The 57671-nt window shown below is 49.3% G+C and carries 52 protein-coding genes (1 of these 52 only partly in view); 29 read left to right on the top strand and 23 right to left on the bottom strand.

Annotated elements, in window-relative coordinates; genetic code table 11:
* Positions 1 to 65: 65 nt before the first annotated feature.
* On the bottom strand, positions 66 to 440 hold the full coding sequence (locus ACTHSQ_RS01745; RefSeq protein WP_440371040.1) for an Mth938-like domain-containing protein: 375 nt from the start codon (positions 438 to 440) through the stop codon (positions 66 to 68).
* Positions 441 to 645: 205 nt separating this feature from the next.
* Between ACTHSQ_RS01745 and ACTHSQ_RS01740 the strand changes: the two genes are divergently transcribed.
* The 3 genes from ACTHSQ_RS01740 (at position 646) to ACTHSQ_RS01730 (ending at position 3020) form a co-directional block, all read left to right on the top strand.
* Positions 646 to 1953 carry a homoserine dehydrogenase gene (locus ACTHSQ_RS01740; RefSeq protein ID WP_440371039.1) on the top strand — a complete coding sequence of 436 codons (1308 nt, stop codon included), beginning with the start codon at positions 646 to 648 and terminating at the stop codon, positions 1951 to 1953.
* Positions 1946 to 2380, top strand: a complete 435-nt coding sequence (locus tag ACTHSQ_RS01735; RefSeq protein WP_049322347.1) for a hypothetical protein — start codon at positions 1946 to 1948, stop codon at positions 2378 to 2380. The genes ACTHSQ_RS01740 and ACTHSQ_RS01735 overlap by 8 nt, the downstream gene beginning before the upstream one ends.
* 145 nt (positions 2381 to 2525) lie before the next feature.
* Positions 2526 to 3020: a hypothetical protein gene (locus ACTHSQ_RS01730; protein WP_254321986.1), complete on the top strand. Its 495-nt coding sequence runs from the start codon at positions 2526 to 2528 to the stop codon at positions 3018 to 3020.
* 46 nt (positions 3021 to 3066) lie between these two features.
* Here ACTHSQ_RS01730 and ACTHSQ_RS01725 read toward each other — a convergent pair whose 3' ends face one another.
* Positions 3067 to 3783, bottom strand: a complete 717-nt coding sequence (locus tag ACTHSQ_RS01725) for an S-methyl-5'-thioinosine phosphorylase (protein WP_154954330.1) — start codon at positions 3781 to 3783, stop codon at positions 3067 to 3069.
* A gap of 65 nt (positions 3784 to 3848) precedes the next feature.
* A complete protein-coding gene (locus ACTHSQ_RS01720) occupies positions 3849 to 4919 on the bottom strand; it encodes an AI-2E family transporter (RefSeq protein WP_003686463.1) in 1071 nt (356 codons plus the stop codon).
* A 218-nt stretch (positions 4920 to 5137) separates the two neighbouring features.
* Here ACTHSQ_RS01720 and purM point away from each other — a divergent pair, with 218 nt between their 5' ends.
* The gene (gene purM / locus ACTHSQ_RS01715) at positions 5138 to 6172 is read left to right on the top strand and encodes a phosphoribosylformylglycinamidine cyclo-ligase (RefSeq protein ID WP_003686290.1); all 1035 of its coding nucleotides are present in this window, start codon (positions 5138 to 5140) and stop codon (positions 6170 to 6172) included.
* Between the two features lie 74 nt (positions 6173 to 6246).
* Here the strand turns inward: purM and ACTHSQ_RS01710 are convergent, their stop codons facing one another.
* The 10 genes from ACTHSQ_RS01710 to recO form a co-directional block, all read right to left on the bottom strand.
* Entirely contained in the window at positions 6247 to 7458 is a 1212-nt protein-coding gene (locus tag ACTHSQ_RS01710) for an acetate kinase (protein WP_440371038.1), read from the bottom strand.
* Positions 7459 to 7671: 213 nt separating this feature from the next.
* Positions 7672 to 8841: a 2-methylaconitate cis-trans isomerase PrpF gene (prpF, locus tag ACTHSQ_RS01705; protein WP_440371037.1), complete on the bottom strand. Its 1170-nt coding sequence runs from the start codon at positions 8839 to 8841 to the stop codon at positions 7672 to 7674.
* Positions 8842 to 8958: 117 nt separating this feature from the next.
* Positions 8959 to 11565, bottom strand: coding sequence for a Fe/S-dependent 2-methylisocitrate dehydratase AcnD (acnD, locus tag ACTHSQ_RS01700; RefSeq protein WP_440371036.1), 2607 nt, complete (start codon positions 11563 to 11565; stop codon positions 8959 to 8961).
* Positions 11566 to 11965: 400 nt separating this feature from the next.
* Positions 11966 to 13120, bottom strand: a complete 1155-nt coding sequence (gene prpC / locus ACTHSQ_RS01695) for a bifunctional 2-methylcitrate synthase/citrate synthase (RefSeq protein ID WP_440371035.1) — start codon at positions 13118 to 13120, stop codon at positions 11966 to 11968.
* Positions 13121 to 13204: 84 nt separating this feature from the next.
* The gene (prpB, locus tag ACTHSQ_RS01690) at positions 13205 to 14080 is read right to left on the bottom strand and encodes a methylisocitrate lyase (RefSeq protein WP_002233567.1); all 876 of its coding nucleotides are present in this window, start codon (positions 14078 to 14080) and stop codon (positions 13205 to 13207) included.
* A gap of 767 nt (positions 14081 to 14847) precedes the next feature.
* Entirely contained in the window at positions 14848 to 15270 is a 423-nt protein-coding gene (locus ACTHSQ_RS01685) for a hypothetical protein (RefSeq protein WP_440371034.1), read from the bottom strand.
* A gap of 1 nt (position 15271) precedes the next feature.
* Positions 15272 to 16075, bottom strand: coding sequence for an NUDIX domain-containing protein (locus tag ACTHSQ_RS01680; RefSeq protein ID WP_440371056.1), 804 nt, complete (start codon positions 16073 to 16075; stop codon positions 15272 to 15274).
* Positions 16076 to 16216: 141 nt separating this feature from the next.
* The gene (gene acpS, locus ACTHSQ_RS01675; RefSeq protein WP_003686416.1) at positions 16217 to 16594 is read right to left on the bottom strand and encodes a holo-ACP synthase; all 378 of its coding nucleotides are present in this window, start codon (positions 16592 to 16594) and stop codon (positions 16217 to 16219) included.
* Positions 16595 to 16682: 88 nt separating this feature from the next.
* The gene (pdxJ, locus tag ACTHSQ_RS01670; protein ID WP_070814162.1) at positions 16683 to 17411 is read right to left on the bottom strand and encodes a pyridoxine 5'-phosphate synthase; all 729 of its coding nucleotides are present in this window, start codon (positions 17409 to 17411) and stop codon (positions 16683 to 16685) included.
* 68 nt (positions 17412 to 17479) lie between these two features.
* Positions 17480 to 18223, bottom strand: a complete 744-nt coding sequence (recO, locus tag ACTHSQ_RS01665) for a DNA repair protein RecO (protein ID WP_440371033.1) — start codon at positions 18221 to 18223, stop codon at positions 17480 to 17482.
* 140 nt (positions 18224 to 18363) lie between these two features.
* On the opposite strand from recO, the gene ACTHSQ_RS01660 reads away from it, so the two are divergent.
* Positions 18364 to 19800, top strand: a complete 1437-nt coding sequence (locus tag ACTHSQ_RS01660; RefSeq protein ID WP_440371032.1) for a patatin-like phospholipase family protein — start codon at positions 18364 to 18366, stop codon at positions 19798 to 19800.
* A 112-nt stretch (positions 19801 to 19912) separates the two neighbouring features.
* Positions 19913 to 20647, top strand: a complete 735-nt coding sequence (locus ACTHSQ_RS01655; RefSeq protein WP_440371031.1) for an epoxyqueuosine reductase QueH — start codon at positions 19913 to 19915, stop codon at positions 20645 to 20647.
* Positions 20648 to 20698: 51 nt separating this feature from the next.
* On the opposite strand, the gene ACTHSQ_RS01650 is transcribed toward ACTHSQ_RS01655, so the two are convergent.
* On the bottom strand, positions 20699 to 21031 hold the full coding sequence (locus ACTHSQ_RS01650) for a stress response protein (protein ID WP_440371030.1): 333 nt from the start codon (positions 21029 to 21031) through the stop codon (positions 20699 to 20701).
* Between the two features lie 405 nt (positions 21032 to 21436).
* Between ACTHSQ_RS01650 and nrdA the strand changes: the two genes are divergently transcribed.
* The 5 genes from nrdA to yfaE all read left to right on the top strand — a co-directional run bounded on the left by nrdA (position 21437) and on the right by yfaE (position 26187).
* Positions 21437 to 23716 carry a class 1a ribonucleoside-diphosphate reductase subunit alpha gene (gene nrdA, locus ACTHSQ_RS01645; RefSeq protein ID WP_440371029.1) on the top strand — a complete coding sequence of 760 codons (2280 nt, stop codon included), beginning with the start codon at positions 21437 to 21439 and terminating at the stop codon, positions 23714 to 23716.
* Positions 23717 to 23768: 52 nt separating this feature from the next.
* Positions 23769 to 24026, top strand: a complete 258-nt coding sequence (locus ACTHSQ_RS01640) for a hypothetical protein (RefSeq protein WP_049329063.1) — start codon at positions 23769 to 23771, stop codon at positions 24024 to 24026.
* 213 nt (positions 24027 to 24239) lie between these two features.
* On the top strand, positions 24240 to 25373 hold the full coding sequence (nrdB, locus tag ACTHSQ_RS01635; protein WP_440371028.1) for a class Ia ribonucleoside-diphosphate reductase subunit beta: 1134 nt from the start codon (positions 24240 to 24242) through the stop codon (positions 25371 to 25373).
* 75 nt (positions 25374 to 25448) lie between these two features.
* Positions 25449 to 25826: a DUF6979 family protein gene (locus ACTHSQ_RS01630; protein WP_440371027.1), complete on the top strand. Its 378-nt coding sequence runs from the start codon at positions 25449 to 25451 to the stop codon at positions 25824 to 25826.
* A gap of 61 nt (positions 25827 to 25887) precedes the next feature.
* Complete coding sequence (gene yfaE, locus ACTHSQ_RS01625) at positions 25888 to 26187, top strand: class I ribonucleotide reductase maintenance protein YfaE (RefSeq protein ID WP_003686421.1); 300 nt, start codon at positions 25888 to 25890, stop codon at positions 26185 to 26187.
* Between the two features lie 76 nt (positions 26188 to 26263).
* Here the strand turns inward: yfaE and ACTHSQ_RS01620 are convergent, their stop codons facing one another.
* From ACTHSQ_RS01620 to gshA, 7 genes are all read right to left on the bottom strand, one after another.
* The gene (locus tag ACTHSQ_RS01620) at positions 26264 to 26833 is read right to left on the bottom strand and encodes an acetate uptake transporter (RefSeq protein ID WP_440371026.1); all 570 of its coding nucleotides are present in this window, start codon (positions 26831 to 26833) and stop codon (positions 26264 to 26266) included.
* A gap of 134 nt (positions 26834 to 26967) precedes the next feature.
* Positions 26968 to 27717 (bottom strand): type I 3-dehydroquinate dehydratase, encoded by a 750-nt coding sequence (aroD, locus tag ACTHSQ_RS01615; protein WP_440371025.1) that lies wholly within the window; start codon positions 27715 to 27717, stop codon positions 26968 to 26970.
* 27 nt (positions 27718 to 27744) lie between these two features.
* A complete protein-coding gene (gene uvrC, locus ACTHSQ_RS01610; protein ID WP_049329059.1) occupies positions 27745 to 29586 on the bottom strand; it encodes an excinuclease ABC subunit UvrC in 1842 nt (613 codons plus the stop codon).
* A gap of 64 nt (positions 29587 to 29650) precedes the next feature.
* Complete coding sequence (gene gyrA / locus ACTHSQ_RS01605; RefSeq protein ID WP_440371024.1) at positions 29651 to 32422, bottom strand: DNA gyrase subunit A; 2772 nt, start codon at positions 32420 to 32422, stop codon at positions 29651 to 29653.
* 127 nt (positions 32423 to 32549) lie between these two features.
* Positions 32550 to 33032 carry an acyl-CoA thioesterase gene (locus ACTHSQ_RS01600; RefSeq protein WP_049351048.1) on the bottom strand — a complete coding sequence of 161 codons (483 nt, stop codon included), beginning with the start codon at positions 33030 to 33032 and terminating at the stop codon, positions 32550 to 32552.
* A gap of 114 nt (positions 33033 to 33146) precedes the next feature.
* Positions 33147 to 34217 (bottom strand): magnesium/cobalt transporter CorA, encoded by a 1071-nt coding sequence (corA, locus tag ACTHSQ_RS01595; protein WP_440371023.1) that lies wholly within the window; start codon positions 34215 to 34217, stop codon positions 33147 to 33149.
* Between the two features lie 101 nt (positions 34218 to 34318).
* Complete coding sequence (gshA, locus tag ACTHSQ_RS01590; protein WP_440371022.1) at positions 34319 to 35677, bottom strand: glutamate--cysteine ligase; 1359 nt, start codon at positions 35675 to 35677, stop codon at positions 34319 to 34321.
* A gap of 265 nt (positions 35678 to 35942) precedes the next feature.
* Here gshA and leuC point away from each other — a divergent pair, with 265 nt between their 5' ends.
* From leuC to leuB, 7 genes are all read left to right on the top strand, one after another.
* A complete protein-coding gene (gene leuC / locus ACTHSQ_RS01585; protein WP_440371021.1) occupies positions 35943 to 37352 on the top strand; it encodes a 3-isopropylmalate dehydratase large subunit in 1410 nt (469 codons plus the stop codon).
* 124 nt (positions 37353 to 37476) lie between these two features.
* On the top strand, positions 37477 to 37731 hold the full coding sequence (locus ACTHSQ_RS01580) for a hypothetical protein (protein ID WP_440371020.1): 255 nt from the start codon (positions 37477 to 37479) through the stop codon (positions 37729 to 37731).
* Between the two features lie 103 nt (positions 37732 to 37834).
* Positions 37835 to 38200, top strand: a complete 366-nt coding sequence (locus ACTHSQ_RS01575; protein ID WP_440371019.1) for a VOC family protein — start codon at positions 37835 to 37837, stop codon at positions 38198 to 38200.
* A 45-nt stretch (positions 38201 to 38245) separates the two neighbouring features.
* Entirely contained in the window at positions 38246 to 38887 is a 642-nt protein-coding gene (gene leuD, locus ACTHSQ_RS01570; RefSeq protein ID WP_440371018.1) for a 3-isopropylmalate dehydratase small subunit, read from the top strand.
* 64 nt (positions 38888 to 38951) lie between these two features.
* Positions 38952 to 39413 (top strand): YhcH/YjgK/YiaL family protein, encoded by a 462-nt coding sequence (locus ACTHSQ_RS01565; RefSeq protein WP_440371017.1) that lies wholly within the window; start codon positions 38952 to 38954, stop codon positions 39411 to 39413.
* A gap of 38 nt (positions 39414 to 39451) precedes the next feature.
* The gene (locus ACTHSQ_RS01560) at positions 39452 to 40315 is read left to right on the top strand and encodes a DUF1444 family protein (RefSeq protein WP_440362916.1); all 864 of its coding nucleotides are present in this window, start codon (positions 39452 to 39454) and stop codon (positions 40313 to 40315) included.
* A gap of 66 nt (positions 40316 to 40381) precedes the next feature.
* On the top strand, positions 40382 to 41452 hold the full coding sequence (leuB, locus tag ACTHSQ_RS01555; RefSeq protein WP_003686414.1) for a 3-isopropylmalate dehydrogenase: 1071 nt from the start codon (positions 40382 to 40384) through the stop codon (positions 41450 to 41452).
* A gap of 127 nt (positions 41453 to 41579) precedes the next feature.
* Here leuB and ACTHSQ_RS01550 read toward each other — a convergent pair whose 3' ends face one another.
* Complete coding sequence (locus ACTHSQ_RS01550) at positions 41580 to 42974, bottom strand: DEAD/DEAH box helicase (RefSeq protein ID WP_440371016.1); 1395 nt, start codon at positions 42972 to 42974, stop codon at positions 41580 to 41582.
* 115 nt (positions 42975 to 43089) lie between these two features.
* On the opposite strand from ACTHSQ_RS01550, the gene ACTHSQ_RS01545 reads away from it, so the two are divergent.
* The 11 genes from ACTHSQ_RS01545 (at position 43090) to gloB (ending at position 57169) form a co-directional block, all read left to right on the top strand.
* A complete protein-coding gene (locus ACTHSQ_RS01545; RefSeq protein WP_036473308.1) occupies positions 43090 to 43293 on the top strand; it encodes a hypothetical protein in 204 nt (67 codons plus the stop codon).
* 21 nt (positions 43294 to 43314) lie between these two features.
* Positions 43315 to 43710, top strand: a complete 396-nt coding sequence (locus ACTHSQ_RS01540) for a glycosyl transferase (protein WP_070632352.1) — start codon at positions 43315 to 43317, stop codon at positions 43708 to 43710.
* 14 nt (positions 43711 to 43724) lie between these two features.
* Complete coding sequence (locus ACTHSQ_RS01535) at positions 43725 to 44696, top strand: class I SAM-dependent methyltransferase (protein ID WP_003686438.1); 972 nt, start codon at positions 43725 to 43727, stop codon at positions 44694 to 44696.
* A gap of 121 nt (positions 44697 to 44817) precedes the next feature.
* A complete protein-coding gene (locus tag ACTHSQ_RS01530) occupies positions 44818 to 45159 on the top strand; it encodes a hypothetical protein (RefSeq protein ID WP_003686448.1) in 342 nt (113 codons plus the stop codon).
* A gap of 170 nt (positions 45160 to 45329) precedes the next feature.
* A complete protein-coding gene (locus ACTHSQ_RS01525) occupies positions 45330 to 46511 on the top strand; it encodes an aspartate aminotransferase family protein (RefSeq protein WP_440371015.1) in 1182 nt (393 codons plus the stop codon).
* 224 nt (positions 46512 to 46735) lie between these two features.
* On the top strand, positions 46736 to 47671 hold the full coding sequence (locus ACTHSQ_RS01520; RefSeq protein WP_440371014.1) for a dihydroorotate oxidase: 936 nt from the start codon (positions 46736 to 46738) through the stop codon (positions 47669 to 47671).
* A gap of 91 nt (positions 47672 to 47762) precedes the next feature.
* On the top strand, positions 47763 to 49766 hold the full coding sequence (gene rep / locus ACTHSQ_RS01515; RefSeq protein ID WP_440371013.1) for a DNA helicase Rep: 2004 nt from the start codon (positions 47763 to 47765) through the stop codon (positions 49764 to 49766).
* A 306-nt stretch (positions 49767 to 50072) separates the two neighbouring features.
* Positions 50073 to 53969 carry a phosphoribosylformylglycinamidine synthase gene (gene purL / locus ACTHSQ_RS01510; RefSeq protein ID WP_440371012.1) on the top strand — a complete coding sequence of 1299 codons (3897 nt, stop codon included), beginning with the start codon at positions 50073 to 50075 and terminating at the stop codon, positions 53967 to 53969.
* Positions 53970 to 54297: 328 nt separating this feature from the next.
* Positions 54298 to 55116, top strand: coding sequence for an HNH endonuclease (locus tag ACTHSQ_RS01505; RefSeq protein WP_440371011.1), 819 nt, complete (start codon positions 54298 to 54300; stop codon positions 55114 to 55116).
* 194 nt (positions 55117 to 55310) lie between these two features.
* Positions 55311 to 56396: a hypothetical protein gene (locus tag ACTHSQ_RS01500; protein ID WP_440371010.1), complete on the top strand. Its 1086-nt coding sequence runs from the start codon at positions 55311 to 55313 to the stop codon at positions 56394 to 56396.
* A gap of 23 nt (positions 56397 to 56419) precedes the next feature.
* Positions 56420 to 57169, top strand: a complete 750-nt coding sequence (gloB, locus tag ACTHSQ_RS01495) for a hydroxyacylglutathione hydrolase (protein WP_440371009.1) — start codon at positions 56420 to 56422, stop codon at positions 57167 to 57169.
* Between the two features lie 70 nt (positions 57170 to 57239).
* Here the strand turns inward: gloB and guaA are convergent, their stop codons facing one another.
* Positions 57240 to 57671 carry the 3' portion of a glutamine-hydrolyzing GMP synthase gene (gene guaA, locus ACTHSQ_RS01490; RefSeq protein WP_440371008.1) on the bottom strand. The gene runs 1134 nt beyond the window's last position, so 432 of the gene's 1566 nt are visible here — the last part of the coding sequence; its start codon lies beyond the right edge, outside the window; its stop codon occupies positions 57240 to 57242.

The following is a 57671-nucleotide window of genomic DNA, read 5'->3' as shown; positions in this document are numbered from 1 at the left end:
TGAATTTAACATAATATAAATTATGCGAACTTAGACTAGTGTGATGCAATAGTCTTTTCTACAGATTATGGCCACAACCAAGCCCATGTGCTTCGTCCTTCTCCTTGCAGTAAAACTAAAGTTCGGCAAGCTGAGGCTGTGTTCATGCATTCGAAGCCGATTCCGTAGGCTGATAAGGCTGCAGCAATTTTGGGATGCAGAAATTTTTGTTTTGCTCCTGTACCTATGATAATGGCTTCTGGACGGTTTTCTGCTGTTTCAATTGCTGATATAAAAATTTGTTCGTTTAATTCTTCGATGGTTGTTCGAGGAATGATGCTCACTTTGCCATTTTGCCAGCAAATGGGTTCTGAGTATGTTTGTTCACCGATTTGCAATATGCCTTGTGAGGATGAAAAAAATGATGCGGCTTCATCGATATGGTTTTCTGTGATTTTCATGGCAATTCCTGTTTTTATGGTAGAACGATTTTCAGACGGCCTTTGGAAACTTGCAAAAAAAGGTGCAAAATCAAGCAATATCAGGTAGGATTCAACGTTTGACCTTGTGCATTGATGCTTTGCTCTGAATTTACGATTGCAAGCGATTATAACAAGCCTTGGTTTTTCGTGATTATTTTAAAGTATCGGCTCAAAAGGAGACACAATGAAGCCAGTAAATATCGGTCTTTTAGGTTTGGGTACAGTCGGTGGTGGTACGGCTACTGTATTGCAGGACAACGCTGCGGAAATCAGCCGCCGTTTGGGACGTGAAGTCCGTATTTCTGCTGTTTGTGATTTGAACGAAGAAAAAGCCAAACAAATTTGCCCGAATGCTGCTTTTATCGAAGATCCGTTTGAGCTGGTTCAACATCAAGATGTTGATGTTGTTGTTGAATTGTTTGGCGGTACTGGTATTGCCAAAAATGCGGTATTGAAAGCGATTGAAAACGGCAAACACATTGTTACTGCCAATAAAAAACTGCTGGCTGAATACGGCAATGAAATTTTCCCTTTGGCGGAAGAAAAAAATGTCATGGTGCAGTTTGAAGCTGCTGTTGCCGGCGGTATCCCTATTATCAAGGCTTTGCGTGAAGGCTTGGCTGCAAACCAAATCCGCAGTATCGCCGGTATTATTAATGGTACCAGCAACTTCATTCTTACTGAAATGCGTGAAAAAGGCAGCGCGTTTGCAGACGTATTGAAAGAAGCTCAGGCTTTGGGCTATGCAGAAGCTGACCCTACTTTTGATATCGAAGGTCATGATGCCGGCCATAAAATCACCATCATGAGCGCATTGGCATTCGGTACACCGATGAACTTTTCTGCCTGCTATTTGGAAGGCATCAGCAAACTCGATAGTCGCGATATCAAATACGCTGAAGAGTTTGGCTATCGCATCAAATTGTTGGGTATTACCCGTAAAACCGACAAAGGCATCGAGTTGCGTGTACACCCTACTCTGATTCCTGAAAGCCGTCTGCTGGCCAACGTTAATGGCGTGATGAATGCTGTCCGTATCAATGCCGATATGGTTGGAGAAACCTTGTATTATGGTGCGGGCGCCGGTGCATTGCCGACTGCTTCTGCTGTGGTTGCCGACATCATTGATATTGCCCGCCTGATTGAAGCGGAAACTGACCATCGTGTTCCTCACTTGGCATTCCAACCTTCACAAGTTCAAGCGCAAAATATTCTGCCTATGGATGAAATCACCAGCAGCTACTATCTGCGTGTTCAAGCAACTGACGAACCGGGTACTTTGGGCCAAATTGCTGCACTCTTGGCCAAAGAAAATGTTTCTATCGAGGCTCTGATTCAAAAAGGCGTGATTAATCAAAGCACTGCTGAAATCGTGATTCTGACCCACACCACAGTGGAGCATAACGTCAAACGCGCTATTGCAGCGATTGAAGCTCTGAGCTGCGTGGATGCTCCAATCACCATGATCCGCATGGAAAGCCTGCATGACTGAGCAACAAACGGAAAGGCCGTCTGAAGAGCAACTGGCGGCCAGAAAAAAAGCCAAGGCAAAAATCCGCACCATCCGCATTTGGGCATGGATTATTTTGTCTTTGCTGGCTCTGACCGCCCTGCTCTCACAATGCGCGATGAACAAGCCGCAGATGAAACAAAATGTGGTGGAATCTTGCGTGAAAAACATTCCTTTTGCTGAGAAATGGCAAGCTGATTTGAAAGCAAAAGGTTTGGATGCGCAAAACGAGAAATTGGCTCAAGACTATTGTGTCTGCATGTGGGATCAGCCTTTAAGCAAACTCTCTGACGAGCAAATCCGAAACTTCGGCAAAATCAGCCCTGAGGAGCAACTCAAGCTCTTAGGTGGCGCGGAAGCTTTTGAGGCACGCGATAAGCAATGCGTGGCTGATTTAAAGGCTGAGTAAACCAATATCGATTTAAACTAAAGATACAAGGCCGTCTGAAATTCCAGACGGCCTTTCTTATAGTGAATAAATAATAATAAGAATTGATTTCATTATATTTTAAGTTTAAGATAGCTTGGTTAATTGCTTTTCTATGGTTGTTGCCATGCGCTACCACTTTCCTATTGCCGTTGATATTTATGATTTTTTGTATACCGGCCGATTTGACTATCTGGAAATCGGACAATCGGCAGAGTCCATTTTGCAGATGTTTCCTGCGCCTGATTGCGTCCCTAAAGGCTTGTTGGTGCAAAAAGGCTGGAATATTTGGCTTTATGGCGATATCGAACTGCATTTCTCCGACAATCGGCTGACACAGATTCGTGCTGATTTTCAGCCTGATACTGCATTAAGCGGCGGCCGTTGGGTAAAGTTGAATCCGTGGTTTTTTGCAAATGGCTGCCTTGATGTATATGCCGTCATTCAACGCTTGGTGCAACGCAATATTGACTTTATTAAAACGGAAACGCATACCAATTTAATTTTGCAGCTACAAAGCGGGGTTGAATTGATTTTTGAAAAATGTCGGGGTATGAAACTTGCCTCGTTCCGCAAACAAAAAGCCTCCCTGCCCCATTGGGCGCGGGAAACGGCTTCTTAAACAAAACAATGCCGTCTGAAAACATCATTTCAGACGGCATTATCAGTTACAAACCATTCAATAATTGTCGGATTTTCGTCATCGTCATAGAAGTCTGTTCATTACAGCCCTCAGTCCCTATTCCACTATCAAAGCAATCAATGCTGCTGACGCTGCAAAAGTGGGCATAGGCCATTTTTAACTCCCTAGCCAAAACGGCTTCGGGCATGCCGGTCATACCGAGTACATCTACGCCGTCACGCCGATAACGGGCGATTTCTGCACGAGTTGGACGGCGTGGGCCTTGCAGGCAGCCATAAACGGCAGAGTCGTAAATTGGCACATTGTGCGCTTTCGTGATATTCAACAATTCTTGTCGCAATTCATCGCAATAAGGGTTGAAAAAATCGGTATGGACAACCGGACATTCTTGGCCTTCAAAAAAAGTATCTTTACGGCCATAGGTATAGTCGATCAAATCGTCCGGCAACACCAGACTGCCGTTTTCAAAATCGGGATTGATACCGACGACTGAAGAAATGGCAATGATGTTTTCGACGCCTAAAGAGTGTAACGCCCAGATATTGGCGCGGTAGTTGATTTCATGCGGCGCGATGGTATGGCTAAAGCCGTGTCGTGCAAGGAAAACAATGTCCAAGCGCCCCAACCTGCCGAATAAAATAGGGCTGCTGGTTAAGCCGTATGGAGTGCGTACGATTTTTCGTTCAGTAATTTCGAGTTCCGGCAGTTTGGTCAAACCGCTGCCGCCGATAATGGCTAACATATAAACTTCCTTTGTTATCAATGGCCGTCTGAAACTTGGATTTTAGACGGCCTTAATATTATCGATTATTTATGTTTGTAGAAACGGCTGCCGAAATAAGCAGATGCGCCTTCACGCAATATAACCAGCGTCACGGCGGCAAGCGGCAAGCCGGCAAGCATACCGACAAAACCCATCAGTTGTCCGAAAGCCATCAACGAGAAAATCACCCAGAACGGAGACAAACCAATGCGGTCGCCGACGATTTTAGGCGTAATGAAAAAGCTTTCCAAGAATTGTCCGACACCGAATACAGCCCAGACCATCAACAAGCCCTGCCATGAGCCATATTGCAAAAGCGCGGCAATTGTCGCCAGCAAAAGGCCGGTAAATGCGCCCAAATACGGAATAAATACCAAAATACCGGCAATCATACCGATGGCAAAGCCGGAATCCAAACCGACCAGCATCAAGCCCAAGCCATAAACCAAGCCCATAATCATCATGACCATCAGCTGTCCGCGCAAAAATTCGCCCAAAACTTCATCCATATTGCCGCTGATACGCGTGTAGGTCTCGATAAAACGGCGTGGAACCAGTTTGCTGATTCCGGAAGACCAGCGTTTCCAATCCAACAAGAAGTAATATAGCAACAAAGGCAACAACGCCAAATTGCTGACGCCGCTGATCACGTTGCCGCTTTGACGCATCAAGGTAGGAATCCATTCTTTGAGCGTATTGCTCAACTCATCCGTATGCGACTGCAACCATGCAATAATCGATTCTTGATCGATTTGAATATAATCCCCGCTGACGCTGTTAAGCCACGGCAGCAGTTTGTTTTGAACAAAGCCCACGATTTGCGGTAGGCGTTCGGCCAGATTGTTAAACTGGTTCAACAACATAGGTACGATAATCAGCACCAACGACAGCAATACCAGTAAGGCAAACGCCATAATAATCATAGAGGCCGGCGCGCGACGGATACGCTTCAATTGCAGCCACTCAACCAAGGGATTCAAAACATAGGCCAAAACGGCAGCCACAATAAACGGCGTCAAAACATCGCCCAAGGCATATAAAAGCCAAATAAAGGCTGCGATGACGCAAGCCATAATAATCCACGGTTTTGCACCGCGCGTTTTCTTTTGATACATAAAAAGGTGTTCCCCAGTTGATGCTTCCAGTTGATGCTTAAGGTTTTCAAAATAAATAAGCAGTATAACAGATTCACAAAGGCCGTCTGAAAGTGAGACGGCTATTAAGATAAAATAAAAATTGTTGACAATAATGCCAAAAAATTCAGCCTGAATCCTCCAATTTAAGATAAAATACGCTCCGACAATCTACCCCCATACCCGAATAAGGAAATCCAATGAGCACTTCTTTGAGCTATCGTGACGCAGGCGTGGATATCGACGCAGGCGATCAACTGGTCGAAAACATCAAACCTTTTGCCAAGCGTACTATGCGCCCTGAAGTGTTGGGTGATTTGGGCGGTTTCGGCGCTTTGGTCGAAATCGGCAAAAAATACAAAAATCCGGTATTGGTTTCCGGTACGGACGGCGTCGGCACCAAGCTGAAACTGGCATTCGACTGGGACAAACACGATACCGTCGGCATCGATTTGGTTGCCATGAGCGTCAACGATATTTTGGTTCAAGGTGCAGAACCTTTGTTTTTCTTGGACTATTTCGCTTGCGGCAAGCTGGATGTTGCCCGCGCGACTGATGTGATTAAAGGCATCGCCCAAGGCTGCGAAGAATCCGGTTGCGCTTTGATTGGCGGTGAAACTGCCGAAATGCCGGGCATGTATCCCGAAGGCGAATACGACTTGGCCGGTTTTGCCGTCGGCGTGGTTGAAAAAGAACGCGTCATCAACGGCCGCAGCATTCAGGCCGGAGACGTTGTTTTGGGCTTGGCTTCCAACGGCGCACACTCCAACGGCTACTCTCTGGTACGCAAAATCATCGAGCGCGATAATCCTGATTTAGACGCGGAATTCGACAACGGCAAAACCTTGCGCGAAGCTATCATCGCCCCTACCCGCCTGTATGTGAAACCTATCCTTGCCGCTTTGGAAAAATTCACCATTAAAGGCATGGCCCATATTACCGGCGGCGGCATTACTGAAAACGTACCTCGCGTTTTGCCTGAAAATACCGTCGCACAAATCGATGCCAAAGCGTGGGAATTGCCTAAACTGTTCCAATGGCTGCAAAAAGCAGGCAATGTGGAAACCCAAGAAATGTACCGTACATTTAACTGCGGTATCGGCATGGTCGTTATCATTGCCAAAGAAGATGCCGATGCGGTACAGGCATTCTTGAGCGAACAAGGCGAAACCGTTTACCGATTGGGCGCAGTTCGTGAGCGCAACGGCGACGAACATCAAACCCAAGTGGCTTGATTAAGATGTAATTAAAAAAGTGCGGATGATGAATCCGCACTTTTTATTGTTTATGGTCTAAGAAAATCTCCGCTCTAGCCTGCTTCTTCCATAAAGCCGGCCAATTGAGCCGTATCATGGGCAATCATCAGCTCTTCATTGGTTGGAACGACCAAAACAGCCGGCATAGAACCTGTCGGGCTGATGATACCGGAGTTGCCGTAGCGTTTGTCCATATTGGCTTTGGTGTCGATGTGCAGACCTAAGAAATCCAAGTAGGAAACGGTTTTGGCGCGGATATTACGCGAGTTTTCGCCGATACCGCCGGTAAACACGAGCGCGTCAACGCCGCCACAAGCCACAGCCATCGAGGCAATATATTTGGCAAGGCGGTAAGTCATGACTTCCAAAGCCAAACGTGCGCCTTCATGGCCTTCATCCGCAGCGATTTCCAAAGAACGGCAGTCGTTGGAGAGTTCGGAAATACCGAGCAAGCCTGATTTTTTGTTCAGCATTTCATCAACTTGGGCAACATCCAAACCGGCGTGTGAAGTCAGATAGCTGTATACGCCCGGGTCGATGTCGCCGCAACGTGTACCCATTACCAAACCTTCGATCGGTGTGAAGCCCATACTGGTGTCAACGGATTTGCCGTTTCGGATGGCGGTAATGGATGCGCCGTTGCCTAAGTGGGCAATAATCATGCGGATGTCTTCCAACGGTTTGCCCAAGATGCGTGCGGCTTCAGGGGCGACGTAACGCATACTGGTACCGTGGAAACCGTAGCGGCGGAAAGCGTATTTTTTACGCAATTCGCGCGGAACGGCATAAGTGTAGGCACGTTCCGGCATGGTTTGGTGGAACGAGGTGTCCATCACGCCGACATTGGGCAGGCCCGGGAAATGCTCTTGCGCAGCCAAAATGCCGTTGATATTGGCAGGATTGTGCAGCGGGGCAAGCGGGATGCAGGCTTTCAGTTCGTCAAGGACGTCTTGGTCGATGAGGACGGACTCGTGATATTTTTCGCCGCCGTGGGCGATGCGGTGGCCGATGGCTTTGATGCGGTCGTGCAGACCGTGTTTTTCCAGTTTGTTCAACAGCATACCCACCGCACCGGCGTGGCAGTTGCGGCCGGTCAGGGGAACTTGGCGTTTGTTGCCGTCTTTGCTGAAGGTAATGACGGCTTCGGGCGTACCCAAACGTTCGCCGAGACAGCTTAAGAGAACTTTACCGTTTTTACGGTCGATAACGGCGCCTTTGAGTGAAGAGCTGCCGCAGTTCAGAACAAGAATGAGTTGGTTGGACATGGTGTTTCTCCTTTGAATTTTTGATTGTTTTTTTGGCTTCAGGCCGTCTGAAAAGAGCAAGAATCTTTGAGCGCTTTCCAGATTGCCTTTGGTTTGGTGTTTAGTCAGGCTTAATGCCCAATCCTAATCTCCATTGCAGGTATCGCTACCCGACTAAAATCTGCTTATTTGGTTTTCAGACGGCCTTGTTTAATGCTGCGGCCGTCTGAAAACTTAAAAGCAATCTTCCGGCACTCGGACTTGTCCTTCCATAATCACGCGTGCGCTACGGCTCATGACCGCTTTGGTGGCCGTCCATTGTCCGTCCTGACATTCGGCAGCGGCACCGACACGCAGTGCGCCCGACGGATGACCGAAACGGACTTCTTTACGCGCTCCGCCTCCGGCTGCAAGGTTGACCAGCGTTCCGGGCACGGCGGCGGCGGTAGCGATGGCAACTGAAGCAGTACCCATCATGGCGTGGTGCAATTTGCCCATGCTCAGCGCGCGTACCAACAAGTCGATGTCGGCAGCTTGGACGGTTTTGCCGCTTGAAGCAGTGTAATCGGCCGCGGGAGCAACAAAAGCGACTTTCGGCGTGTGCGCGCGGGCGGCGGCTTCGGATACGTCGTTAATCAAGCCCATTTTCAGCGCACCGTAAGCGCGGATTTTCTCGAATTTTTCCAGCGCGGCGGCATCGTTGTTGATGTCGTCTTGCAACTCTTTGCCTGTATAGCCCAAATCTGCGGCATTCAGGAAAATGGTTGGAATACCGGCATTGATAAGCGTGGCTTTCAGACGGCCTATATTCGGCACATCAATTTCATCGACCAAATTGCCGGTTGGGAACATACTGCCTTCGCCATCGGCCGGATCTAAAAATTCGATTTGCACTTCGGCTGCCGGAAACGTTACGCCGTCAAGTTCAAAATCGCCTGTTTCCAAAACTGCGCCGTTTTGCATCGGCACATGGGCAATAATGGTTTTGCCGATATTTTTTTGCCAGATTTTGACGGTACACAGGCCGTCTGAAGGGATTTTAGATTTATCGACCAAGCCTTGTTCGATGGCGAATGCGCCCACGGCGGCGGTCAGATTACCGCAGTTGCCGCTCCAATCGACAAAAGGTTTATCGATGGAAACTTGTCCGAACAAATAATCGACATCGTGATCGGCGCGTTCGGATTTGTCCAAAATCACCGCCTTGCTGGTGGATGAGCTGGCGTTGCCCAAACCGTCAATCTGTTTACCGTAAGGGTCGGGGCTGCCGAGTACGCGCAACAAGATTTTGTCGCGTGCCTCGCCTGCTTCCTGCGCAGCTGCCGGCAGATCGGTACGTTTGAAGAAAATGCCTTTAGATGTACCGCCGCGGTAGTAAACGGCTGGAATTTTAATTTGCGGCATTTCGAGTTCTCCTTTGTATTTTTAGTATGGTTTTTTCAGACGGCCCCTCAAACATTCGAGGCCGTCTGAAAACCTTTTTGAGCGTAGCCCGGGCATTTTGACGATACCCGATTTACCTTACGCTGCATTTCCTTCTAAGAAGTCTTGTGCGAAACGTTGCAACACGCCGCCGGCTTCATATACCAACACTTCTTCTGCAGTGTCGAGGCGGCAGGTCACCGGAACTTCGACGGTTTCGCCGTTTTTACGGTGAATCACGAGGGTCAGGTCGCAGCGCGGCGTGCGTTCGCCGACAACGTCGTAGGTTTCCGTACCATCCAGTTGCAGGGTGTGGCGGTTGGTACCCGGTTTGAACTGCAGCGGCAATACGCCCATACCGATCAAGTTGGTGCGGTGGATACGCTCGAAGCCTTCGGCAACAATCGCTTCCACGCCGGCGAGGCGTACGCCTTTTGCAGCCCAGTCGCGGCTTGAGCCTTGACCGTAATCCGCACCGGCAATGATGATGAGCGGCTGTTTACGGTTCATATAGGTTTCGATGGCTTCCCACATACGCATCACTTGACCTTCAGGTTCAACGCGTGCCAACGAACCTTGGCGTACGCTGCCGTCTTCGTTTCTCACCATTTCGTTAAACAGTTTCGGATTGGCGAAGGTTGCGCGTTGGGCGGTCAAGTGGTCGCCGCGGTGGGTTGCGTAAGAGTTGAAGTCTTCTTCAGGCAAACCCATTTTTGCCAAATATTCGCCTGCGGCACTGCTGGCCAAAATCGCATTGGATGGCGAGAGATGGTCGGTGGTGATGTTGTCGGGCAAAATCGCCAGCGGACGCATGCCTCTTAATGTGCGTTCCCCTGCCAGTGCACCTTCCCAGTAAGGTGGGCGGCGGATATAGGTGGACATTGGGCGCCAGTCGTACAGCGGGCTTGGTGCTTTTTGCGCTGTGCCGGTATCGAACATTGGGATATAAACGTCGCGGAATTGTTGCGGTTTCACATATTCGGCAACGATGGCATCGATTTCTTCATCGGTAGGCCAAATATCTTTCAGGCGGATTTCTTTGCCGTCTGCAACGCCGAGTACGTCGTTTTCAATATCGAAACGGATGCTGCCTGCCAGCGCGTAGGCAACGACCAACGGAGGCGAAGCGAGAAAAGCCTGTTTCGCATACGGATGGATACGACCGTCGAAGTTTCGGTTGCCCGACAATACGGCGGTGGCGTACAAATCGCGGTCGATGATTTCTTTTTGGATTTCCGGATCCAGCGCGCCGCTCATGCCGTTACAGGTGGTACATGCGAAGGCAACGATACCGAAGCCGAGTTTTTCCATTTCAGGCAGCAGGCCTGCTTCTTTCAAATAGATTTCAGCTACTTTTGAACCTGGGGCAAACGAAGATTTCACCCAAGGTTTGCGTTGCAAGCCAAGACGGTTGGCATTGCGTGCCAACAGCGCGGCGGCGACAACGTTGCGCGGATTGGAAGTATTGGTACACGAAGTAATCGCGGCAATAATCACTGCACCGTCAGGCATGAGGCCATCTGAAGGCTCTTCATAAGGTTTAGCCAAGCCTTTGCTGGCCAAATCGGCAGTCGCAAAACGGGCATGCGGGTTACTTGGGCCTGCCATATTGCGCGTTACGCTGCTCAAATCAAATTTCAATACGCGAGGATAAACGGCGGTTTTCAAGGCATCTGCCCACAAGCCTGCGGTTTTGGCGTAGATTTCTACCAATTTCACTTGCGCGTCGTCGCGACCGGTCAGTTTCAAATAATCAATGGTTTGCTCATCAATAGCGAACATCGCGGCAGTCGCGCCGAATTCAGGGGTCATGTTGGAAATAGTGGCACGGTCGCCGATGGACAGGCTTCTCGCGCCCTCGCCGAAAAATTCAACAAATGCGCCAACCACGCGCTCTTTACGCAAGAATTCAGTCAGTGCCAACACGATGTCGGTGGCAGTAATGCCCGGCTGACGTTTGCCGGTCAGCTCCACGCCGACAATATCAGGCAGACGCATCATGGATGCACGGCCCAACATCACGGTTTCGGCTTCCAAACCGCCCACGCCTACGGAAATTACGCCCAATGAATCGACGTGCGGCGTATGGGAGTCAGTACCCACACAAGTATCAGGGAATGCTACGCCGTTTTTAACTTGGACAACCGGCGACATTTTTTCTAAGTTGATTTGGTGCATAATGCCGTTGCCCGCCGGAATCACGTCCACATTTTCAAATGCGGTTTTTGTCCAGTTGATGAAGTGGAAACGGTCTTCGTTGCGTCTGTCTTCGATTTCGCGGTTTTTGCGGAAGGCATCAGGATCGTAACCGCCGCATTCAACGGCCAAAGAGTGGTCAACGATAAGCTGGGTTTGCACCACCGGATTCACTTTGGAAGGATCGCCGCCTTTTTCGGCAATCGCATCACGCAAGCCTGCCAAATCCACCAACGCTGTCTGACCCAGAATATCGTGGCACACCACGCGTGCAGGATACCAAGGGAAGTCGATTTCCTGTTTTCCCTCAATCAGCTGGCCCAGCCAGCTTTGCAGCGTAGGCAGGTCGACTTTGTCTGCGCGGTTGACCAAGTTCTCAGCCAAGATGCGGCTTGTGTACGGCAGCCTGTCGTAAGAGCCTGGTTTGATGTCTTCACACGCCTGACGCGCGTCATAATATTCCAAATCCGTACCGGGTAAAGCTTTGCGGTAACGTTGGTTGGCAGTCATGTCGGTTCTCCTAAATCTATTATTTTTTTGGTTTTGGGGTTTCAGACGGCCTGTCGATTCGGACCTTTAGGCCGTCTGAAGCCATAAATTCTGTTTTATTGCTTGTTGTCTAAAAATCTATTCGCGGTATGAAAAAAAATTGCTGCTCCGCTACCATCATTCCCGTATAGACGGAAATCCAAACTTAAATCTTTCAGCACTCTTTACAGCAGAACATTTCAACTTTTGAATTTCTGCCTGTATGGGAATGACGACAGCAGAGCAGCATGTTTTCCAAACGGCCGGCTCTCTCTCGCATACTGCACTAGGCCGTCGAAAAACGAAAACATCATTTATTCATTGTTTTCAAACGGCATTTCGAGATGGGGCGGGCAGGTGGCCCACCCTGCTGTTACGCATATTAGCGGTTTTCAATCTCCACGAATGCCAAATCTTCAGGGCCTGTGTAGTTTGCGCTCGGACGGATGATTTTGCCGTCTTTGCGTTGCTCGAGAACGTGTGCCGCCCAGCCGGTTGTACGGGAAATTACGAACAGCGGTGTGAACATAGCGGTCGGTACGCCCAATTTTTGGTAGGAAACGGCAGAGAACCAGTCCAGATTCGGGAACATTTTTTTCTCTTCCCACATCACGCTTTCCAAGCGTTCGGCAATGTCAAAGAGGCGCATATCGCCGGTTTCTTTGCTCAAACCGCGTGCCACTTCTTTAATGACAACGTTGCGAGGGTCGGAAATGGTGTACACCGGATGACCGAAACCGATCACGATTTCTTTGCGGCCGATGCGTTCGCGGATGTCGGCTTCGGCTTCGTCGGCATTGCGGTAGCGTTTTTGAATATCGTAAGCCACTTCGTTCGCGCCACCGTGTTTCGGACCTTTCAACGCACCGATTGCACCGGTAATGCAGGAGTACATATCAGAGCCTGTACCGGCAATCACGCGGGCGGTAAAGGTAGAAGCGTTGAACTCGTGTTCTGCATACAGAATCAGTGAAACGTGCATGGCTTTGATGTGTGATTCGCTTGGGCGTTTACCGTGCAACAGGTGCAGGAAATGACCGCCGATGGTCTCTTCGTCGCTTTCAACTTCAATGCGTTTGCCGTTGTGCGAATATTGATACCAGTACAAGAGGATGCTGCCGAGGCTGGCGATCAGTTTGTCGGCGATGTCGCGCGCTTCACTTTCCGGATGGCTTTCACGTTCAGGATGAACGCAGCCCAGCATGGATACGCCGGTACGCATCACGTCCATCGGATGGGTATGTGCAGGCAGACTTTCCAAAACTTTGATCACACGGATAGGCAGGCCGCGCATGGATTTAAGCTTGGTTTTATAAGCGGCCAGCTCGAATTTGTTGGGCAGATGGCCGTGAATCAGCAGGTGGGCGACTTCTTCAAACTCGCATTTTTGTGCCAAATCCAGAATGTCGTAACCGCGATAGCTCAAATCGTTGCCGGTACGGCCAACGGTACACAATTCGGTATTGCCGGCCGCAACACCAGAAAGCGCAACGGATTTTTTAGGTTTGAAAGTTGGGGTTTGAGTAGTTTCAGTCATGGTATTTCTCCTTTGTATTTTTATGGGTTTTATTTTTCAGACGGCCGATGCGGATTTGTTAAAAGGCCGTCTGAAAGCGGTTACTTATTTTTGAAACAATTTATCCAGTTTTTGCTCGAAGGCATGATAGTTCAGATGCTCGTACAGCTCGGCACGGGTTTGCATAGTGTCAACCACTGCGGCCTGAGTACCATCGCGCATAATCGCTTCATAAACATTCAGAGCGGCTTTACTTGCTGCACGGAACGATGACAGCGGATACAGCACCAGCGACACGCCGTTTTCAGCCAGCTCGCTTTGGGTATAAAGCGGAGTAGAACCAAACTCGGTAATGTTGGCCAATACAGGTACTTTCACTGCATCTGCAAATTGGCGGTACATTTTCAAATCGGTCATGGCTTCAGGGAAAATCATGTCCGCACCGGCTTCGACACAAGCCTGGGCGCGTTCGATAGCGGCATCCAAACCTTCTACCGCCAGCGCATCGGTACGCGCCATAATCACGAAGTTCTCATCAACACGCGCATCTACGGCAGCTTTGATACGGTCGACCATTTCATCTTTAGAAACGATGGCTTTGTTCGGACGGTGGCCGCAGCGTTTTTGCGCTACCTGATCTTCGATGTGAACCGCTGCAACACCAGCGCGTTCAAAGTTACGAATGGTACGGGCAATATTGAATGCACCGCCCCAACCCACATCGATGTCCACCAGCAAAGGCGTATCCACGTTGTCCGTGATGCGTCGCGCGTCGATCAGCACATCTTCCATTGTGGTAATGCCCAAATCAGGGATACCGCAAGAGCAGGCTGCCACGCCGCCGCCAGACAGATAGATTGCTTTGAAACCGCTTTGGGTGGCCAATCGTGCAAAGTAAGCATTGACGCAACCGACCACGGCAAGAGGATTCGATTCTTTCACAGCTTGGCGGAAACGTGCTCCGGCAGAGTGTTGACTCATCATATTTCTCCTTTATAGACTTTTTATCAGTATTAATCGGACAGCTCGGTTTTTTCACAACTTGAAACGAACCGTTTAGAAAGAAACAATCGTTCTAAAAAACTGTTTCCAGACGGCCTGTAAAATTTCAATCATCAACCATCTAAAAATTTAAAATCAATAAATACAAATAGTTATCAAAACTAATAAATACAATAAGGCTGAAGCGGAGGTATACGTTTTTTAATTTTTATTAATCAATATATGAATGGCTGTTGGGGATACAGATATTTTAAAACCCGAAGCGTTTGTAGGAATGCGGAAACTGGATTCGGGTTGAGAGCCTTCAGACCGTCGGGACTGCCAATAAGCTGGCGGCGACGGGAGCGGCAGAGATGGGAGAAAATCTATAACAAGAGAGAGTGGTTTGATACAGATTCATGATGATGTTCCTTTGTAGTGCGATGTAGTTTTTATTTATGGAAACAAATTTAAAAAATAAAACCGGTCTTGTCAAACACTTTTTTCAAAAAAATTATAAAAAATTCAGTTATTAATAAACGATTTTTTCATAACAAATGTAAAAAACGGACAGGCTGTACCACATCAAATCCTTGCGTGGCTTAGCTTCTGTCCGTTTTGTACTTTTGGCTGATAGTCAGAATGATTGTAAACAATCTATCTAAAAATAATTTATAATTGATTCATTTATAAAGAACTTTTAAATATGCCGTCTGAAAAAATTAAAATTTTTGCCTTTAAATTTTCAGACGGCCTTTGCATGATGACTACTCTGCACTAAATGCCGTCTGAAAAGTCTGTTTGCCAATGGTAATGTCGGCAGTGTAATCATGGCGGCCTTCGACGCAAAACGGCAAGCGGACTTGCACAGCCTGCCAACTTTGCGGCGATTGTTGCGTCAGGTTGTAGCGATTGAAGCCCATGTCCATGTTTTTCATACTGAAACTGATACTGACCGCGCCCGTATTCTTCGGCACATTCTCAACCACAATATCAAAAGGCTCGTGTGTATTGATGGAGGTCGCTCGCACTTTTGAACCGTCAGGCAGGACGCAGCCTTGTGTCAGACTACATTCGACTACATTCGCTTTTGTCTGTTGCCGCTGCCACCAATCCAGGAGCAGCAGTTTGGCCGCCGCAAACACAATCAGTAAAACAGCGGCAATCAGTAGTTTTTGATTTTTACTCATTTCAGACGGCCTCGATGTCATTATCGGTCAAAACAGCATGCACACCCATGCTCTGCCACTGTTCGCGATAAATGGAAACCATGCTTTCCGGAGCAGCCGCAATCGACGGCATAGCCACGCCTTGCGCCAAAATATCGATAACTTGCTTGGCGGCAGCTTCATTCGCTACTTTCCATACGACAGCATCGGCATTTTGCACCTGCTGCCATTGTTCGACATTTTCAATGATTGGCCACACGCTGGGCGCTTCTATCGGCTTGCCTTGTTGCCAATCGGCAAAATCCAGCAATACGGCAGAGGCGGTTTGATGCTGAGCCGACAGATATGGCATAACATGATATTCGCCCATGCTGTTTCGACCGCTTAAGCCGCTTTTCAGACGGCCTTGAAGCTGGCGCGGAATGGAGAGGGAGCGTAACAATGCGCTATTGGCAGGCAACATCGGCGCAACGGTAAAATCCCCTGCCTTTTGCCATGCCCATTTTTGTCCTTCCCTCGATTGGATTTCTCCTGTCCATTGGTCGGCTTCCACCCATAAAAAATGCAGGCGTACATGTGCGTGTTCGTAGGAATGGACTTTCGTCAGCCACGGCGTAGCGGCAAGGATACGGATGCCGAGTTCTTCTTCAAACTCGCGTTGCAAGGCTTGAAAATCGCTTTCGCCTGCCTCAACCTTGCCGCCGGCAAATTCCCAATAGCCGGCATACGGTTTGCCATCTGGGCGGGAACTGAGCAGGTAGCGGCCGTTTTGGTCGAGCAAAATTCCGGCAACCACTTGCACCAATGGGCGTGTGTCTTCAGTCATCATGAGCTTATTCTTATATGCGGCAGGCAGCGACACCTGCCGATTTATGCGTAAAAAAACGATGTCGGGCCTATACGCCCGACCTTCAACAAATACCTAACCCTTCAGGCCGTCTCTATTTCAGACTACTTAAATCCGGCCTTATTTTTCCGCAATGACAAAAGCCATAACGGTATCCTCTTCATCGCTCATACTGAGATGGCAGCTGCGGATACCCTGCTCTTCCAGCCATTTTGTCAAAGCAGGTGCAAAAAACAATTCAGGTTTGCCCAATGCATCATGTCCGACACCGATATTGCGGAAAGACACCACGCCGCGTATGCCCGTACCGACGGCTTTGGCAAAAGCCTCTTTGGCGGCAAAGCGTTTGGCAAGATAGTTGACCGGTTTGCCTGCCTGTGGAAACTCCAACAGCTCTTCCGGGCTGAGAATGCGTTGCGCAAATGCCAGTCCGAATTTTTTGTTCAGGCGGATAATGCGTTTGAGGGAAACGATGTCTGTACCGATTCCGTAAATCATGGGTCTGCTCCTTGTTTAAATAGTCAGGCCGTCTGAAAGTGTGAATACCGGCCAAAGCCAATTGCCTTAGCCGGTATGGCTGATGCCGTTAAGGCAGCATTCTGGCTCTGAACATGACTTCCTTCATCTGGCGGACAGCTTCTGGCAGGCCGAGGAAGAGTGCTTGGGAAATCAGTGAATGTCCGATGTTCAGTTCGCGGATGGCGAGGATTTGAGCGATCGGCGTAACGTTGTGAATGGTCAGGCCGTGTCCGGCATTGACGACCAAACCCAAATCGCTGGCATAATGCGCGCCGTTTTGAATGCGCTCGAATTGTTTTATTTGCTCGGCGTGGCTGTGTGCATCGGCATACGCACCGGTGTGCAACTCGATAACGGGCGCGCCGACATCATAAGCGGCTTGGATTTGCGCGTTGTCGGCATCGATAAACAAGGACACGCGAATGCCTGCGTCGGTCAGGATTTTGGTGAATTCGGCCACTTTATCCTGTTGCGCCAATACGTCCAAACCGCCTTCTGTGGTCACTTCTTGACGTTTTTCAGGTACGAGGCACACATCTTCCGGCATGACGTTGAGCGCGTTTTCCAGCATTTCTTCCGTCAGCGCCATTTCCAAGTTCAGGCGCGTGCGGATGGCGTTTTTAACGGCGAACACATCCGCATCTTTAATATGGCGGCGGTCTTCACGCAAGTGCATGGTAATCAAATCTGCGCCGTGGGTTTCCGCAATCAGCGCAGCTTCGACAGGGCTGGGATAAATCGTACCGCGCGCATTGCGGACGGTGGCAATATGGTCGATGTTTACGCCTAACAACATAATAATGTCCTTTCTTTAAGGTTTCAGACGGCCTGAATCTTCACCTACCAAAGGCCGTCTGAAAAAATTCAACTGCCCAAACCAAACTGCTGCAACTGCTGCAAAACCTGCCGAGATTTGATGCCCTCGGGGAGAAGGTTGTCAATCAAAAGCCGCGTTACTTTCAAAGCCTGACCGAGGCTTTCCTGATAAACAAAACTGCCTTCCCTCAAATCGATTAAAGTCGTGCCCAATACGGCAACGCCCTTATTGAGCGTATGGAAACGGTCGGCCTCTGCCAAAGGCACCACAGCCTCTTCCGGTGTGAGCCAATAAGTTTCTTCTCCATTGATTTCATTGCCGTTGCCATCATGGAACAAATCGGGGGCAAAGCCCAAGCGTGTCAGCAGCGACCATTCAAAACGGCGCAAAGCGGCAATATGGTTGGCCTCGCAGCAGATGGTTTTCATGGTTTCCGCCAAAACATCGTAAAGCTCGGGCAACGGATCTTCACGGACGGTCAATTTCAGCATCAACTCGTTCACATACAATCCGCTGAACAAATCCCTGCCCTGCGGCTGCGGCCACCCGCCTATCCATTCGGCACGATGCAAAGTCTTCAACTCTTGCGAACCATACCAAGACGCGCTCACCGGTACAAACGGCACCAACACGCCGCGCAATTCGCTCTGCCGTTTGCGCGCGCTTCTGGCCAACAAAGCCACCCGCCCATAACGGCGGCTGTAAGCCTCCACCCACAAGCTGCTCTCGCGCCACGGGACGGAAGCAAGCAGAAAGATAGGTTCGTGGTTGATGCGGTTTGGTTGCGCCATAAGGGTTTGGAAAGATAAAGATTGTGTCGATTATAACGGAAAATCGACACAAAAAGGCCGTCTGAAAATCTGCCTTCTATAAAGGCCATCTAAAAACCTTTATAATCCGTTTTGAATGAACAACCGACTTTCCTGTGTTTATGCCGAAATTCCCTTTTAAATCCGCTCTTTCCCTGCTCTCCGCAGCCCTATTATCCGCCTGCTCGCTGGTGAAATATCAGCCTGTTGCCGGTATTGATACGGTCGACCTGCAACGCGGCTACCGCTTTGAAACCAGCCGGCTTCAACACCACGACGAAGATGATACGCTTATTGTGTTGATGTTCTCCGGTGGCGGTACGTGCGCAGCGGCTTTGGGTTATGGTGTGTTGGAGCAGCTTCATAAGCAACAGGTTACCATCGGCGGTAAAAAACAGTCTTTGATGTCGAATGTCGATGTGGTGGTCGGCGTATCCGGCGGCTCGGTTTTGGCAGCTTATTTTGCACTCAAAGGCGAAGAAACCATTCCCTTGTTTTATAAACGTTTCCTCCACCAAAACTTCCAACGCCAAGTTGTCAAACAAGCGTTTTCCATGTCCAATCTGCCCCGACTGGCCTCGTCTGAATACGGACGCGGCGATCTGTTACAGGAGCAGTTTGAAAACTACCTTTTCGGAAAAACCACTTTCCGAGATTTGGAAAAAAATGCTAAAGGTCCGTTTGCCATCATTTCCGCCACCGATATGGGCATAGGCGAGCGTTTTAATTTCACGCAGGAATATTTCGACCCGATGTGTATCGACTTGGCCGACTTGCGACTTGCCCGCGCCGTTGCCGCTTCAAGCTCCGTGCCTATGGTGTTTGCACCGATTACGCTCAATAACAACGGCGGCCATTGCCAATACACGCCGCCGTTGCAACTTATCTCCGACAGCGAAGCCGGTAAAAAACAACAGCAAACCCGAAAAGAATTTATCGAGCGTTTCCAAAAATACAGCGACAGTAAAAACCGTCCCTACATCCACCTTATCGACGGCGGCTTGACCGACAATCTGGGCATGCGCAGCCTTTTGGACATGACGGAGATGTATCCGGAAAAAATCCTGACGCATAAAATCAAACAAAACAAAATCCGCCATATTGTGGTCATCAACGTCAATGCCCAAAACGAAGTCAGCAGCAATTTGGATAAAAGCGCGGCCGTACCCGGCTTCCGCGATGTCGTTTCCGCCATCGTGAATATCCCGATTGACCAACATTCGCAAGAGTCTTTGCGCCGCTTCAGGGCTTTTGTCGACCAATGGAACAAAGACAAGCAGAACGAAGACATCTATTTCTCTTTCGTCAGCCTGAATCTCAAAGACCTTCCGCCATCCCAGCTGAGGGACAAGGTATTGAATATTCCGACCAGCTTCTATCTGCCGCCGGAAGACGTGGACAACCTGCGCACCGCCGCCGCTGAACTGATGAAGCAGTCGCTGGACTATCGCAACCTGCTGACAGAATTTGCGGCACACCCCAATCCAGATACCATTTTCGCAGCCCCGCCTCCGGATGCGCAAGAGTTCAAGCCATTGAACGAAAAGAAAAAGCAGTAGCAAACTGTTCCATAAAGTGCAGCTCTGTTAAAATATCTGCTTCATCTTATATTTCAGACGGCCTCGATACCCAAGGCCGTCTGAAACACTTAACAATAAATAGAATCCAACCATGACCGAATTAAACACTCCCATCGTTACCGATATTGACCGCCCCATCCTCGTTCCGCCCGGCGGCCATAAAAAAGTCCTGCTGCATTCCTGCTGCGCCCCATGTTCCGGCGAAGTGATGGAAGCTATGCTTGCCAGCGGCATCGACTACACCATTTATTTTTACAACCCCAATATCCATCCGCACAAAGAATATATGTTGCGCAAAGAAGAAAATTTGCGTTTTGCGGACAAATTCGGCATCCCCTTTGTCGATAAAGACGACGACTACGAAAACGACCGCAAAGAATGGTTCGCCAAAGCCAAAGGCATGGAATTTGAACCCGAACGCGGTATCCGCTGCACCATGTGTTTCGACATGCGTTTTGAAAAAGCGGCCCAATACGCCCATGAAAATGGCTTCCATGTCTTCACCAGCTCACTGGGCATTTCACGCTGGAAAGACATGAAACAAATCAACGGCTGCGGCCATCGCGCCGCCGAGCCTTATGATGACTTGGTTTATTGGGATTTTAACTGGCGCAAAGGCGGTGGCAGCGCACGCATGATTGAAATCAGCAAGCGTGAGCATTTCTACCAACAAGAATATTGCGGTTGCGCCTATTCCCTGCGCGATTCCAATGCCCACCGCAAATCGCAAGGCCGCATCCCCATCAAGCTGGGCGTGTTGTATTACGGTGATGAATCTACCCAATACGAGCCTCAAGCCGAAAACAAAATCATTGTTGAGAAATAAATATCAAAGGCCGTCTGAAACATTCAGACGGCCTTTGTTCAAATCAGACAATTAACGGCGGCGGAATTTGCCGTGATCAAAATCATCAAATGCCTGATAAGCAGCTTGGCATTGAATTTTTTGCTCGGCATAAGGCAAACCGCGGAACGCTTTTGCTGCTTTACGGTTTTCCCTCAACTCGGCCTTGTTACCTTTGTAGCGATACCAAGCGGCACGGCGCTCAAGGTATCTCTTACAAGCAGGATGCAATTTGTATTTCTTCACCTGCTGGTGTTTGCTCACATGATGGCCATGCGGTTTGGCCGCAGCTTCGGCAGAATAAGTACCCAAGCTCAAGACAGCAACCACTGCCAGTGCAGAACCTAAAGTTTTCAGTGTCAACATGATTTTCTCCCAATTCAGGTTGAATATTCATCCCATTATATGCCTCGCCTGATGCCTCGACAAACCGTCTAATGTGTTGCATGACAGGCGAGTGTCAGCAATTACGACATTATCCTTCTTGCTTTGCAAAATTTAACACACCTTCTATTTAGACAGACGCCGAATATAAATTTCTTTATTTCATAAGCCTCTAGCCAATGTTTAACCAAATGTGATGCAAATGCAAAATAATGCCAAATCGCCACAAAGCCACATGAAACCTAGTCCGAGCCTTCCCCCTCCTTAATCAGCCCCTGAAAAAAGCGCATTGTCAAGTCTAGTTAAACAAAGAAAAATACATTATATTGTGCCGTTCAAAGCAATCACATACCGTATCTTGTGTTTTTTTAATGGGAAGACTGAATAATGAATGCAGCAACGAATATTAAAGTAACCAAACGCGACGGACGCTTGGAAGATATCAATTTAGACAAAATCCACCGCGTTGTTACTTGGGCGGCGGAAGGCTTACAAAACGTCTCCGTATCGCAAGTCGAGCTTAAATCACATATTCAGTTTTACAACGGTATCCGTACCGACGATATCCATGAGACCATCATTAAGGCTGCGGCCGACCTGATCTCACAAGATACGCCCGATTATCAATATCTGGCCGCCCGCCTCGCCATTTTCCATCTGCGCAAAATCGCTTATGGCGAATTCGAACCGCCTCACCTCTACGATCACGTTAAAAAACTGACCGAAGCAGGCAAATACGACCGCCACATCATCGAAGATTACAGCCGCGAAGAGTTTAACGAGCTGAACGCCTATATCGACCACAGCCGCGACATGACTTTCTCGTATGCCGCCGTGAAGCAGCTCGAAGGCAAATATCTGGTGCAGAACCGCGTGACCCGCCAGATTTATGAAACGCCGCAGTTTTTATACATTTTGGTAGCGATGTGTCTCTTCAGCAAATACCCGAAAGAGACGCGCTTGGATTACGTCAAACGTTTTTACGACGCCGTTTCTACGTTTAAAGTATCGCTGCCAACCCCGATTATGAGCGGCGTGCGCACGCCTACGCGCCAGTTCTCAAGCTGTGTATTGATTGAATGCGACGACAGTCTGGATTCCATCAACGCCACCACCAGCGCGATTGTGAAATACGTTTCCCAACGTGCGGGCATCGGCATCAACGCCGGACGTATCCGTGGTTTGGGCAGTGAAATCCGTGGCGGCGAAGCGCAACACACCGGCTGTATCCCATTCTTCAAAATGTTCCAAGCGGCTGTTAAGTCCTGCTCGCAAGGCGGCGTACGCGGCGGCGCGGCAACCTTGTTCTACCCATTATGGCACATCGAAGCCGAAAGCCTGTTGGTGTTGAAAAACAACCGCGGCGTAGAAGACAACCGCATCCGCCAGCTTGATTACGGCGTGCAAATCAACCGCCTGCTGTACACCCGCCTGATTAAAGGCGGCAACATTACGTTGTTCTCGCCCAACGAAGTTCCCGGGCTGTACGACGCATTCTTTGCCGACCAAGACGAATTCGAGCGTCTCTACACCAAATACGAGCAAGACCCGAATATCCGCAAACGCACTTTGCCGGCCACTGATTTGTTCTCCACACTGATGCAGGAACGTGCTGGAACGGGACGTATCTACATCCAAAACGTTGATCATTGCAACACGCACAGTCCGTTTGATCCGCGCGTCGCGCCTGTTCATCAGTCCAACTTGTGCATGGAAATCGCCCTGCCGACCAAACCGCTGGACAACATCAACGATCCGAACGGCGAAATTGCCTTGTGTACCCTGTCCGCCTTCAACTTGGGCGCATTGAACAACTTGGACGAACTGGAAGAGCTTGCCGATTTGACCGTACGCGCACTTGATGCCCTGTTGGATTATCAAGACTATCCGGTTGCAGCCGCTCGCACCGCAACCATGAACCGCCGCACACTCGGCATCGGCGTCATCAACTACGCCTACTATCTGGCGAAAAACGGCGTACGCTACAGCGACGACTCCGCCCTCGGCCTGACCCACCGCACCTTTGAAGCCATGCAGTATTACCTGCTCAAAGCATCGGTGAACCTTGCCAAAGAATACGGCGCATGTCCGCTGTTCAACCAAACCGTTTATTCGCAAGGCAAACTGCCTATCGACACGTACAAAAAAGACTTGGATGCCGTGTGCAGCGAACCGCTGTTGTGCGACTGGGAAAGCCTGCGCGCCGACATTGTCAAATACGGCCTGCGCAACTCTACCCTGACCGCACTCATGCCGTCTGAAACCAGTTCGCAAATTGCCAATGCTACCAACGGCATTGAGCCGCCGCGCGGCTTGGTAACAGTCAAAGCATCGAAAGACGGCATCCTGAAACAAGTCGTGCCGGAGTTTGAAGCCCTGAAAGACGCCTACGAAACCCTGTGGCAGCTTCCAGGCAACGAAGGCTACCTGAAACTTGTCGGCGTGATGCAAAAATTCGTTGATCAGGCGATTTCCGCCAATACTGCCTACGACCCGAGCAAATTCGAGGGCAACAAAGTTTCCATGAAACAAATGCTCAAAGACTTGCTGACTGCCTACAAATACGGCGTCAAAACCCTGTACTACCACAACACCCGCGACGGCGCGGACGATACGCAGACCGATATTCAGGATGACGGCTGTGCTGGGGGGGCTTGTAAGATTTAGAGAGGAGATAAAGTTTGTTGTAATACCTTGAAGATTTAATTTTAAATGGAGAATGAAATTGCATTATAAAGATTATTTAAAATTAAGTGATGGTGATGTTGTGAAAGAATCATCACCTCCTGTTTTTGGCAAACATCTAGGACAGGAAGAAAAATATTCTTATGATGTTTTAAATAAAGAAGGTATTTTAACTAGTAAAGTTATAGTTACAGAGCATATGAGCATAAAGAAACCATTTAATAAGACAATTCATATAGTACAAACCGATATTGAAAATGGTGTTTTAGTTGATAAGATTATAAGGATTTAAATATAAAAATTTTGTTGCTCTAATACTGGTAAGTTCTAACTAATAATTTGTAATATTTTGAATCAGCACTATCTGGAAGCAAGTAGAGAAATAAATTATTTATATTTATTTCAAATAATTAATCTATCTTAGCCGGTCAAAAGGTCGTCTGAAACCCGAATTTCTAAATTTAAATTAATCCGAGAAACAGCCATGTCCTGCGAACACTTAACTATGTCATACAGCACCTTTTCCAAAACCAAAAACGATGCGCTTAAAGAGCCGATGTTTTTCGGTCAGCCGGTAAATGTTGCCCGTTATGACCAGCAGAAATACGAAGTATTTGAAAAACTGATTGAAAAACAACTATCTTTCTTTTGGCGGCCGGAAGAAATCGACGTGTCGCGCGACCGTATCGACTATGCCAACCTGCCCGAACATGAAAAACATATTTTCATCAGCAATCTGAAATACCAAACCCTGCTCGATTCCATCCAAGGCCGCAGTCCGAACGTTGCGTTCTTGCCTTTGGTGTCTATTCCCGAGCTGGAAACTTGGATTGAAACGTGGAGCTTCAGCGAAACCATCCACTCGCGCAGCTACACTCACATCATTCGCAATATCGTCAATGATCCGTCGGTCGTGTTCGACGACATCGTGCAGAACGAATACATCATTGCCCGTGCTGAAGACATTGCCTGCTATTACGATGATTTGATTGAATACACTCAGTATTACAATCTGTTGGGCGAAGGTTCGCACAATATCGGCGGCAAACTTGTTACCGTGTCTTTGCGCGAGTTGAAGAAAAAGCTCTATCTTTGCCTGATGTGCGTTAACGTGTTGGAAGCCATCCGTTTCTACGTTTCATTCGCCTGCTCGTTCGCTTTTGCCGAGCGCGAGTTGATGGAAGGCAACGCTAAAATCATCAAGCTGATTGCCCGTGACGAAGCCCTGCACCTGACTAGCACCCAGCATATGCTCAACCTGATGCGCGCCGGTGCCGATGACCCTGAAATGGCTGAAATTGCGAATGAATTGCAGGACGAGTGTTTCAACCTCTTCAAAAAAGCAGCCGAGCAGGAAAAAGAATGGGCTGCCTATCTGTTTAAAGACGGCTCAATGATTGGCCTGAACAAAGAAATTCTGGCTCAATACGTTGAATACATTACCAATCTGCGTATGCAGGCGGTCGGTCTGCCTGCCGGCTTTGAAGGTGCGACCCAAAACCCGATTCCTTGGATTAACGCATGGCTATCTTCTGACAATGTACAGGTTGCGCCGCAGGAAGTGGAAATTTCCTCTTACCTGATTGGTCAGATTGATTCGGAAGTTAATGCCGACGATTTGGGCGATTTCGAGCTGTAAACCGCGTTTCAGACGGCCTTTGGGCGTAACCGGCCGTCTGAAAATCTCTTTTCAATCCTCAAGGTATAACCAAAAATGAAGATTTATGGCGACATTGCGGTAAAAGCAGCTGAATCATATTCTAAATATGAAGATATGGAACAAGCTTGGACAGAGATTGCGGCATTATTTCCCATCAAGGAGTCAATTAGAAAAAAAGGATGCCCAAAGAATGCATTTTTGGGATTGTGTTGTGCGGGGTTGGTTAAAGGAATCAACCCGGAAAAAGTCAAAACCAAACATTCCAAAAACGGAGAATATGCCGTTGCAGCGGTCAGCCTTTTAAAAAATGATCCCGAATGGGCAAATCAGAAAAAATCCGTTTTCTGGCGCGAAATTGTGGGTAATGAAAAAAAATATAACAGCCAGCTTCATGTCGTTTTGGCCTTGTGGGAAAAAGGCTTGATTATTTGAATTTATATATTTAAGGCCGTCTGAAACATTGTTCAGACGGCCTCTATGCCCTAAAACACACATGGCACTCATTAGCACACACGACAAAACCTTCCAACTCCAACAAGGCGAAACCTTATTGGAGGGCTTGGAGCGCACTGGACACGAAGTTGAATACCAATGTCGCAGCGGTTATTGCGGTTCATGCCGGGTTAAAATCTTGGATGGGAAAGTCTCTTATGATAATTTTCCACTCGCTTTTGTCGCGCCCGGAGAAATTTTGCCGTGCTGCTGCCGGGTTACTGAAGACATCAAGCTCGATTGTCGGGAGCGCATCAAAGAGCCGGACTTATTTGATGTCGATTTATTTGAAGACAAATAAAAAATGCCGTCTGAACATTGTGGCCGAAATCTTTAATTTCATTTCCACTGTTCAGACGGCATTTTTATGGTTAAGCTTATTTACGCTCGCCAACTGGTAAAACTGTCTTGCCGAAAGATTCGTTGATGACCTCTGCCGCTGCCAAGTAGAACGCACCAAGTGCAGTTACCAAGCCTAAGCAACCGCCGATATGGACAATGCTATGATTTTCCATGCCATCGCCAATACCCAGTGCAAAGAAAGTCAGTGTCAAGCAAAAGAAAATACCGCTCAATACTTTAGGCTTGGTCAAGGTGGCCACAAACATCATTAGCGAAAACATCCCCCATACGCAGAGATACCAACCGATAAATGCCGGGGCTGTTTCACCTTTGAAAAAGATGGTAAACAAAGCCCATGTCCACCAGAAGGCACCATAGCTGATAAAAGCGGTAAAGCCAAACGTATTGCCTTTCTTGAACTCAAACATACCGGCAATAACTTGGGCGATACCACCAAAGGCGAGAGCCATGCCCAAAACTAAGCCGACACCCTCTTGAGCAGTAAAAAAGCCGCCGTTAATCAGACTGAGCAACCAAGTTGTCAATGCAAAGCCACACAGGCCTACTGGACCTGGGTTCGCCAGATTTTCTTTAGTAGTAGTCATTTTATTTCTCCTCTAGTTATTAAAATAGGAAGCCTATTGTTACAGGTTTTATTTAAAATTAAAAGAAATAAATTTAAAAAAATCAGGCCGTCTGAAAAATATTTTTCAGACGGCCTTAAATATTAATAATTAAACTATCCTAAAATTGCCAAAATTTTCCTTAATTCATTGGCATTAATCTGGCCGGGTGCAGACGTTTTTTGTGCCGCACCAAAGGTTACGGCCGAGCCAAAAGTCGAGCCGGCCAAGCGACTGACAGCTCCGATTTTACCCATAGACATAGTAATAATCGGGCGGTCGATAATTTGTGAAACATCATATGTTGCCTGTAATAAGGTCAATACATCTTGCGGCGATTGCGGCATCACGGCAATTTTGCAGATATCCGCGCCCCACTCGGCCATTGTTTTCAGACGGCCTGTAATGTCTGCCAAAGACGGCGTGGATTGGAAATCGTGATTACAAAGTAAGGCGACAGTTTGATACTCATGTGCCAAAGCAATGGTTTGTTTTACGCCGCTTTCCTCAGCAAAAAGCTCGATGTCGATAATATCGGCTTGTTTGGAACGGATGATTTTTTCCAATAATTCAAAATAATAGTCGTCAGCACAAGGCGTATTTCCACCCTCTTTCGCCCTTCTAAACGTAAACAGTAAAGGCTTGTCAGGAAAAGCCTGTCGGACAATACCTAATTGCTCGGCAATAAAATCGGCATCAAGCGCAGCTTGAAAAAAATCCGCACGAAATTCAATAATGTCAAAAGCCGTATCTTTCAATACGCGCAAAGCCTGATCCAATTCCTGCGTATTGGCGGCCACCAGCGGCACGGCAATTTTAGGCAGGCCTTTGCCGATCTCGATATTTTTGATGATGACAGGTTTCATATTGTTCCTTTTTGCTGTTCAAGCCAATCAGTGCAGATGCTCGTAAATGGTTTCCGCCAATGCTTTGCTGATGCCTTCCACTTTTTCCAAGTCCTCGCGGCTGGCGGCAATCACGCCGCGCAGACCGCCGAATCGGGTGAGCAATGCTTGGCGGCGTTTGCTGCCGATACCTGGGATTTCGCTGAGTGAGGAAGTAACGCGTGCTTTGTCGCGTTTTTTGCGGTGGCCTGTAATCGCAAAGCGGTGCGACTCATCGCGTACGGTTTGCAATAAATGCAAGGCCGGACTGTTGGGCGGCAGGCGGAAGACTTCGCCGGTAAAAGGCAGTATGAGTTCTTCCATACCAGCTTTGCGCTCAGGGCCTTTGGCGATACCGACCAAAGGAATATGCAGCCCGAGTTCTTCCCATACCGATACGGCTACGCCGATTTGCCCTTTGCCGCCGTCAATCAACACGACATCCGGCCATTTGACGCTTTCGCCGTTGGCTTCGGCTTCCTGCATTTTGCCGTAACGGCGCGTCAACACTTCGCGCATGGCGGCGTAGTCGTCGCCAGGCTTGGCAGTCGTGATGTTGTAGCGGCGGTATTGCGAAGGCTGGATGTTTTGCTCATCGTACACAACGCAGGACGCAATAGTGGCCTCGCCTTGCGTGTGGCTGATATCGAAACATTCAAGGCGGTTGAGGCCGTCTGAATCCATACCGAGGATTTTTGCCAGTTCATCAATGCGGTGTTGCTGGCTGCTTTGTTGCAGGCGGCGTTGTGCAATCGCCATTTGCGCGTTTTGTTCCGCCATTTTCAACCAGACTTTGCGTTCGCCTATGGTTTTGGTGACAAATTGCATCTGCTTGCCGTGTTCACCTTCCAAAGCCTCTTTCAGAGCATCAGGAACAGGAAAGTTGCTGATGATGATGTCGGGTTTGCTTTTGCCCAGATAGTGTTGGGCGACGAAGGCTTCGGCGTAATCTTGTCCGTTTGGCTCGGGATCGTTTTTGGTGTCTGGGAAAAAGCTTTTATCGCCGACATGCCGTCCGCCGCGGATGCTGACCCAGTGTACGCAGACCAGGCCGTCTGAAACCGCCAGCGCGAGTAAATCAATATCGTTTGGATTGTTCGGATTTTTACTGTCGATAAACTGATTACTCTGCATGATGCCGAGCGCTTGGATTTGGTCACGGTAACGTGCGGCTTCTTCGAATTGCAGATTCGCAGCGGCGGTTTGCATTTTGTGTTGCAGGGTACGCGTTAGTTCGTCAGTTTTGCCATTAAGGAAAGTGGCTGCTTCACGCACGCTGTCGCGATAATCTTCTTCGCTGATATGGCCGACACAAGGCGCGGTGCAGCGTTTGATTTGGTAAAGCAGACAAGGACGGTCGCGATGCTCGAATACGCTGTCTTCGCAGGTACGCAGCATAAAGACTTTTTGCAACACTTGAATGCTGTCGCGCACGGCATTGCTGTTGGGATACGGGCCGAAATATTGATTTGGCTTTTTCAGCGTACCGCGGTAATACGCCATTTGCGGATATTGATGGCCGCTGAGCATCAAATAAGGATAGCTTTTGTCATCGCGGAAAAGAATATTGTATTTCGGCGATAGAGCTTTAATGAAGTTGTTTTCGAGAATCAGCGCTTCGGCTTCGGAACGCGTGATGGTGGTTTCGATGTGGTGCACCTGTTTTACCATCAATGCGATGCGCGGCGAATGGTCGTTTTTTTGGAAATAGCTGGAAACGCGCCGCTTGAGATTGACCGCTTTGCCGACATACAAAATGTTGTTGTCTTCGTCAAAAAAACGGTACACGCCCGGAAGATTGGGCAGATTTTTCAGAAAAAGAGGTAAATCGAACGGTTCGGTTGCGCTCACGGGATTTTCTTTTGGAATAAGCAGGCCGTCTGAAAACTTTTCAGACGGCCTTTTTCATTAACGTTTAAGATTCTTGAGACGGAGTATCGTCAGCTTCTACTACTTGGTTTTCAGTTGCATCGCTTTCTAAAGCGGCTTCATCTTCAGCCTCTTCAGCAACGCGCTCCAAGCTGACCAAGGTTTCGCCTTCATCCAGATTAATCAGGCGGACACCTGCGGCAGCACGGCCTGTCTCGCGGATTTGCTCAACTTTGGTACGAATCAGGACGCCGCCGCTGGTAATCAGCATCAGGTCGTCGGTTTCGCTAACCAAAGTCGCGGCAACCAAATCGCCGTTGCGCTCGCCGGTATTGATGGCGATATTGCCTTGGCCACCTTTATTTTTACGGCTGTAATCGGCAATCGGCGTACGTTTGCCATAGCCGTTGGCGGTAGCGGTCAATACTTGCAAATCGCTTTGCTCGGCTTCAGGGGCGAAGGTAATCAGGCTGACAATCTTGCCATCGGCCGGCAGGCGCATACCGCGCAAACCGCCGCTGCCGCGACCGGACGGACGGACACCGTGTTTGCCGCTTGGCAATGCGTTTTCGGCATTTTCATCATCCAGCCCGTCTGAATCTTCGTTTTCGGTTTCGATATCTGCATCTTCTGCTTCATCGTTACCGGATTTTTCCCAATATTCGTTAAAGCGGATGGCTTTGCCCAAGTTGGAGAACAGCATAATGTCGTCCGCACCGCCGGTTTGCGCTGCGCCGACCAAGTAATCGCCTTCTTTAAGTGCGATGGCTTTGATGCCTTGGCTGCGGACGTTTTTAAACGCAGACAGCTGGACTTTTTTCACCATACCTTGTGCGGTGGCAAAGAAGACGTATTGGTCTTCCGGGAACTCGCGGACGGCCAAGATAGCGCTGACTTTTTCGCCTTCTTCCAATTGGATAACGTTGTTGATCGGACGACCTCGGCTGTTGCGGCCGCCTTCCGGCAGTTTATACACTTTAATCCAATGGCACTTGCCCAAATTGGTAAAGCACATCAAATAATCATGCGTGTTCGCAACAAACAGGGTTTCGATGAAGTCTTCGTCTTTGGTTGCCGCTGCCTGCTTGCCGCGGCCGCCGCGACGTTGCGCCTGATAATCGGTCGTCGGCTGGGTTTTGATGTAGCCGCCATGGGTCAGGGTAACGACCATTTCGCGTTGCGGAATCAGGTCTTCATCGGCGATATCGCCGCCAAATGGATTGATTTCGCTTCGACGCTCATCGCCAAAGTTGGCTTTAATGTCTGTCAATTCTTCGCGGATGATTTGGGTAACGCGCTCAGGTTTGGAAAGAATATCCACGAAATCAATAATTTTGCTCATCAGGTTTTTATATTCGCCGACAATTTCTTCCTGATCGAGGCCGGTCAGGTTACGCAGGCTCATGCGCAAAATGGCATCAGCTTGTAATTCGCTCAGATAATAGCCTTGGCTGTGCAGACCCAAATTCTCTGGCAAGCCTTCAGGGCGCATCATGTGCAGGTCTAAATCCGTACGGCTGAGCATGTCTTCAACCAAGCTGCTGCGCCATGGGCGGGACAGTAGTTTTTCTTTGGCTTCCGGCGCATTGGCAGATTCTTTGATCAGACGGATGATTTCGTCGATATTAGACAAGGCAACTGCCTTACCTTCGGCAATATGGCCTTCATGACGCGCTTTTTTCAGGCGGAATAAAGTACGACGGGTAACGACTTCGCGACGGTGGCGCAGGAACTCGGACAGGATTTGTTTCAGGTTCAGCAAGCGCGGCTGGCCGTCAACCAAGGCCACCATGTTGATACCGAAGCTGTCTTGCAGCTGGGTCAGTTTGTAGAGTTGGTTCAAAACGACTTCGGCATTTTCATTGCGTTTCAATTCAATCACGACACGCATACCGGATTTGTCGGATTCGTCGCGTAGGTCGGATACGCCTTCCAACGTTTTTTCGCGTACCAACTCGCCGATTTTCTCAACCAGCTTGGCTTTGTTGACTTGATATGGGATTTCATCGATAACGATGGCTTCGCGTTCACCGTTTTTGCCGATAGGCTCGATATGGGTTTTACCGCGCATCACCACGCGGCCGCGGCCGGTTTTATAGCCTTCGCGCACGCCGCTCAAGCCGTAAATAGTCGCGCCGGTTGGGAAATCGGGCGCTTGGATGATATTGATCAGCTCGTCGATTTCAGTTTCAGGCTCATCCAACAAACGCAGGCAGGCATTGATGGTATCGCCTAAATTGTGCGGCGGGATATTGGTTGCCATACCGACTGCAATACCGGACGAACCATTGACTAACAGCGCAGGGAAACGGGTCGGCAATACCAGCGGCTCATGTTCGCTGCCGTCATAGTTGGGGCCGAAGTTGACGGTTTCTTCTTCAATATCCGCCAGCATTTCATGGGAAATTTTTTCCATGCGGATTTCGGTATAACGCATGGCTGCTGCGGCCAAGCCGTCGACAGAACCAAAGTTGCCCTGACCGTCGATCAGTACATAACGCATGGAGAAGTCTTGCGCCATGCGGACGATGGTGTCGTAAACGGCTGTATCGCCGTGGGGGTGGTATTTACCGATAACATCGCCGACGATACGCGCCGATTTTTTATAGGCGGAATTCCAGTTGTTTTTTAACTCGTGCATCGCGTACAACACGCGGCGATGTACCGGCTTGAGACCATCGCGGACATCCGGCAGGGCTCGTCCCACAATCACGCTCATGGCGTAATCGAGGTAGCTCTTGCGCATTTCGTCTTCAAGGCTAACAGGCAGGGTTTCAAGTGCAAATTTATGGTCGTTGCGGATGGTTGCGTCGGTCATGATTATCTGTAATTTCGTATGGCAAAAATCTTGTTGATTCTACCACAAAACAAGCGATTTATGGCTTTTGCGTGAAGGCCGTCTGAAACAGGATTTCAGACGGCCTTCGTTATTTAATAAATTGAATTTAGTTGCAGCCAGAATCTTTGTCCGCAGCCTGCAAACTCAATTCTTTGCGTTTTTTAGCCCTTTCATAACGACAGCGTTGGCGCGGTGTATTGATTTCCAAAGGCGGTACAGGAACCGGCTTACCGTCTTCAACGGCAACCATGGTGAAGTAGCAGCTGTTGGTATGACGCACTTCGCCGGTGTGGATGTTTTGCGCCTCTACACGGATGCCGACTTCCATAGAAGTACGGCCGGTGTAGTTGATGCTGGCGTAAAAGGTTACCAGTTCGCCGACATGAATAGGCTCTTTAAACAATACTTTATCCACAGACAGAGTAACGCAATAGGTGCCGCTGTAACGGCAAGCACAGGAATATGCCACTTGGTCAAGCAGGCGCAAAAGATCGCCACCGTGAACATTGCCGCTGAAGTTTGCCGTATAAGGCATCATCAGCTCGGACATGATGAGTTCATGGGAAGGTAGCTGGCGTTCCGGTTTCATAGTTTCTTCTCCTTTTGATATTTATTTTTAAATTGTCTGAAAACTTCAGACTACACGTGTGCAAAATCATTCTACCGTTTTTAAACGTTGAGTTTCAACCCCTTACCCACACGTTTACAGCCATTTTCTACGCGAAAAGAAAATCAGCAGTCCGATGATGATGCACAGCATCACACCCAAAACCATGAAATAGCCGTAATGCCAATGCAGCTCGGGCATGTTGTCGAAGTTCATGCCGTAGATGCCGGTGATGACGGTCAGCGGCATAAAGATGATGGTAATAACCGTCAACACGCGCATTTGCTGGTTCATGCGGTTGGATTGGAAGGAAAGATAAATGTCCATCATGCTCAACACCATATCACGCGAGGCATCAAGCGATTCGATAAGCTGCATATTGTGGTCGTACACGTCGCGCAGATAGACGGTCGATTCGCCTTTGAAAATAGCAAAATCACCGCGCACGGCCAGTTGATAGAACACATCGCGCAATGGCAAAAGCGTGCGCCGCAGACGGACGGCATCGCGCTTGAGGCGGTGAATCTTACTGAGAATATCGCTGTTTTCATTTTTAAACAGGGACTTGTCTATTGCTTCAACACGGTTGTTGTACGACTCCAAAACAATGAAATAGTCGTCCACAATACGGTCAAGCAGGCAATAAGCAAGAAACGCTGTATTTTTGTTCAAAATATTGTGCGGATTTTCGTGCATCTGCCGGCGGAGATGGCTGAACAAACCCAGCGGTTTTTGTTGGAAAGACAACACAAAATCTTTGCCGATAATCACATACACTTGGTCAGAATGGAGCTTGCCTGTGGAGGTATAGTGGTAAACCTGTGCGGCAGTAAAAACATAGCTGCCGTAGTCTTCGATTTTCGGACGCTGTTTGCGGCTAAGAATATCTTCAATAACCAGCTCATGGATACCATAAGGCTCAAGCGCGTGTTTAAGCAAGGTGACATCATTGATGCCGACAAAATGCAGCCAGTTGATTTGACCTTCTTGCGGACGGACAATATCGGGCAAGTTTTTTCCAGCAAGATAATCATGCTGAACAAAGGTATCGGCGGAATACAAGGTTTGATGAATAGCAGAGCGCGGCGCATTGTCGGTATTGCTGCGCTGCATGGCTTGGTCTTGCAAAGTGTCGATTGTCTCAACTGGATTGGCTGGTTTGCTCATAAAAATAAATCATGTTTTTTAGTTAGAATGGATTGTACAGACAGAAAAGGCCGTCTGAAAACTGATTTTCAGACGGCCTGACAATATCGATCAACGCTTGATTAGGCTTGAGATGCGGTTTTCTCCAACTCCAATGCAGCGGCAAGCAAGGACAGGCGCGCCATTACGCCGTAAACGTAGAGGCGGTTGTGTTCGTTGTCCACGTCACAGTCTTTTTCAGAGCGCGGCATACCGAGCGAATCCCATTGTTCAAATACGCGTTTGCAGGCTTCGGGGGCTTCTTGAGAATTGTCGCCGCTGCCGGTGGGGATGCTGTTGGACAGCGGAATAAACACCATACCGCCGGCGTTGAGGTTTTCGTCTGCACCACGGCCCTCATGTACACGGAAGAAACCACCGATTACGAAACGGTCCATCATATAAACGACGGGTTCGCACACGGCGCCGTTCATGGTTTCATAGGTATAAATACCTTCTTGGACAATCACTTCGCTGACTTCCAAGCCTTCTTTCACCTTCGCCATTTTGTTGCGGTTTTTGCGGTTCAGTCCGCGCACTTCGTCGGCGGATTTGACACTCATCACACCCATGCCGTAAGTACCTGCATCGGCTTTCACAATCACGAAAGGCTGGTCGGTAATGCCCAATTCGTCGTATTTGGCTTGAATTTTCGCCAGCACGCGTTCTACTGCTTCCGCCAACGCATCTTCACCTTCGCGCTCTTGGAAGTCCAAACCGCCGATTTTTTCAAAATACGGATTAATCTGCCATTCGTCGATGTCAATCAGCTTGGCAAATTCGGCCGCAACTTGGTTGTATGCGCTGAAATGTTCTGTTTTGCGGCGCGTCGTCCAACCGCCGTGCAGCGGAGGCAATACGGTTTGGCTGATGTCTTTGAGAATATCGGGAACGCCAGCGGACAAGTCGTTGTTCAACAAAACGACGCAAGGCGAGAAGCCGTCTGCAAGATGGACGCGCTCGCGGGTACGCAATAAAGGTTCCAACAGGATTTTGTCGCCCAACGCAGTTTCAAACTCAGTTAGCTCAGTCACTTCAGGATTCAGGCTGCCCAAGCGCACTTCATACCCTGCCGAACGCAAAATCTCGCTGAGGGCGTAAACGTTTTGCAGATAGAATGTGTTGCGTGTGTGGTTTTCAGGAATAATCAATACGGATTTGGCTGTTTCACAGGCACGCTGTACCGCATCCTGCGCGGCAACCGCCGCCAGCGGGATAAAGTTGGGATTCAAATTATTGAAGCCGCCCGGAAACAGGTTCATATCGATAGATGAAATTTTGTAACCGGCATTACGGATGTCAACCGAACCATAAAACGGCGGACGGTGTTCGTTCCATTGCGAACGGAACCATGCTTCGATTTTGGCGTGGTTGCACAAGATTTTCGCTTCAAACGCCTGAAGTTGCGACAGATGTTCGGCAGCCATTACCGGTAATTTCATTCTCTATACCTCTTTGTTAAGTGTGGATATTGAGTGAGAATGATAGAACTTTTTAGTGCATTTCGACAAGTATTCTTTCAGATAAGATGCATCTTTTTGTCAACAATTCTACAATTTGTCTAATTTTTAATAAGGTTTTTTGAAACTTTGCAACAAATTTTAAAAATTGGACAAATTTCTATTGCACAGCCCCTATAAAAAGCCTAAAATCCGCCCATAAACGCAAACCATCATTCATACCTAACAATAGCAAAGAATACTCATCATGAGCGCACAAACCCTTTACGATAAACTTTGGAACAGCCACGTCGTCCGCGAAGAAGAAGACGGTACTGTCCTGCTTTACATCGACCGCCACCTGGTTCACGAAGTAACCAGCCCGCAAGCATTTGAAGGCTTGAAAATGGCCGGCCGCAAACTCTGGCGTATCGACAGCGTGGTCTCCACAGCCGACCACAACACCCCGACCGGTGACTGGGACAAAGGTATCCAAGATCCGATTTCCAAACTGCAAGTCGATACTTTGGACAAAAACATTAAAGAGTTTGGCGCACTCGCCTACTTTCCGTTTATGGATAAAGGCCAAGGCATTGTGCACGTTATGGGTCCGGAACAAGGCGCTACCCTGCCCGGCATGACCGTTGTCTGCGGCGACTCGCACACTTCTACCCACGGTGCATTCGGCGCATTGGCGCACGGTATCGGCACTTCCGAAGTCGAACACACCATGGCGACCCAGTGCATTACCGCGAAAAAATCCAAATCCATGCTGATTTCCGTTGAAGGCCGTCTGAAACCCGGCGTTACCGCCAAAGACGTGGCACTTTATATCATCGGCCAAATCGGTACGGCAGGCGGTACAGGCTACGCCATTGAATTTGGCGGCGAAGCCATCTGCAGCCTTTCTATGGAAGGCCGCATGACCCTGTGCAATATGGCGATCGAAGCCGGTGCGCGCTCAGGCATGGTTGCCGTCGACCAAACCACCATCGACTATGTAAAAGGCAAACCTTTCGCACCTAAAGGCGAAGCATGGGATAAAGCCGTCGAATACTGGCGCACGCTGGTATCTGACGAAGGCGCTGTATTCGATAAAGAATACCACTTCAAAGCCGAAGACATCGAGCCTCAAGTGACTTGGGGCACATCGCCTGAAATGGTTTTAGACATCAGCGGCAAAGTGCCTAATCCTGCCGAAGAAGCCGATCCGGTCAAACGCAGCGGCATGGAACGCGCCCTTGAATACATGGGCTTAGAAGCCGGTACACCATTAAACGAAATCCCTGTCGATATCGTCTTTATCGGTTCTTGCACCAACAGCCGTATCGAAGATTTGCGCGAAGCCGCCGCCATCGCCAAAGGCCGCAAAAAAGCGGACAATGTACAACGCGTATTGATTGTTCCAGGCTCCGGTTTAGTGAAAGAACAGGCCGAAAAAGAAGGCTTGCACGAAGTATTTATCGAAGCTGGTTTTGAATGGCGCGAACCGGGCTGCTCTATGTGCCTCGCCATGAATGCCGACCGCCTAACCCCGGGACAACGTTGCGCCTCTACTTCCAACCGTAACTTTGAAGGCCGTCAAGGCAACGGCGGACGCACCCACCTCGTCAGCCCTGCCATGGCAGCCGCAGCCGCGGTTACCGGCCACTTTACCGACATCCGCACTATGGCTTAAAGTATTTTCAGACGGCCTTTATTCATTAGGCCGTCTGAAACAATACCTTGCTCAAGTAAGTTTTCCTATTGCGCAAAACGTCCGAAAACCTTCTTAATCATTGATAACTTGAAAGGAATCTAGTATGAAAAAACTGTTTGCATTGGCTGCCGCAGCCCTCATCCTGTCAGCTTGTTCCAGCACTTGGTCCGGCGCAAAAAACGATGCCAACCGCAATTGGGACAAAACCAAAGAGACTGCCGAGCGCGTAGCCGATAAAACCAAAGAAACCGCTGAACACGTTGTCGACAAAACCGGCGAAGCCGTTAAAAAAGGCGGCAATGCAGTAGGCCGCGGCATGAGCCATGTTGGCAACAAAATTGAAGCCGCTACCGAATAATTCGGTAAATCAGGCCGTCTGAAGCTCCTGACTCCGTTTCAGACGGCCTGATACCTTATTAATTGTTCAGACATTTTCACGATTCCAAGCAAAGGAAGAAACAATGAGTAACCCGTCAAGCTGGTTTGGTATTCACGCTCACGATTTGGATCGCGCCAAAGCCTTTTACGAATCCGTATTCGACAAGCACCTGCAAGACGTTGGCGGCAACGGATTCCGTTTCATCATTTTCCCAGCCGATTACACCCAACACGGTACGGCCGGCATGATTTGGCATGACAGCAACGCCCAGCCCGGCCACGGTGGTACAACCATTTTCTTCAATTGCCCGGATTGTGCCGAAACAGCAGAAAAAGCCGTTGCAGCAGGCGGCAAACTGTTACAAGAGAAATTCCGCATTGCCAACGGCTTTGCAGCATTTATCGAAGACACAGAAGGCAACCGAATCGGTTTGCACAGCACACGCTAACCCGAATAGCCATAAAATTTCCCATTATTACTATAAGAATCTGACATGAAAGCCTTTACCAAAATCACCGCTATCGTCGCCCCGCTCGACCGCAGCAACGTCGATACCGACGCCATCATCCCCAAACAATTTCTGAAATCCATTAAACGTAGCGGCTTCGGCCCCAATGCCTTTGATGAATGGCGTTACCTCGACCACGGCGAACCGGGCATGGACAACAGCAAACGCCCGTTGAATCCGGATTTTTCCCTGAACCAGCCACGCTATCAAGGCGCACAAATCCTGTTGACGCGTAAAAACTTCGGTTGCGGCTCTTCACGCGAACACGCCCCTTGGGCATTGGACGACTACGGCTTCCGCGCCGTCATCGCCCCCAGCTTTGCCGACATCTTCTTCAACAACTGCTACAAAAACGGCCTTTTGCCTATCGTTTTGGCAGAAGAACAGGTTGACCAGCTTTTCAAAGAAGTTGAAGCCAACGAAGGCTATCAGCTCTCCATCGACCTTGCCGAGCAAACCCTGACCACCCCTAGCGGCGAAACATTCACATTCGACATTACCGAACACCGCAAACACTGCCTCTTAAACGGCTTGGACGAAATCGGCCTGACCCTGCAACACGCTGACGAAATCCACGCCTTTGAAGAAAAACGCCGCCAAAGCCAGCCTTGGCTGTTTAACGGTTGATATATAAAAGGCCGTCTGAAAAATTTAAGTGTTTCAGACGGCCTTTAATCTACACAAATATATTATGATTACCGACACCATAAGCAATGCCACCCGCTACGCTGCCTTGCATCCCGACTTTGCCGAAGCCTTCCATCTGTTGCAGACCTTAGATTTTGCCAAGCTGCCGGACGGCCAAGTGCCATGCGAGAATCCCAATATCCGTATTTTTATCGGCAGCGATCCGATGAGGATGCAGGGAGAAGCCCAGCCTGAAGCGCACTTAAAACATATTGATATTCAAACGCCGATTGATGGCAGCGAAACATATGGCTGGATAGACAGGGGTCGTCTGAAAAACGGTTTAGGCTACGACGAAAAGCGCGATATCGAGTTTTTCGACTGCGAGCCGGAAACTTGGCTGACCTTGGAGCCCGGCGAATTTGCGCTATTCTTCCCGAATGATGCGCATGCCCCATTGGTTGGTGACAGACCGAACATACGCAAAGTTGTTTTTAAAATCCGTGTTGAAACCGAACGTCTATAATTTTTCAGACGGCCTTATCCCCTTATTCAGGACACAATATGTCTTTTTTCAGCAGGTTGTTCCGCTCCAAACCTAAATTAATGACTTGGCAGGAATTTGTCGAATACTTTGCCCGTCGCATTCAAGAAGAATTGCATCTTGAGGCAAAAATCGACTGGGGCGAAACTATTGCGTCTTCGCCGATTATTGTCCATTTTTCCAAAGACGATGAAGCATCATTCAGCACATATTTGAGCAACCATTACACAAGTTATCTGCAAAATCCCGAGGCCTTGGAGGCTATTGTTGCAGCCAATTTAGCGGTTATCTATAAGATTCAAGACACTGATGCCAGTGTTTCAGCACAACAAATTCTTCCGACGATTAAAAATACGATTTATTTGGAAAACGCCAGACTGATTACAAATACGGATGAAGCCGAACCTGCCGATTACCTGGTATATAAACCGATTGCAGGCGATATCATGTTGCTTTATATGGTGGATACGGAAGAATCCATGCATACGCTCAATCGTGAGCATATGGAAGAGACCGGTATTGAAGATGAAGACGCCTTGTATCGTACCGCAATGGATAATTTGCGCCAACGGATGAATGGACGTGTCCAAATTCATCATGCCGAAGGTTGGTCATTGGCTCAAATCCATTTGGACAACGACTATGATGCTTCCCTGATTTTGCTTTTGGACGAAGTACTTAGAGACGATCCTATGCTGCCTGCCAATCCTGTTTTTGCAGTCCCGGCACGCAACGCCCTGCTCGTTTGCAGCCCGTCCGATGAAGAAGCTTTGCAGGCGATGGCGAATATCGCCCTGCAGGCATTTGAAGAATCTGCCTACGCGATTTCTACCCAGCTTTACCAGTATCATAATGGTACAATCAGCGTTTTCAGAGCAAATTGATTTAAGGCCGTCTGAAAAACAGACGACCTGCCCTTTACCTAACACCTTCCCATAAGGAAACCCGAAATGACCAAACATATCGCTATCTTGCGCGGCGACGGCATCGGCCCTGAAATCGTTGCAGAAACCGTCCGCGTACTCGACAAACTTATCGAACAAGGTTTGGATGTCAGCTACGAATACGCACCTTTGGGCGGCGAAGCCTATGACGAATACGGCCATCCTTATCCAGAATTCACGCAAAACCTTTGCCGTAAAGCCGATGCGGTCCTGCTTGGTGCAGTCGGTTCTCCTCAATACGACAATCTCGATCGTCCGCTGCGCCCTGAACGCGGCTTGTTGGCTATTCGTAAAGACTTGAATCTTTTTGCCAATTTGCGCCCTGCCATTTTGTATAAAGAGCTGGCCAATGCTTCTACTTTGAAACCGGAAATCGTAGCCGGCCTCGACATCCTTATCGTACGCGAACTGACCGGCGATATTTACTTTGGCGAACCGCGCGGCATCCGTGTTTTAGAAAACGGCGAACGCGAAGGCTACAACACCATGAAATACAGCGAAAGCGAAATCCGCCGTATTGCCCACGTTGCCTTCCAATCCGCCCAAAAACGCAGCAAAAAAGTCTGCTCTGTCGGCAAAGCCAACGTCTTGGAAACCACCGAACTATGGCGCGAAATCTTTGAAGAAATCGGCAAACAATACCCCGACGTCGGACTCTCCCACATGTACGTGGACAACGCCGCCATGCAGCTCGTGCGCGCACCCAAACAATTCGACGTCATCGCCACCGGCAACATCTTCGGCGACATCCTCTCCGACGAAGCCTCCATGCTGACCGGCTCCATCGGCATGCTGCCCTCCGCCTCGTTGGACGAAAACGGCAAAGGTCTGTACGAACCGTCACACGGCTCTGCCCCCGACATCGCCGGACAAAACAAAGCCAACCCGCTGGCCACCATCCTCTCCCTTGCCATGCTGCTGCGTTACAGCCTGAACGACGAAGCCCGCGCGCAACAAGTTGAAAACGCCGTACAAAAAGTACTGCAACAAGGCTTGCGTACCGGAGACATTTACGAAGAAGGCACCAAACTGGTTTCCTGCTCCGAAATGGGCGATGCCGTATTGGCTGCTTTGTAAGAGGCTGTCTGAAAAAAAGTGTGGGACCAATCCCGCGCTTTTTTCTATACGAAAACTCGAGACCATAAAAAAGGGCGTGTCTTCACACGCCCTTATGTCTTTTCAGACAGCCTTAAGATTGAAGCAATCAACCTTTTTTATGTTTGCCGCCAAAGCCGTCGTTAGACTTACGTTTGCCTTTAAAGCCTTCGCCGCCTTTTTTAAAACCGTCAGCTTTTTTGAAACCATCTTTCTTGAAACCGTCTTTTTTATGGCCTTCGCCGCGAGCTTTACCGCCGAAACCTTCTTTAGCCGGTTTCTTATCGCCGCGCCAGCCGCCGGATTTACGATCGCCCCAGCCGCCTTTACCTTTCGGTTTGCCGCCGGCAGATTTGCGTTTGCGTGTCGGTTCCATGCCTTCGATGGTCAGCTCAGGCAATTTACGGGCGATGTATTTTTCGATTTTGTGTACTTTGACGTATTCGTTCACTTCGGCAAAGGTAATCGCAATACCGGTACGGCCTGCACGGCCGGTACGGCCGATACGGTGAACGTAGTCTTCTGCCTGTTTCGGCAAGTCGTAGTTGATAACGTGGGTAATGGTAGGTACGTCGATACCGCGTGCGGCAACGTCGGTGGCAACCAAAATTTTGCAGCGGCCTTTGCGCAAGTCCATCAGCGTACGATTACGCCAGCCTTGCGGCATATCGCCGTGCAGGCAGTTGGCGGCAAAACCTTTTTCGTACAATTCATCCGCAATGACTTCGGTCATGGCTTTAGTGGATGTGAAGATCACGCATTGATCGATATTGGCATCGCGCAAGATGTGGTCGAGCAGGCGGTTTTTATGGCGCATATCGTCGCAGTACAACAGCTGCTCTTCGATTTTGCCTTGATCGTCCACACGCTCAACTTCGATGGTTTCAGGGTCTTTGGTCAATTTGCGCGCCAGTTTGCCCACCGCGCCGTCCCAAGTGGCGGAGAACAACAAAGTCTGACGATCGCTCGGAGTCGCTTCCACGATGGTTTCGATGTCGTCGATAAAGCCCATATCCAGCATACGGTCGGCTTCGTCCAGAATCAGCACTTCCAAACGATCAAAATCAACCTTACCGCTCTGCATCAAGTCTATCAGACGGCCTGGAGTGGCGACAATCAGGTCAACCGGTTTGCTCAGGGCACGGGTTTGGTAGCCGAAAGATGCGCCGCCGACAATGCTGACAGTACGGAACCAGCGCATATTTTTGGCATACGCCAGCGCATTTTTTTCCACCTGAGCCGCCAATTCGCGGGTCGGAGTCAACACCAAAGCGCGCGGGCCTTTGCCCGGTTTTTCGCTGCGTTTGGTCAGTTTTTGCAAAGTCGGCAGCAGGAATGCTGCGGTTTTGCCTGAACCGGTTTGTGCCGAAGCCATAATGTCGCGGCCATCCAAAGCAAACGGAATCGCTTGCGCCTGAATCGGGGTCGGGCTTTCATAACCCTCGCTGCTTACGGCAGACAAAATGTTTTTATCAAGGTTCAAATCGGCAAATTTAATAGACATATCTATCCTAAGAGACAACAACGCGCACGCCTGAACAATTTCAGACGACCTGAAGCAAAGGAAAGTAACGATACGGGAAATGTGAAGTTACAGGGTTGTCGCAAGCATCTTGCTTGTGGTTAACATCGACGACAACCTGCACAGAAAAGGCTTTGCAAATATGCAAGCAATAAAAGAAACGCGCCCGAAACGGCGGTTTAGGTTGGATGACGATGGCTTCGTATCAAAAGACGAACTGCGGATGATAAAGGAGAAAACCGCCCAGGTCAAGCAAAACAGGCTGCAACTGCAAAATCAAGCTATAATGCCGTTTTATTGAATCAGCACGGATGAATCCGACATGAAGTTTTTCAAAACTGCCGTCTTATTACCTGCATTTGCCGTTGCCCTGTTGCTCGGCGCGTGCAGCGGATCGGAGAGTTATCGCGGCGAATGGAAGGCCGTTGCATCCGACGGCAGCAAAGCCGAAATCACTTTTGCCGCAAAAAGCTTTACCGTCAAAGACGAAAAAGGCAAAGAAACTGTTTACGAATACACTCAAAACCAATACAAATTAGAAAGCGGCAGAACCAGCTACGGCATCGATATCAAAAATGCTTCGGAAGCACGAATCGTGTTCCCGTTTAAAGGCAAGACCGACCGTGCCACCATGGTTGCGCCTGACGATACAATTCTCTATATGCTTGACCGCCACGCCTACGTCCCTGCTGATCAATTCTGGAAACTTCCCCAATAAGGCCGTCTGAAACCATGACCGACATTACCCCCTTTGCCAACCGTTTGGGCAAAAACATCAAACATCTCATGAAATGGGCCAAACGCAACAATATCGAAGCCTGGCGCATTTACGACCGCGATATTCCCCAATTTCCCTTTGCCATCGATGTTTACGGCGACCAAATCCATCTTCAGGAATACGATACCGGCTGGCTGATGCAGCCCGAAGAATACGAAGCATGGCTTTCGGATGTATTGGAAGCCATTGGTTTTGTGACCGGTTTTGCGCCCGAACAAATCCACCTCAAACGCCGCGAACGTCAAAAAGGTTTGCAGCAATACGAGAAAACCGGCAAAACCGGCGACGATTTCGTCATCACTGAAAACGGCCGCAAGTTTTGGGTCAACCTCGACAAATACCTCGATACCGGCCTTTTCCTCGACCACCGCAACACGCGCAAAAAAGTCGGCGAAACCGCAACAGGCAAACGCTTCCTCAACCTGTTTTCCTACACAGGCAGCTTCACCGTCTACGCCGCAACCGGCGGCGCAGTATCCAGTGAAACCGTCGATTTATCCAACACTTATCTCGAGTGGGCAAAACGCAATTTCGAGCTCAACAGCATCGACACCGAACAACACAAAATCGTCCGTGCCGATGTGTTCCAATACCTGCAAAATGCCGCAGACGAAGGTAAAAAGTTCGACCTGATCGTCATGGATCCGCCCAGCTTTTCCAACAGCAAAAAAATGCTCGACATCCTCGACATCCAGCGCGACCATAAAAAGCTGATTGACGGCGCAATGAGCCTGCTCGCTTCAGACGGCATTCTGTATTTCTCCAACAATCTGCGCAGCTTTGTGTTGGACGATGCGGTCGCGGAACAATACGCAGTCAAAGACATTTCCAAGCAGTCCGTTCCCGATGATTTCCGCAACAAAAAAATCCATCAATGCTGGGAAATCAAGCATAAAGTCGCATTTCTCATACAATTTATGAAATAGTCATCCGAGTTAATAAGGATATTGGATATGATAAATATAACAACAACATGCCAACTAATATTATGACGATCCAAACAGATAAGTATGGTAATTTAATAACTACGACCCCAGGTAGAATACAATGAAGAATAATGTTAAAAATTGGACAACGAAAGAAGTCAAGCAATCATTAGATGAATTTAATGATGTTTTAATTAAAAATACTTTTCTTCTTCAGTATCTGAAAAAAGAGTTTTCAGCTTCAAGTGCTTATTGTTTGTCTATGCTGCCTGAAGAAGAAGATATATATGAAATATTGGTTAATGGGAATATTATTGTTGATTTAGAATTTAATAAACATACAAATGAAACAGTTGTTATTAATGTTACTGATGTTGATGAATACTTGAAAACTTTAACCAATGAGAGTGGTAGAGTATTTTTTACATTAGCAAAAGAAATCGGCAAACAGAAAAACATTTAACAAGAGCGAAATACAAATTAAAAACTCAATGGAGTGATGGCGTATTTAGGATAGATAAGCATCAGGCCGTCTGAAAGCCAGTTTTCAGACGGCCTGATTACCATATTGAATCTCTCAATCAATAGGCGCATAATTTAAGAGATTGTTGACAATATCAAAAGGAAAAGAACATGCAAAACTACCTGACACCCAATTTCTCATTCGCCCCCATGATTCCGGAACGCGCGCTCGGCAGCCGGGTTTGGGATACCGAAGGACGAGAATACATTGACCTGTCAGGCGGTATTGCCGTGAACGCGCTGGGCCATTGTCATCCCGATTTGGTCGTAGCCTTGGCCGAACAATCGCAAAAACTCTGGCACATTTCCAATATCTACACCACCCAACCGGCGCAAGAATTGGCCCAAAAATTGGTCAAAAACACCTTTGCCGACAAAGTGTTTTTCTGCAATTCCGGCGCAGAAGCCAATGAAGCCGCGCTGAAACTGGCGCGCAAATACGGCCGCGATCATTTTGGAGAACACAAAACCGAAATCATCTCCTGCCTCAACAGCTTTCACGGCCGCACCCTGTTTACCGTATCCGTCGGCGGCCAGCCCAAATACAGCAAAGACTACGCGCCGCTGCCGGCCGGCATTACTCACGTTCCCTTCAATGATGTTGCCGCATTGGAAGCAGCCGTCAGCGACAAAACCTGCGCCGTGATTATCGAGCCGATTCAAGGCGAAAGCGGCATCCTGCCTGCCACCCAAGAATATCTGCAAGCCGCACGCCGTTTGTGCGACAAACACGGCGCTTTGCTGATTTTGGACGAAGTGCAAACCGGCATGGGGCATACGGGCAAACTGTTTGCCTACGAGCATTACGGCGTAACACCCGATATCCTCAGCTCCGCCAAAGCTTTAGGCGGCGGCTTCCCGATTGGTGCGATTCTAACCACCGAAAAAATCGCCCCAACCTTCGGCCCCGGAACGCATGGCTCGACATTCGGCGGCAATCCGATGGCGTGTGCGGTCGGCAGCCGTGCATTTGACATCATCAATGCGCCCGAAACATTGGCACACGTTAAACAACAAGGCCAAAAACTTCAGACGGCATTGCGTGAATTGGGTGAAAAGACCGGCATATTTAAAGAAGTCCGCGGCATGGGCTTGCTGCTCGGCTGCGTGTTGGCAGACAAATACGCAGGCAAGGCATCGGAAATCACCGCCGCCGCTTTGAAACACGGCCTGATGGTACTGGTTGCCGGCGCCAACGTGGTGCGCTTCGCCCCCAGCCTACTGCTGAACGATGAAGACATGGCCGAAGGCTTGAAACGTTTTGAAGCGGCCTTAGCCGAATGGTTAGCCTGATTTCAAAACCCAATATCCAAATCAGCCGGCAGCTTTTGGTTCTATTGATGCCATATAGTGAAGGCCGTCTGAAAGACTGTTTGAGTTTTTCAGACGGCCTTTTTTCAATATTGAAAACAACATCCGCCTACATGCTTTGTCATTTGATGTTTATTAAAAATCGTACCGCCTCTTCGTGTTACGCTTGGCAAACAATTTGATTTTGCGAAGAAAAGGAGCAGGAGATGGTATCGTTGAAAACACAAATCGCCGGTTTTTCTTTTGACAACTGCCTGATGAACGCAGCAGGTGTGTCATGTACGACTGTTGAGGAATTGGAAGCGGTCAGACAGTCTTCGGCAGGCACTTTCATTACCAAGACAGCAACGCTTACCCCGCGTCAAGGCAACCCTGAGCCGCGCTATCGGGACGTACCTCTCGGCAGCATCAATTCGATGGGTTTGCCGAATCAAGGTATTGATTACTATCTAGATTACCTGCTTTCACTCCAAGAGACTCATCCGAAAAGTGCTTTTTTCCTCTCGCTGGTCGGTATGTCGCCCGATGAAACGCATATGTTGTTAAAAAAAGTGCAAAACAGCGGGTTCAACGGCATTACCGAACTCAATCTTTCCTGCCCAAACGTCCCCGGCAAGCCGCAAGTCGCCTATGATTTTGAAACCACCGAGCGGATTTTGAGCGAAGCCTTCAGCTACTTCGATAAACCTTTAGGCATCAAACTGCCGCCGTATTTCGATATTGCCCATTTCGATCAAGCGGCGAAAGTGTTCAACCGCTATCCCTTGAAATTCGTTAACTGTGTCAACTCCATCGGCAATGGCATGTATATCGAAGACGAATCCGTCGTGATCCGACCGAAAAACGGCTTCGGCGGCATAGGCGGCCAATACATCAAACCGACCGCGCTCGCCAATGTCCACGCGTTCTATCAAAGACTGGATCCATCTATCCAAGTCATCGGAATGGGCGGCGTTTACAGCGGCCGTGATGCGTTTGAACACATCTTGTGCGGCGCAAGCATGGTGCAGATCGGCACGGCGCTACACCAGCAAGGCGTGGACATTTTTGAACGGGTTTCCCTTGAATTTAAAGCCATCATGGCGCAAAAAGGCTACGAAAAACTGGAAGACTTCAAAGGCAAATTGAAATATTTTGCATAAGGTTTACTCTAAAAAAACGCCCAAGGCCGTCTGAAAATTTCAGATGGCCTTGTTGTATAATTGCTCCCCACATTACCCGTCTTCCCCTTCAATGAAACTCAACCCCCAACAGCAAGCCGCGGTCAAATATCTAGGCGGCCCCCTGCTCGTCCTTGCCGGCGCAGGCAGCGGCAAAACCGGCGTGATTACGCAAAAAATCAAGCATTTGATTGTCAATATCGGCTATTTGCCGCATACCGTCGCCGCGATTACCTTCACCAACAAAGCCGCCACGGAAATGCAGGAACGCGTTGCCAAAATGCTGCCCAAGTCGCAAACGCGCGGGCTGACGATTTGCACCTTCCACTCTTTGGGCATGAAGATTCTGCGCGAAGAGGCAAACCATATCGGTTACAAAAAAAATTTTTCCATCCTCGACTCTACCGATAGCGCCAAAATCATCGGCGAGCTCTTAGGCGGTACGGGCAAAGAAGCCATATTCAAAGCGCAGCATCAAATCTCCCTTTGGAAAAACGATTTAAAAACGCCTGAAGAGGCAGTTCAGACGGCCGCTAATGTGTGGGAACAACAAACAGCACGCGTCTATGCGAGTTATCAGGAAACCCTGCAAAGCTATCAGGCGGTGGACTTCGACGACTTAATCCGCCTGCCCGCCGTGCTGTTGCAGCAAAACAGCGAGGTGCGCAACAAATGGCAGCGGCGGCTGCGTTATTTGTTGGTTGACGAATGCCAAGATACGAATACCTGCCAATTTACGTTGATGAAACTTCTGACCGGTGCAGAAGGCATGTTTACCGCCGTCGGCGACGACGACCAATCCATCTACGCATGGCGCGGCGCGAACATGGAAAACCTGCGCAAAATGCAGGAAGACTATCCGCAGATGAAAGTCATCAAATTGGAGCAAAACTACCGCTCCACCGCGCGGATTCTCAAAATCGCCAACAAAGTGATTGAAAACAACCCCAAGCTGTTCACGAAAAAACTTTGGTCACAGTTCGGCGAAGGCGAAATCGTCAAAGTCGTTGCCTGCCAAAACGAGCAACACGAAGCCGACTGGGTCGTCAGCCAAATCGTCAAACAAAAGCTGGTCGGCGGCGATAAAACCCAATATGCCGATTTCGCCGTGTTATACCGTGGCAACCATCAGGCGCGGATTTTTGAAGAAGCCTTGCGCAGCGCGCGCGTTCCCTACCAACTCTCCGGCGGACAAAGCTTTTTCGACAAAGCCGAAATCAAAGACGTTTTGTCCTATTTGCGCCTGCTTGCCAATCCCAATGACGATCCTGCCTTCCTGCGCGCCGTCACCACGCCCAAACGTGGTATTGGCGACGTGACTCTGGGCAAGCTCAATACCTACGCACACGAACACGAATGCAGCCTATATGAAGCCGCGCAAACAGAAGAAGCGCTTGCCCTGTTGAACCATACCAACCGCCAACACCTGCAAGCTTTCATGGATATGATTGAAAACTACCGTGCCAAAGCCGAAACCAGCGAAGCAGGCGAGCTTATTCATAACCTGCTGAAAGAAATCGACTACGAAAACCACCTATTGGCCAACGAAGAAGGCAAAGCAGGCGAAATCAAATGGCGCAACGTCAGCGACCTGACCGGCTGGTTGGAACGCAAAGGCGAGCAAGATGGTAAAAACATCATCGAGCTTGCCCAAACCATCGCCCTGATGACGCTTTTGGAGGGCAAAAGCGAAGAAGAAGAAGTCGATGCTGTCAAACTCTCCACCCTGCACGCTTCCAAAGGTTTAGAATACCCCTACGTTTTCCTTGTCGGTTGCGAAGAAGGCATCCTGCCGCACAACGACAGCATCGAAGAAGACAACGTCGAAGAAGAACGCCGCCTGATGTACGTCGGCATCACCCGCGCCAAACGCCAGCTTACGCTGACCCACTGCGTCAAACGCAAAAAACAAGGCACATGGCAGTTCCCCGAGCCGAGCCGTTTCATAGACGAAATGCCGCAGGAAGACATCAAAATCCTAGGCCGCAAAGGCGGCGAGCCGATTGTGAGTAAGGAAGAGGGAAAAAGTAATTTAGCAGGATTGCTGGATATGCTGGGAAACAAAAGAAAAGGATAAAGCCAGGCCGTCTGAAAGCAATGTTTCAGACGGCCTTATTGTCAGCAAAATGTCAAAGTCAACAATTAAATAATTTTTACTTTATCCCTTTACGCCCATCTATCCCCATTCCTTCCGATTCTTCAAAAATAAACAAAAATAATCTAATAATCAGGTACAAAATAAAAAACTGGGCAGCACGATTGCCTTATTCCCCTTCAATTTACAAGCAAAAATTGTCAACACTTGAAGTATAAATTCACAAGCAAAATTGCATTTTTCAGGTATAATAATGGATTCCCCAACTGCATTTTGTGAGCTGAATCCATGTCTGTTGTTCTGCCCTTGCGCGGTGTAACCGCCCTTTCCGATTTCCGTGTTGAAAAACTCTTTCAAAAAGCAGCCGCCCTCGGCCTGCCCGAAGTCAAATTAAGCAGCGAATTTTGGTATTTTGTCGGTAGCGAAAAAACACTTGATGCCGAGACTGTCGAAAAACTGCAAGCCTTGTTGGCGGCGCAAAGCGTTGAACAAACGCCCGAAGCGCGCGAGGGCTTGCATTTATTTTTGGTAACGCCCCGTTTGGGTACGATTTCACCGTGGGCCTCCAAGGCAACCAATATCGCGGAAAACTGCGGTTTGGAAGGTATAGAGCGCATCGAACGCGGCATGGCGGTGTGGCTGGAAGGTCGTCTGAATGATGAACAGAAACAGCAATGGGCGGCTTTGCTGCACGACCGCATGACCGAATCCGTGCTGCCCGATTTTCAGACGGCCTCCAAATTATTCCACCATCTCGAATCCGAAACCTTCTCTACCGTCGATGTTTTGGGCGGCGGTAAAGAGGCTTTGGTCAAAGCCAATACCGAAATGGGTTTGGCACTCTCCACCGACGAAATCGATTATCTGGTTGAGAACTATCAGGCTTTGCAGCGCAATCCGTCCGATGTGGAGCTGATGATGTTCGCGCAGGCAAACAGCGAACACTGCCGCCACAAAATCTTCAACGCCGATTTCATCCTCAACGGCGAAAAACAGCCGAAATCGCTCTTCGGCATGATACGCGACACGCACAACGCGCATCCCGAAGGCACGGTCGTTGCCTATAAAGACAATTCATCCGTGATTGAAGGCGCGAAAATCGAGCGTTTCTATCCGAATGCGGCGGAAAACCAAGGCTACCGCTTCCACGAGGAAGACACGCATATCATCATGAAAGTGGAAACGCACAACCACCCGACCGCCATCGCGCCGTTTGCGGGCGCGGCAACAGGCGCGGGCGGCGAAATCCGCGACGAAGGTGCAACGGGCAAAGGTTCGCGTCCGAAAGCGGGCTTGACCGGCTTTACCGTCTCCAACCTGAATATTCCGGGCTTGGAACAGCCTTGGGAACAAGCCTACGGCAAACCCGGCCATATTGCTTCCCCTTTAGACATCATGATTGAAGGCCCCATCGGCGGCGCGGCGTTCAACAACGAATTCGGCCGTCCGAACCTCTTGGGCTACTTCCGCACTTTTGAAGAAAAGTTTGACGGTCAGGTTCGCGGCTACCACAAACCGATTATGATTGCGGGCGGTCTGGGCAGTATTCAGGCGCAGCAGACGCATAAAGACGAAATCCCCGAAGGCGCGTTGCTGATCCAACTGGGCGGCCCGGGTATGCTTATCGGCTTGGGCGGCGGCGCGGCTTCTTCGATGGATACCGGCACAAACGACGCGTCTTTAGACTTCAACTCCGTACAACGCGGCAACCCCGAAATCGAACGCCGCGCGCAGGAAGTGATCGACCGCTGCTGGCAGCTCGGCGACAAAAACCCGATTATCTCCATCCACGACGTTGGCGCGGGCGGCTTGTCCAACGCCTTCCCCGAACTCGTCAACGATGCCGGACGCGGCGCGGTATTCAAGCTGCGCGAAGTGCCGCTGGAAGAACACGGTCTCAACCCGCTGCAAATCTGGTGCAACGAATCGCAAGAGCGTTATGTGTTGTCGATTTTGGAAAAAGATTTGGACACCTTCCGCGCCATCTGCGAACGCGAACGCTGCCCGTTTGCCGTGGTCGGCACGGCGACCGACGACGGCCATTTGAAAGTACGCGACGACTTGTTCTCCAACAATCCCGTCGATTTGCCGCTGAACGTCTTGCTCGGCAAACCGCCCAAAACCACACGCAGCGACAAAACCGTGAGGTCGTCTGAAAAACCGTTTAACGCCGGCGATATCGACATCACCGAAGCCGCCTACCGCGTTCTGCGCCTGCCCACCGTAGCCGCCAAAAACTTCCTGATTACCATCGGCGACCGCAGCGTCGGCGGCATGACCCACCGCGACCAAATGGTCGGCAAATACCAAACGCCCGTAGCCGACTGCGCCGTTACCATGATGGGCTTCAACACCTATCGCGGCGAAGCGATGTCTATGGGCGAAAAACCGACCATCGCCCTGTTTGACGCACCTGCTTCAGGCAGAATGTGTGTCGGCGAAGCTATCACCAACATCGCGGCGGTCAACATCGGCGACATCGGCAACATCAAACTTTCCGCCAACTGGATGGCGGCGTGCGGCAACGAGGGCGAAGACGAAAAACTCTACCGCACCGTCGAAGCCGTCTCCCAAGCCTGTCAGGCATTGGATTTGAGCATTCCGGTAGGTAAAGACAGCCTGTCGATGAAAACCGTTTGGCAGGACGGCGAAGAGAAAAAATCCGTCGTCTCGCCGTTGAGCCTGATTATCTCCGCGTTCGCGCCAGCTCAAGACGTACGCAAAACCGTTACGCCCGAATTGAAAAACGTCGAAGACAGCGTATTGCTGTTTGTCGATTTGGGCTTCGGCAAAGCGCGTATGGGCGGCTCGGCGTTCGGTCAGGTGTACAACAATATGAGCGGCGACGCGCCCGATTTGGACGATACAGGTCGTCTGAAAGCGTTTTACAACGTGATTCAGCAGCTTGTCGCCGAAGACAAACTCTTGGCGTATCACGACCGCAGCGACGGCGGCTTGTTTGCGACGCTGGCGGAAATGGCGTTTGCAGGCCGCATCGGCGTCAATGTGGATTTGACCTCGCTGGTTACCAACCAAGCCGATGTCAACGAAGCAAGCATTCGCGTATTATTCAATGAAGAACTGGGCGCAGTGATTCAAATTGCCAAACAAGATGTCGCGGCAGTAGAAGCCTTGTTTAAAGAAGCTGATTTGGCACTGCATGCTATTGCGACCATCGGTACTGACGAGAAAATTGTTATCCGCAATCAGGCTGGCATCGTGTTGGAACAAAACCGCACCGACCTGCAACGTGCATGGCAGGAAACCAGCCACGCCATCCAACGCCTGCGTGACAACCCTGCCTGCGCAGACAGCGAGTTTGCCCTGATTGGCGACAACGAACGCAGCGCATTGTTTACCGACGTGAAGTTTGACGTGAACGAAGACATCGCCGCGCCTTTCATCAACAGCGGAGCAAAACCCAAAATCGCCATCCTGCGCGAACAGGGCGTAAACGGACAAATCGAAATGGCCGCCGCGTTCACCCGCGCCGGTTTCGATGCCTACGACGTGCATATGTCCGACCTGATGGCAGGCCGCGTCAATCTTGCCGACTTCAAAATGCTGGCGGCGTGCGGTGGCTTCAGCTACGGCGACGTACTTGGTGCGGGCGAAGGCTGGGCGAAATCGATTCTGTTCCACCCTGCTCTGCGCGACCAATTTGCCGCCTTCTTTGCCGATCCGAACACGCTGACATTGGGCGTGTGCAACGGCTGTCAAATGGTCAGCAACCTTGCCGAGATTATCCCGGGCGCAGAGGCATGGCCTAAATTCAAACGCAACTTGAGCGAACAGTTTGAAGCGCGCCTGAGCATGGTCCATGTTCCGAAATCAGCCTCCCTGATTCTGAACGAAATGCAAGGCTCCAGCCTGCCCGTCGTCGTCAGCCACGGCGAAGGCCGCGCAGATTTCGCACTTCACGGCGGCAACATTTCCGCCGATTTGGGCATTGCGCTGCAATATGTGGACGGTCAAAACCAAGTGACCCAAACTTATCCGCTCAACCCTAACGGCTCGCCACAAGGCATCGCCGGCGTTACCAACGCCGACGGCCGCGTCACCATCATGATGCCCCACCCCGAACGCGTGTACCGCGCTGCGCAAATGAGCTGGAAACCGGAAGACTGGACGGAATTGTCCGGCTGGTACCGCCTCTTTGCCGGCGCAAGGAAAGCTTTGGGTTAACCGGCAGGCTGATTTGATTTAGGTTTAAAGAATTTAAAGAAAAGGTCGTCTGAAAACGATTTAGCGGATTCTGTTATATCTGTTTTCAGACGACCTTTATATATTCTTTTACGTATAAGACCGAACCAATGCGTATGAAGACCGAACCAACCGCCGTCATTCCCGCGCAGGCGGGAATCCAGACCTCTGCATTTCAAAAATATTTAAAGACTACTGCAAATCCAAACTTCTGGATGCCCGCCTGCGCGGGAATGACAGCCTAGATTTTTTGTCCCGAACATATACAAACAAACTTAATTGAATTTATAGAAAAGATTTGGAGAGGCTTATGTCTGACATAGTAATTTTTGAAGATATGCCAAATGATGCTGCTTTTATTGAATGGCTTAAGAACAACCAAAATGGTTTTGTACTAAACATAAACAAAGGTAAAACCGAACCTATATACCCTATGTTGCACAAAGCTAGTAGTGGTTGTGGCAGCTTTCCAACTGAAAAAATAGGCAAAAATTGGACAACAAAAGGTTCAGATTATTTTAAAGTTTGTTCCAACTCCCGAGAGAGACTCAGAAAATGGAGTTGGAATGAATATGATAGAGAAAATAGATGTAAAACTTGTTTTAAAAAGGAATTAGACGAAGAAAAGACAGCTTGGCTGACTGAAGAGCAAAATTCTTACACGAATTCTATCCCACACTTAGGAAAAAATATAGCTGAACTCGAAAACCGTTTAGCCTCCGAAACTAGCCCAGAAAAGCAAACCGAACTAAAAAGCTTAATAAAAGTCCGCAGAGGGCAAAATCAATTCCGGCAAGACGTATTCAAACTATATCCGAACTGTCCACTGACAGGTCTAGATATCGAGTCTTTACTCATCGCCAGCCATATTAAACCTTGGAGTAAGTGCAACGATAAAGAGCGTTTAGACCCCTCCAATGGTCTGATGCTCGCACCTCATATCGACGCATTATTCGATAGCGGTCTGATTACGTTTGATACCGACGGGACGATAAAAATCCACCCGACAATCGAACCGGAAAATCAAAAGCGGTTAGGAATTGCTCCCGATATGAAATTAAAAATTAGACCGGAAAGCGAAAAATATTTCGAGTATCACCGCAACCATGTCTTCCAAAAAGAAGAATAAATAGTGTTGAACAGTCCGCTGATTTAAGGTCGTCTGAAAACGATTTAGCTAACCAAGCTGTATCTATTTTCAGACGGCCTTTTGCGTCCTTTTGCGTATAAAGACCAAACCCGTCGCCATCATTCCGTATAATCATTCCCCCTTAGCTCCCCATCAACTATAATCGACATATTCAGACGGCCTTTCCCGACATTATGACTCGACAAGCCTTTATCCTCAGCGATTGCGAATTTCCTGAATGCGGAGAAAAGCCTTACGCCCTGTTGACCGCGAATCCGACGAAGGAACACCACTTTATCGCCCAAACCGAGCAGCGGCAACATGCGCATAATCCGCAGGTCAGCCCGCAAAACCAAAACGTTTACCGCCTGCCGCTGTCTATGTTCCATACTGGCGAAAAAGCCCGCGGTAAAGAACAAAACCGCAGCAAAGCGATAAGCGTCAACATCATCGGCAACTTGGCCGCGAAAAACCTCTATACGCTGACCTTTGTCGAAGACTCCGCCAACCAATACAATCTGGAAAGCTGGTTCAACCGTCATGAAAGCGGCTACGAAGAGGCCTGCAACCACCTGCGCACCTTACCTGCAGACCGTCTGAAAACAACTATGGCAAATGCCGATACCGTCAAAGTACCGGATGCCTTGTGGCGGATATTGCGGCTGAAATTCCTCGGGATCCTGCGCAATCCGCATAACCATAAAAACCTGTTTGCCCACCGCCTGCACCAAACGCTTCGGGCACGGCTGCCGGAAGTCGGTTTTGAATTTGTCCGCTTGATCAGCAAACGCGACCCCAAGCGCATCGAAGCCATTATGCAGGACTACCGTTTCACCTTTCTCGGCTATGTCGATTGGCTGGGCGGGCTTTACGGTATGTTGAGCGAAGGCGTGGCGCAGCCGTCGCTGTTTGAACGCTTGTTTTGCAACATCTTTGCCGAACCCGAAGCCGTGAAAATCGAATTGTTCCGCTATCCGGAAAACACAGGGCTGTGCCTATTTGGCGACAGCAGTTTCTGCCTGCAAGCCTCGGCCAAACTATTCAGCGTCGGCGTTAATATTTCGCACGATATGTTTGCCATCGTCCACCTGCAAACCGACCGTTGGCACGCGTTTAAAAATACCTTTCATCACGACGCGCCCAAACTGCAAGGCCAAGTGCGGATTATCGACGGCGACCAAACCCAAAGATTGCTGTTCAACCGACTGTGCATCCATCAGGCCCATGAAGCCGTATTCGGTCAAAGCCCGAATATCAAAGATTATTTAGAGGCCGTCTGAAACCCCTAACCAGAAGAAAGCATATGAAAATCACGCCAATCCAAGCCCTAAACGACAACTACATCTGGATGATTCAAGAAGGCAACCATGCCACCTGCGTCGATCCGTCTGATGCCACGCCCGTTTTGAAATTCCTCGTCCACAACCGTCTGATGCTGGCGCAAACATGGATTACCCATCCACACCCCGACCATACCGGCGGCGCAAAAAGCCTGTTCCATGGCTTTTTGGAATCCCCGATCTATGGCGAAAGCGACATCGACGTAGCAACGCATACCGTTACCGCAGGTACGCAGTTCCCGTTTGGCGAAGGCTTGGTTACCGTTTGGGCAACCCCCGGCCATACCGACCGCCACATCAGCTATCTGTTGGAAAATTCAGACGGCCTGCACGTTTTCTGCGGCGATACCTTGTTCTCCGCCGGTTGCGGCCGTGTATTTACCGGAACGATTGAGCAGCTTTACGACAGCTTCCACCGATTCAACCAACTACCCGAAGAAACGCTGTTTTATCCGGCGCACGAATACACCGCTTCTAATCTGCGCTTTGCCCAGCATATCGAGCCAGACAACGCCGACATTCAGACGGCCTTGGCCGCTGCCGAACACACGCCGACACTGCCTGTCAGCCTGGTGCACGAACGCAAAGTCAATCCGTTTTTCCGAGTACACCTACCCCAAGTTCAGGCACGCGCCGAAGAATTGAGCGGACGAAAATTAAACAGCGAACTCGAAGTCTTCGCTGCCTTGCGTGAATTGAAAAATCAATTTTAATTGGGCTTGATCCCTAAAGAATAAGGCCGTCTGAACAATATCTGTTCAGACGGCCTTTATTATTGAGGGATTATTCCCACTCAATCGTGGCAGGCGGTTTGCCGCTGACATCATAAACCACGCGGTTGATGCCTTTGACTTCGTTGATGATGCGGTTGGACACGCGACCGAGCAGCGAGTACGGCAGTTCTGCCCAGTGTGCGGTCATAAAGTCGCTGGTAATCACGGCACGCAAGGCAACGACGTAATCGTATGTGCGGCCGTCGCCCATCACGCCGACGGATTTCACAGGCAGGAATACGGCAAAGGCTTGGCTGGTCAGGTCATACCAAGATGTGCCGTTTTCATCGGTAGTATTGCGCAATTCTTGGATGAAAATATCGTCTGCCTGACGGAGCAAGTCGGCGTATTCTTTTTTCACTTCGCCCAAGATGCGCACGCCCAAACCGGGGCCGGGGAACGGATGGCGGTACACCATTTCGCGCGGCAAGCCCAAAGCGAC

This window comes from Neisseria sp. P0009.S008 (assembly GCF_051958615.1).
GTDB classification, from domain to species: Bacteria; Pseudomonadota; Gammaproteobacteria; order Burkholderiales; family Neisseriaceae; genus Neisseria; species Neisseria subflava.
Note: the sequence above shows the minus strand (reverse complement) of the source record. Positions and strands in the feature narration are given on the sequence as shown.

Excerpts from the sequence above, each read along its gene's own strand:
- ACTHSQ_RS01745 (WP_440371040.1), bottom strand. The coding sequence starts at position 440 with ATGAAAATCACAGAAAACCATATCGATGAAGCCGCATCATTTTTTTCA.
- ACTHSQ_RS01740 (WP_440371039.1), top strand. The coding sequence starts at position 646 with ATGAAGCCAGTAAATATCGGTCTTTTAGGTTTGGGTACAGTCGGTGGT.
- ACTHSQ_RS01735 (WP_049322347.1), top strand. The coding sequence starts at position 1,946 with ATGACTGAGCAACAAACGGAAAGGCCGTCTGAAGAGCAACTGGCGGCC.
- ACTHSQ_RS01730 (WP_254321986.1), top strand. The coding sequence starts at position 2,526 with ATGCGCTACCACTTTCCTATTGCCGTTGATATTTATGATTTTTTGTAT.
- ACTHSQ_RS01725 (WP_154954330.1), bottom strand. The coding sequence starts at position 3,783 with ATGTTAGCCATTATCGGCGGCAGCGGTTTGACCAAACTGCCGGAACTC.
- ACTHSQ_RS01720 (WP_003686463.1), bottom strand. The coding sequence starts at position 4,919 with ATGTATCAAAAGAAAACGCGCGGTGCAAAACCGTGGATTATTATGGCT.
- purM (WP_003686290.1), top strand. The coding sequence starts at position 5,138 with ATGAGCACTTCTTTGAGCTATCGTGACGCAGGCGTGGATATCGACGCA.
- ACTHSQ_RS01710 (WP_440371038.1), bottom strand. The coding sequence starts at position 7,458 with ATGTCCAACCAACTCATTCTTGTTCTGAACTGCGGCAGCTCTTCACTC.
- prpF (WP_440371037.1), bottom strand. The coding sequence starts at position 8,841 with ATGCCGCAAATTAAAATTCCAGCCGTTTACTACCGCGGCGGTACATCT.
- acnD (WP_440371036.1), bottom strand. The coding sequence starts at position 11,565 with ATGACTGCCAACCAACGTTACCGCAAAGCTTTACCCGGTACGGATTTG.
- prpC (WP_440371035.1), bottom strand. The coding sequence starts at position 13,120 with ATGACTGAAACTACTCAAACCCCAACTTTCAAACCTAAAAAATCCGTT.
- prpB (WP_002233567.1), bottom strand. The coding sequence starts at position 14,080 with ATGAGTCAACACTCTGCCGGAGCACGTTTCCGCCAAGCTGTGAAAGAA.
- ACTHSQ_RS01685 (WP_440371034.1), bottom strand. The coding sequence starts at position 15,270 with ATGAGTAAAAATCAAAAACTACTGATTGCCGCTGTTTTACTGATTGTG.
- ACTHSQ_RS01680 (WP_440371056.1), bottom strand. The coding sequence starts at position 16,075 with ATGACTGAAGACACACGCCCATTGGTGCAAGTGGTTGCCGGAATTTTG.
- acpS (WP_003686416.1), bottom strand. The coding sequence starts at position 16,594 with ATGATTTACGGAATCGGTACAGACATCGTTTCCCTCAAACGCATTATC.
- pdxJ (WP_070814162.1), bottom strand. The coding sequence starts at position 17,411 with ATGTTGTTAGGCGTAAACATCGACCATATTGCCACCGTCCGCAATGCG.
- recO (WP_440371033.1), bottom strand. The coding sequence starts at position 18,223 with ATGGCGCAACCAAACCGCATCAACCACGAACCTATCTTTCTGCTTGCT.
- ACTHSQ_RS01660 (WP_440371032.1), top strand. The coding sequence starts at position 18,364 with ATGCCGAAATTCCCTTTTAAATCCGCTCTTTCCCTGCTCTCCGCAGCC.
- ACTHSQ_RS01655 (WP_440371031.1), top strand. The coding sequence starts at position 19,913 with ATGACCGAATTAAACACTCCCATCGTTACCGATATTGACCGCCCCATC.
- ACTHSQ_RS01650 (WP_440371030.1), bottom strand. The coding sequence starts at position 21,031 with ATGTTGACACTGAAAACTTTAGGTTCTGCACTGGCAGTGGTTGCTGTC.
- nrdA (WP_440371029.1), top strand. The coding sequence starts at position 21,437 with ATGAATGCAGCAACGAATATTAAAGTAACCAAACGCGACGGACGCTTG.
- ACTHSQ_RS01640 (WP_049329063.1), top strand. The coding sequence starts at position 23,769 with ATGAAATTGCATTATAAAGATTATTTAAAATTAAGTGATGGTGATGTT.
- nrdB (WP_440371028.1), top strand. The coding sequence starts at position 24,240 with ATGTCATACAGCACCTTTTCCAAAACCAAAAACGATGCGCTTAAAGAG.
- ACTHSQ_RS01630 (WP_440371027.1), top strand. The coding sequence starts at position 25,449 with ATGAAGATTTATGGCGACATTGCGGTAAAAGCAGCTGAATCATATTCT.
- yfaE (WP_003686421.1), top strand. The coding sequence starts at position 25,888 with ATGGCACTCATTAGCACACACGACAAAACCTTCCAACTCCAACAAGGC.
- ACTHSQ_RS01620 (WP_440371026.1), bottom strand. The coding sequence starts at position 26,833 with ATGACTACTACTAAAGAAAATCTGGCGAACCCAGGTCCAGTAGGCCTG.
- aroD (WP_440371025.1), bottom strand. The coding sequence starts at position 27,717 with ATGAAACCTGTCATCATCAAAAATATCGAGATCGGCAAAGGCCTGCCT.
- gyrA (WP_440371024.1), bottom strand. The coding sequence starts at position 32,422 with ATGACCGACGCAACCATCCGCAACGACCATAAATTTGCACTTGAAACC.
- ACTHSQ_RS01600 (WP_049351048.1), bottom strand. The coding sequence starts at position 33,032 with ATGAAACCGGAACGCCAGCTACCTTCCCATGAACTCATCATGTCCGAG.
- corA (WP_440371023.1), bottom strand. The coding sequence starts at position 34,217 with ATGAGCAAACCAGCCAATCCAGTTGAGACAATCGACACTTTGCAAGAC.
- gshA (WP_440371022.1), bottom strand. The coding sequence starts at position 35,677 with ATGAAATTACCGGTAATGGCTGCCGAACATCTGTCGCAACTTCAGGCG.
- leuC (WP_440371021.1), top strand. The coding sequence starts at position 35,943 with ATGAGCGCACAAACCCTTTACGATAAACTTTGGAACAGCCACGTCGTC.
- ACTHSQ_RS01580 (WP_440371020.1), top strand. The coding sequence starts at position 37,477 with ATGAAAAAACTGTTTGCATTGGCTGCCGCAGCCCTCATCCTGTCAGCT.
- ACTHSQ_RS01575 (WP_440371019.1), top strand. The coding sequence starts at position 37,835 with ATGAGTAACCCGTCAAGCTGGTTTGGTATTCACGCTCACGATTTGGAT.
- leuD (WP_440371018.1), top strand. The coding sequence starts at position 38,246 with ATGAAAGCCTTTACCAAAATCACCGCTATCGTCGCCCCGCTCGACCGC.
- ACTHSQ_RS01565 (WP_440371017.1), top strand. The coding sequence starts at position 38,952 with ATGATTACCGACACCATAAGCAATGCCACCCGCTACGCTGCCTTGCAT.
- ACTHSQ_RS01560 (WP_440362916.1), top strand. The coding sequence starts at position 39,452 with ATGTCTTTTTTCAGCAGGTTGTTCCGCTCCAAACCTAAATTAATGACT.
- leuB (WP_003686414.1), top strand. The coding sequence starts at position 40,382 with ATGACCAAACATATCGCTATCTTGCGCGGCGACGGCATCGGCCCTGAA.
- ACTHSQ_RS01550 (WP_440371016.1), bottom strand. The coding sequence starts at position 42,974 with ATGTCTATTAAATTTGCCGATTTGAACCTTGATAAAAACATTTTGTCT.
- ACTHSQ_RS01540 (WP_070632352.1), top strand. The coding sequence starts at position 43,315 with ATGAAGTTTTTCAAAACTGCCGTCTTATTACCTGCATTTGCCGTTGCC.
- ACTHSQ_RS01535 (WP_003686438.1), top strand. The coding sequence starts at position 43,725 with ATGACCGACATTACCCCCTTTGCCAACCGTTTGGGCAAAAACATCAAA.
- ACTHSQ_RS01530 (WP_003686448.1), top strand. The coding sequence starts at position 44,818 with ATGAAGAATAATGTTAAAAATTGGACAACGAAAGAAGTCAAGCAATCA.
- ACTHSQ_RS01525 (WP_440371015.1), top strand. The coding sequence starts at position 45,330 with ATGCAAAACTACCTGACACCCAATTTCTCATTCGCCCCCATGATTCCG.
- ACTHSQ_RS01520 (WP_440371014.1), top strand. The coding sequence starts at position 46,736 with ATGGTATCGTTGAAAACACAAATCGCCGGTTTTTCTTTTGACAACTGC.
- rep (WP_440371013.1), top strand. The coding sequence starts at position 47,763 with ATGAAACTCAACCCCCAACAGCAAGCCGCGGTCAAATATCTAGGCGGC.
- purL (WP_440371012.1), top strand. The coding sequence starts at position 50,073 with ATGTCTGTTGTTCTGCCCTTGCGCGGTGTAACCGCCCTTTCCGATTTC.
- ACTHSQ_RS01505 (WP_440371011.1), top strand. The coding sequence starts at position 54,298 with ATGTCTGACATAGTAATTTTTGAAGATATGCCAAATGATGCTGCTTTT.
- ACTHSQ_RS01500 (WP_440371010.1), top strand. The coding sequence starts at position 55,311 with ATGACTCGACAAGCCTTTATCCTCAGCGATTGCGAATTTCCTGAATGC.
- gloB (WP_440371009.1), top strand. The coding sequence starts at position 56,420 with ATGAAAATCACGCCAATCCAAGCCCTAAACGACAACTACATCTGGATG.